The organism is Alkalicoccus urumqiensis (assembly GCF_002993335.1).
Classification (GTDB): domain Bacteria; phylum Bacillota; class Bacilli; order Bacillales; family Salisediminibacteriaceae; genus Alkalicoccus; species Alkalicoccus urumqiensis.
Genome location: NZ_PVNS01000006.1, coordinates 114,700 through 172,370 on the forward strand (window position 1 = coordinate 114,700; position 57,671 = coordinate 172,370).

The 57,671-nt window shown below is 48.9% G+C and carries 46 protein-coding genes and 1 pseudogene (2 of these 47 only partly in view); 44 read left to right on the forward strand and 3 right to left on the reverse strand.

What is annotated here, in order from left to right; all coding sequences use genetic code 11:
• From C6I21_RS07840 to C6I21_RS07910, 16 genes are all read left to right on the forward strand, one after another.
• Window positions 1–117, forward strand: the 3' end of a protein-coding gene (locus tag C6I21_RS07840) for a tyrosine-type recombinase/integrase (protein ID WP_105958902.1). The gene continues 750 nt to the left of window position 1, outside the view; the window shows 117 of its 867 coding nt (coding positions 751–867); its start codon lies beyond the left edge, outside the window; the stop codon is at window positions 115–117.
• 17 nt (window positions 118–134) lie between these two features.
• Entirely contained in the window at window positions 135–266 is a 132-nt protein-coding gene (locus C6I21_RS16770; protein WP_280953444.1) for a hypothetical protein, read from the forward strand.
• Window positions 263–595, forward strand: a complete 333-nt coding sequence (locus tag C6I21_RS07845) for a hypothetical protein (RefSeq protein ID WP_105958903.1) — start codon at window positions 263–265, stop codon at window positions 593–595. The genes C6I21_RS16770 and C6I21_RS07845 overlap by 4 nt, the downstream gene beginning before the upstream one ends.
• Window positions 596–672: 77 nt before the next feature.
• Window positions 673–1,683, forward strand: coding sequence for a hypothetical protein (locus C6I21_RS07850; RefSeq protein ID WP_105958904.1), 1,011 nt, complete (start codon window positions 673–675; stop codon window positions 1,681–1,683).
• Window positions 1,684–2,021: 338 nt separating this feature from the next.
• On the forward strand, window positions 2,022–3,971 hold the full coding sequence (locus C6I21_RS07855; RefSeq protein ID WP_181186172.1) for a DNA polymerase: 1,950 nt from the start codon (window positions 2,022–2,024) through the stop codon (window positions 3,969–3,971).
• On the forward strand, window positions 3,968–5,626 hold the full coding sequence (locus tag C6I21_RS07860) for a DNA primase family protein (RefSeq protein ID WP_105958906.1): 1,659 nt from the start codon (window positions 3,968–3,970) through the stop codon (window positions 5,624–5,626). Before C6I21_RS07855 ends, C6I21_RS07860 begins: the two co-directional genes overlap by 4 nt.
• A gap of 237 nt (window positions 5,627–5,863) precedes the next feature.
• Window positions 5,864–6,196 (forward strand): site-specific integrase, encoded by a 333-nt coding sequence (locus tag C6I21_RS07865; protein ID WP_105958907.1) that lies wholly within the window; start codon window positions 5,864–5,866, stop codon window positions 6,194–6,196.
• Between the two features lie 244 nt (window positions 6,197–6,440).
• Window positions 6,441–7,322 carry a tyrosine-type recombinase/integrase gene (locus tag C6I21_RS07870; protein ID WP_105958908.1) on the forward strand — a complete coding sequence of 294 codons (882 nt, stop codon included), beginning with the start codon at window positions 6,441–6,443 and terminating at the stop codon, window positions 7,320–7,322.
• Window positions 7,319–8,047 (forward strand): hypothetical protein, encoded by a 729-nt coding sequence (locus tag C6I21_RS07875; protein WP_105958909.1) that lies wholly within the window; start codon window positions 7,319–7,321, stop codon window positions 8,045–8,047. Before C6I21_RS07870 ends, C6I21_RS07875 begins: the two co-directional genes overlap by 4 nt.
• A gap of 59 nt (window positions 8,048–8,106) precedes the next feature.
• Window positions 8,107–10,998 carry a hypothetical protein gene (locus C6I21_RS07880; RefSeq protein ID WP_142393234.1) on the forward strand — a complete coding sequence of 964 codons (2,892 nt, stop codon included), beginning with the start codon at window positions 8,107–8,109 and terminating at the stop codon, window positions 10,996–10,998.
• An 841-nt stretch (window positions 10,999–11,839) separates the two neighbouring features.
• A complete protein-coding gene (locus tag C6I21_RS07885) occupies window positions 11,840–12,091 on the forward strand; it encodes a hypothetical protein (RefSeq protein WP_105958911.1) in 252 nt (83 codons plus the stop codon).
• Between the two features lie 79 nt (window positions 12,092–12,170).
• The gene (locus C6I21_RS07890) at window positions 12,171–12,416 is read left to right on the forward strand and encodes a hemoblobin-interacting domain-containing protein (RefSeq protein ID WP_105958912.1); all 246 of its coding nucleotides are present in this window, start codon (window positions 12,171–12,173) and stop codon (window positions 12,414–12,416) included.
• 79 nt (window positions 12,417–12,495) lie between these two features.
• Complete coding sequence (locus C6I21_RS07895) at window positions 12,496–13,050, forward strand: JAB domain-containing protein (RefSeq protein WP_105958913.1); 555 nt, start codon at window positions 12,496–12,498, stop codon at window positions 13,048–13,050.
• Window positions 13,051–13,363: 313 nt separating this feature from the next.
• Window positions 13,364–13,912 carry a hypothetical protein gene (locus C6I21_RS07900; protein ID WP_105958914.1) on the forward strand — a complete coding sequence of 183 codons (549 nt, stop codon included), beginning with the start codon at window positions 13,364–13,366 and terminating at the stop codon, window positions 13,910–13,912.
• A gap of 33 nt (window positions 13,913–13,945) precedes the next feature.
• Window positions 13,946–14,659, forward strand: a complete 714-nt coding sequence (locus tag C6I21_RS07905; protein ID WP_105958915.1) for a copper amine oxidase N-terminal domain-containing protein — start codon at window positions 13,946–13,948, stop codon at window positions 14,657–14,659.
• A gap of 213 nt (window positions 14,660–14,872) precedes the next feature.
• Window positions 14,873–21,046: a pullulanase gene (locus C6I21_RS07910; protein WP_245411569.1), complete on the forward strand. Its 6,174-nt coding sequence runs from the start codon at window positions 14,873–14,875 to the stop codon at window positions 21,044–21,046.
• A gap of 230 nt (window positions 21,047–21,276) precedes the next feature.
• Here the strand turns inward: C6I21_RS07910 and C6I21_RS16475 are convergent, their stop codons facing one another.
• Window positions 21,277–21,660, reverse strand: a complete 384-nt coding sequence (locus C6I21_RS16475) for a hypothetical protein (RefSeq protein WP_181186173.1) — start codon at window positions 21,658–21,660, stop codon at window positions 21,277–21,279.
• 269 nt (window positions 21,661–21,929) lie between these two features.
• Here C6I21_RS16475 and C6I21_RS07915 point away from each other — a divergent pair, with 269 nt between their 5' ends.
• Window positions 21,930–22,880 (forward strand): nuclease-related domain-containing protein, encoded by a 951-nt coding sequence (locus C6I21_RS07915; RefSeq protein ID WP_105958916.1) that lies wholly within the window; start codon window positions 21,930–21,932, stop codon window positions 22,878–22,880.
• Here the strand turns inward: C6I21_RS07915 and C6I21_RS07920 are convergent.
• The gene (locus C6I21_RS07920; RefSeq protein WP_105958917.1) at window positions 22,874–24,016 is read right to left on the reverse strand and encodes a copper amine oxidase N-terminal domain-containing protein; all 1,143 of its coding nucleotides are present in this window, start codon (window positions 24,014–24,016) and stop codon (window positions 22,874–22,876) included. The genes C6I21_RS07915 and C6I21_RS07920 overlap by 7 nt on opposite strands.
• Window positions 24,017–24,233: 217 nt before the next feature.
• Window positions 24,234–24,539: a hypothetical protein gene (locus C6I21_RS07925; protein WP_105958918.1), complete on the reverse strand. Its 306-nt coding sequence runs from the start codon at window positions 24,537–24,539 to the stop codon at window positions 24,234–24,236.
• Window positions 24,540–24,788: 249 nt separating this feature from the next.
• Here C6I21_RS07925 and katG point away from each other — a divergent pair, with 249 nt between their 5' ends.
• From katG to C6I21_RS08050, 27 genes and pseudogenes are all read left to right on the forward strand, one after another.
• Complete coding sequence (katG, locus tag C6I21_RS07930) at window positions 24,789–26,984, forward strand: catalase/peroxidase HPI (RefSeq protein ID WP_105958919.1); 2,196 nt, start codon at window positions 24,789–24,791, stop codon at window positions 26,982–26,984.
• Window positions 26,985–27,214: 230 nt separating this feature from the next.
• The gene (locus C6I21_RS16480) at window positions 27,215–27,532 is read left to right on the forward strand and encodes a hypothetical protein (protein WP_181186174.1); all 318 of its coding nucleotides are present in this window, start codon (window positions 27,215–27,217) and stop codon (window positions 27,530–27,532) included.
• Between the two features lie 308 nt (window positions 27,533–27,840).
• Complete coding sequence (locus C6I21_RS07935) at window positions 27,841–31,509, forward strand: S8 family serine peptidase (RefSeq protein WP_105958920.1); 3,669 nt, start codon at window positions 27,841–27,843, stop codon at window positions 31,507–31,509.
• Window positions 31,510–32,160: 651 nt separating this feature from the next.
• A complete protein-coding gene (locus C6I21_RS07940) occupies window positions 32,161–34,428 on the forward strand; it encodes an S-layer homology domain-containing protein (RefSeq protein ID WP_105958921.1) in 2,268 nt (755 codons plus the stop codon).
• 71 nt (window positions 34,429–34,499) lie between these two features.
• Window positions 34,500–35,603 carry an S-layer homology domain-containing protein gene (locus C6I21_RS07945; RefSeq protein WP_105958922.1) on the forward strand — a complete coding sequence of 368 codons (1,104 nt, stop codon included), beginning with the start codon at window positions 34,500–34,502 and terminating at the stop codon, window positions 35,601–35,603.
• A gap of 30 nt (window positions 35,604–35,633) precedes the next feature.
• Window positions 35,634–36,692 (forward strand): hypothetical protein, encoded by a 1,059-nt coding sequence (locus C6I21_RS07950; RefSeq protein ID WP_105958923.1) that lies wholly within the window; start codon window positions 35,634–35,636, stop codon window positions 36,690–36,692.
• A 144-nt stretch (window positions 36,693–36,836) separates the two neighbouring features.
• Window positions 36,837–37,580, forward strand: a complete 744-nt coding sequence (locus tag C6I21_RS07955) for a YveK family protein (RefSeq protein WP_105958924.1) — start codon at window positions 36,837–36,839, stop codon at window positions 37,578–37,580.
• Window positions 37,570–38,280 carry a CpsD/CapB family tyrosine-protein kinase gene (locus C6I21_RS07960; protein WP_105958925.1) on the forward strand — a complete coding sequence of 237 codons (711 nt, stop codon included), beginning with the start codon at window positions 37,570–37,572 and terminating at the stop codon, window positions 38,278–38,280. The genes C6I21_RS07955 and C6I21_RS07960 overlap by 11 nt, the downstream gene beginning before the upstream one ends.
• Window positions 38,281–38,387: 107 nt before the next feature.
• Window positions 38,388–39,149: a tyrosine-protein phosphatase gene (locus C6I21_RS07965; RefSeq protein ID WP_105958926.1), complete on the forward strand. Its 762-nt coding sequence runs from the start codon at window positions 38,388–38,390 to the stop codon at window positions 39,147–39,149.
• A 310-nt stretch (window positions 39,150–39,459) separates the two neighbouring features.
• The gene (locus tag C6I21_RS07970) at window positions 39,460–41,277 is read left to right on the forward strand and encodes a polysaccharide biosynthesis protein (RefSeq protein ID WP_105958983.1); all 1,818 of its coding nucleotides are present in this window, start codon (window positions 39,460–39,462) and stop codon (window positions 41,275–41,277) included.
• A gap of 12 nt (window positions 41,278–41,289) precedes the next feature.
• Window positions 41,290–42,174 (forward strand): UTP--glucose-1-phosphate uridylyltransferase GalU, encoded by an 885-nt coding sequence (galU, locus tag C6I21_RS07975; protein WP_105958927.1) that lies wholly within the window; start codon window positions 41,290–41,292, stop codon window positions 42,172–42,174.
• Between the two features lie 169 nt (window positions 42,175–42,343).
• Complete coding sequence (locus C6I21_RS07980) at window positions 42,344–42,691, forward strand: prepilin-type N-terminal cleavage/methylation domain-containing protein (RefSeq protein ID WP_105958928.1); 348 nt, start codon at window positions 42,344–42,346, stop codon at window positions 42,689–42,691.
• Window positions 42,692–43,105: 414 nt separating this feature from the next.
• Window positions 43,106–43,717, forward strand: coding sequence for a sugar transferase (locus C6I21_RS07985; RefSeq protein WP_105958929.1), 612 nt, complete (start codon window positions 43,106–43,108; stop codon window positions 43,715–43,717).
• Window positions 43,718–43,719: 2 nt separating this feature from the next.
• Window positions 43,720–44,598 (forward strand): NAD-dependent epimerase/dehydratase family protein, encoded by an 879-nt coding sequence (locus C6I21_RS07990; RefSeq protein WP_105958930.1) that lies wholly within the window; start codon window positions 43,720–43,722, stop codon window positions 44,596–44,598.
• Entirely contained in the window at window positions 44,579–45,709 is a 1,131-nt protein-coding gene (locus tag C6I21_RS07995) for a glycosyltransferase family protein (RefSeq protein WP_105958931.1), read from the forward strand. The genes C6I21_RS07990 and C6I21_RS07995 overlap by 20 nt, the downstream gene beginning before the upstream one ends.
• A 55-nt stretch (window positions 45,710–45,764) precedes the next feature.
• The gene (locus C6I21_RS08000) at window positions 45,765–46,925 is read left to right on the forward strand and encodes an O-antigen ligase family protein (RefSeq protein WP_105958932.1); all 1,161 of its coding nucleotides are present in this window, start codon (window positions 45,765–45,767) and stop codon (window positions 46,923–46,925) included.
• A 16-nt stretch (window positions 46,926–46,941) separates the two neighbouring features.
• Window positions 46,942–47,907, forward strand: a complete 966-nt coding sequence (locus C6I21_RS08005; RefSeq protein WP_181186175.1) for a glycosyltransferase — start codon at window positions 46,942–46,944, stop codon at window positions 47,905–47,907.
• A 126-nt stretch (window positions 47,908–48,033) separates the two neighbouring features.
• Window positions 48,034–49,311, forward strand: a pseudogene (locus tag C6I21_RS08010) (IS110 family RNA-guided transposase).
• Between the two features lie 419 nt (window positions 49,312–49,730).
• The gene (rfbA, locus tag C6I21_RS08015; protein ID WP_105958934.1) at window positions 49,731–50,633 is read left to right on the forward strand and encodes a glucose-1-phosphate thymidylyltransferase RfbA; all 903 of its coding nucleotides are present in this window, start codon (window positions 49,731–49,733) and stop codon (window positions 50,631–50,633) included.
• The gene (rfbC, locus tag C6I21_RS08020; RefSeq protein ID WP_105958935.1) at window positions 50,630–51,181 is read left to right on the forward strand and encodes a dTDP-4-dehydrorhamnose 3,5-epimerase; all 552 of its coding nucleotides are present in this window, start codon (window positions 50,630–50,632) and stop codon (window positions 51,179–51,181) included. The genes rfbA and rfbC overlap by 4 nt, the downstream gene beginning before the upstream one ends.
• Before the next feature lie 19 nt (window positions 51,182–51,200).
• A complete protein-coding gene (gene rfbB, locus C6I21_RS08025) occupies window positions 51,201–52,235 on the forward strand; it encodes a dTDP-glucose 4,6-dehydratase (protein WP_105958936.1) in 1,035 nt (344 codons plus the stop codon).
• Window positions 52,232–53,062 carry a dTDP-4-dehydrorhamnose reductase gene (rfbD, locus tag C6I21_RS08030; protein ID WP_105958937.1) on the forward strand — a complete coding sequence of 277 codons (831 nt, stop codon included), beginning with the start codon at window positions 52,232–52,234 and terminating at the stop codon, window positions 53,060–53,062. Before rfbB ends, rfbD begins: the two co-directional genes overlap by 4 nt.
• Window positions 53,063–53,190: 128 nt before the next feature.
• Entirely contained in the window at window positions 53,191–54,069 is an 879-nt protein-coding gene (locus C6I21_RS08035) for a glycosyltransferase family 2 protein (protein ID WP_105958938.1), read from the forward strand.
• Window positions 54,070–54,092: 23 nt separating this feature from the next.
• On the forward strand, window positions 54,093–55,415 hold the full coding sequence (locus C6I21_RS08040; protein WP_105958939.1) for a nucleotide sugar dehydrogenase: 1,323 nt from the start codon (window positions 54,093–54,095) through the stop codon (window positions 55,413–55,415).
• Between the two features lie 75 nt (window positions 55,416–55,490).
• Window positions 55,491–55,640, forward strand: coding sequence for a hypothetical protein (locus tag C6I21_RS16485; RefSeq protein WP_181186176.1), 150 nt, complete (start codon window positions 55,491–55,493; stop codon window positions 55,638–55,640).
• Window positions 55,641–55,932: 292 nt separating this feature from the next.
• The gene (locus tag C6I21_RS08045) at window positions 55,933–57,237 is read left to right on the forward strand and encodes a lipopolysaccharide biosynthesis protein (protein ID WP_105958940.1); all 1,305 of its coding nucleotides are present in this window, start codon (window positions 55,933–55,935) and stop codon (window positions 57,235–57,237) included.
• A gap of 1 nt (window position 57,238) precedes the next feature.
• A protein-coding gene (locus tag C6I21_RS08050) for a CapA family protein (protein WP_105958941.1) crosses the window boundary here: on the forward strand, window positions 57,239–57,671 show its start. The gene runs 701 nt beyond the window's last position; 433 of the gene's 1,134 nt are visible here — the first part of the coding sequence; the start codon lies at window positions 57,239–57,241; the stop codon falls past the right edge of the window.

A 57,671-nucleotide genomic window follows, 5' to 3' on the forward strand; every position in this document is an offset into this window, starting at 1 on the left:
ACCGACCTGCTTTTGATTTCGCACTACCTGGGACACCACAGCGTGACGGTGTCCGCGAAGTACTACCTGCAGCACAGCACGGCGTTCCGGCAGGAACAGATTGACCGACTGCCGTGAAGAAAAGGAGGGAAACGATGGAAAAGCAAACGAAAGGAACGTGGAGACCGGTACTTTTGACCGTGCTCTGGACGCTCAACCTTGCGGTGAAGTTGTTAGAGGTGTTTGTCAGCGAGTGGGAGATGAAGGAAAAGGAGGCAACCAGATGAACTGGGAGGAAGCACAGGAAACGTTGAAAACGTACTATTTCCGGGAGGCGGAAGAGGTAACGATCTGGGAGGTTGTGGAGCTGATGCAGGAGGAAGTGGACGAGCAGGAGTTTCCACCGCACCTGCTGGATGTGCTGGAGGACCCCCTGCTTTTGGGGTGCGTGTTCATCCGAACACGGACGGGGAGAATCTGGCAGCTCCGGCTCGTACTACACCCACAAGGAGAAGGTTTCTTCGGGTGGGGCTTCGCCTCTTCGACCGAAGAGTGGCTCCCCGCAGTCCACATCCTCCCGAATAGGAGCGTCGTCGAGATCGAGGAATGGGGCTAAAAGCAAGTTAAATTACACTATTTTCCTAAAATATTTGCTATAATGACAGTTCAATCCGTTAAGAGGGGAGGTTCCCAATGTCAAAAAAAGTAACAGCCTACGAACTTACGAAAGAGAAGTTTGGCAAGCCGAACCAGCTGGAAAGAAATCCAGAGAGTGAAAAAGTAGAGAAGCAGAACTCGACGATCATTGGCAGCTATAACCGGAAGTTCCTTCAGAACTTAGATGACCTGTTTTTAGAAGTCGATCTAGACAAAAATGCTTTCAAAAAAGGAAACCACTACTATTTTGAGTGGAGTTCCCAAGAAATGCTCGATAAACTCATCGAGCTAAGAGGCCCGTATAGAAAGCAGCGCATGAAACCTTTGGAGGAAAGGGATGAAGAAGTGGTCGCTAAAATGTTCTTCCTCCTCCAAGAGTTTATTTCAAATGAGTTTCAAGATTCGGACCCAGAAGTGGAAGAAGATTTGTTAAGGCGTGTTTTTCTATCTACAGAAGCTGCAGAGATAATCCACCTCCGCGAAGATGAACGTCTCCTACGTACCCAGGCCACAGAAGACTTCTCTTGTAATGAGCATATAACCGATACTTTAACATTGAACAACTGGTACCTTAATCAGCGCCGTGCTTTAAACCATCTTGTGGGGGGCATTCAGGAGGAAATGCGTCAAATTCGGGAAATAGAGCTTGAGGGGTTCAATGACAGAGATATGAAATTAGCAAAAAACGGTGAGTATGACTTTAAGTCCGATCAACGTATTCCGATGGACTCCACTCATCTGCGAAGAATTTTAAAGATGAAGCCTGGTCAAGATAAGAAAAACCCATTCTGGGATGAAGTGGAGAACCTGATAATGAGGACAGGGTACGAAGACTTGGAGGCTCTTAAAAAGGGACTAAAAGAGTTCGAAAGTGGCGACAGTGGGAACCACGATGTGTTTAGAGAGAAGGAATCTCATGCAGATTCCTTTCGAAGTGCTGAAGACGTACTAGATGAAGCTTTAGGCGCCATTTTAGGAAGGGGAGGCCTCCCGCTCATGGATCTCTACCTGCAATTGAGCTCCGACAAAGAAAGTAGAAATAGCTGAAAAGCAGGCGGGCTTCACGAGAGTGCACCCAGGAATGTAGCAGCAAGCAAGAGGAAACCCGCGTTAAAGACCTGAACCCCAGGTCTTTTTTTTAGCGCTTAAAACCTGTTACAACGGAGAAAATCGTTAGTCCCCAAAAAAATAAAAAAAGCAGGGACTATAGAATCTATGTCCTTCATGTAAAGATGTAATCACCGGCCAGGAAAAACAAAAGGAGGAGAGTTACGTTGAAAAAAGAGATCATGCAAGAAGAGAGTCACTGTCGAATTTTCCCTGATTTTCCTACAGCTGTACTAAAATTGGAACAACCCGGATCACAGAGATCCCCGTGGACGACATTGTCGTTGCTTCTTCATCTGACAAGCAGCGGGCAGGGTCCAAAAGACTGGGAGGAGGCATTCCTTCAACGGGAGGGGGAGCCATTCCTGGAAGCAGCGGCCCGGCAAGGCGGGTGGAACGGAGAGGGGTTGCTTCCTGATTCCATTTCCGTGGATGCGCAAGAGAAAACCATGCGTCATCTGGAACAGGAGCTGCGAACAGAACTGGAGAAGAACGGTCTCAGCCGAGCTCTTCAAATTGAAGAGGAAGCACTGCCGGCCATCGTGGAAGTTCAGCGGACAGGGCTCTACCTGAATCAGTCCCGGTGGCAGGCTTTAAAACAGCAGAAGGAACAAGAGGTCGAGGCATTAGAAGCAGACATCCGACGATTGCTTCAAGCCTCGGACCTGAATGTTCAGTCTCCGCAGCAGCTTCTGCAGGCCTTTCGTTCAGCGGAAGTCCCGCTGAGCAGCACGGAGGAAAAAGTACTGAAACGGAATAAGAATGGCCATCCTGCGATTGCGCTTCTGCTTCAATGCCGTAAAGCCCGTCAAATTACCAACACGCTGAATCAAAACTTTGCCTCCACGATCGGAGAAGACGGCCGGGTCCGCGGACAGTGGAACCCCGTCGGCGCAGTGACCGGGCGCATGTCCTGTTCTAAGCCGAACCTGCAGGGCCTGGGCCGCGAAGTGAAAAGCTGTTTTGAGGCGGAGCCGGGTCATGTGCTGGTGCAGGCAGACTTTCGTGCGATTGAGCTCCGGGTTTTGGCACACATTGCTGGAGAAGGGACGTTAATCACCCTCTTCGAAGAAGGACGAGATCTGCACCAGGAAACCGCAGCACGTATTTTTCAGAGACCGGTCGAAGAAGTGAGCGACATGGAGCGGAAGACGGCGAAAATCATTACCTTTGGAGTGGTTTTCGGCATGACAGCCCAAGGTCTACAGGGCCAACTGCAGAGCGATGCAGGTCTCCACTACAACGAAATGGAAGCAGGCATTCTGCTGGAAGCGTTCCTGGACAGCTATCCCAATGTGCGTAGACTGCAGGAATACTACCTGAAGACCGATTGCATTCGAAGCCTTGCCGGGCGGGTGTGGACAACGGACCACGTCCCCCTTGGGGAACGTCCACGCCTAAACTACCCGGTACAGGCGTCTGCGGCAGAGGGAATGAAACGGGCACTGACGAGGTGCTACAACGACCTGAAGCCGGGATGGAAGCTTGCTGCAGTGATCCACGACGAGATCCTGCTGGAGGTGCCGGAGGAGGAGGCAGACGAAGCGGCCACATTTCTGGAAACGGCCATGGTGCAGGGAATGAGCGAACTGATCCCCACGGTGCCCGTAGCCGTGGAAATCCAATGCTCGCGGCGCTGGCGGGAGGAAGAGCCTGCCACCTCTGCCACAGCTGCTACGTCCGTGGAGAACGATAGGATCACTTGCACGACATCAAAATTAGGAGGAATGGACATGAAGGCAGAGATGAATAGCAACTGGAAGGAAGAACAGGTACAAGCAGAGGAAGAAGCGGTGGAGCAGGAGCTCCTCCCGCACCTTGCGGGAGAGATGGAGGTCTCTGATGATGAAGGTGTGCACCGCTTTGAGGAAGTGTTCACAGGGGAGGTCTATCAAGCCACTGTTTCGAACGTAAGCTTTTCTAAAAATCAGAACGAGCCGGGCACTTACGACTTAATCCTCAAGTTCTCATTGGTCCGGAAGACAGTCCATGCCCCTCTCTCGACGAAGTTCATTGTAGGACGACGCCCAGGACAGCGGCTGAAGGACGCGTACCAGATTCTCACAGGTGAAGGTCTGGCGGAGACCCTTCACTGGAAGAGCCTGCAGGGGAAGAACTGTTACATCAAAGTCCAGGAACGGCAGGGATCCAAGTTCCCCCAAGTGGACATTGTTCCGGGTAGAGAGACGGACACAGCACTGCAAACAGAAGGAGTGGTTGGCCAGTGAGGAACGGTGCATCAGTGGATACGATTCATCAAACGACACTAACCGAAGAGATCCAGCGTGTGCTTTCGGCACACGCTGACTACCGGAAGCTGCGGGAGGCGGTTGTGGAAACCTACGAGGATCTCGAGCACTACCTGCAGCTGATCGCCCCTCTCGCGCCGATCGTGGGGGCAGAGGGGGCAGAGCTGGTGGAAAAGCTGGTCGGAGAAAACAACCTGGACACCGAGGTGACGGAGCGGCTCGTCCAGGAGCACGTGCAGAAAGCGGAACCTTCCGTTTCTCCTGCATCCACCCAGGCCGTTTTTGAAGAGCTGGCCTGTCTGCGGGGTGTCCAACGGGAAGGGAAAGGGTTGCGTAAGAACGCCAACGAGTTTGTCAGCCATGTCCTCCGTCGGGTACAGGTGTGCCGCATGAGGGACGAATTGTTTGTCTACACCACCAAAGGGACCTGGATTCTCTTGGACGACATGGAGCTGAAGCGGTTGTGCAGGGACATTCTCCATGAGACCACTCCCAATGCTTGGACCAATGCGTTCGGAGAGGAAATCAACCAGGTGCTGCCCCTGGAAGTAGAGAAGGTGCCGGAGATGGATCCTTGGCCGGACTACATTAACGTGGAGAACGGAATGCTGCACCTAAAAAGCCGGAAACTGAAGCCGCACGACCCGGCCTTTCTGTCTACAACCCAGCTGCCGCTTCCTTTTGACCCTGAAGCAGACTGCCCTCAGTTTAAGCAGTTCCTGAAGGAGGTGTTCGAAGGGGATCCCGATCTCGTGCACGTCGCACAGGAGAGTATGGGGGCTGTGCTGGATGCCCGGAACCGGGCACAGAAAGCCTACTTTCTCATCGGAGCCGGGGGAAACGGCAAAAGTGTGTTTACGGAGGTGCTGACAGAGGTTTTCTCTCCAGAACTGGTCGGGAACATTCCCCTGCGGGAGCTCGGCGGGACGTTTGCAATCGAGACTCTTCCAGGGAAGTGGCTGAACATTGCTCCGGAGAATGAGGTGGAGAAGATGGATACTCAGGTGTTCAAAGCTATTACTGGAGGAGATCAGGTGCATGTTAACCGAAAGTACAAGACCGGCATTTCCACCCGCCTCCGCTGCACCCTGTTTCTGGTCATGAATCAGGCTCCACACACCATGGACACCACCAAGGGGTTCTTCCGTCGGCTGCAGTTTCTCCCATTCACCGCTTCTTTCTCCGGGACCCGTAGAAATCCTCACCTGGCTGCCCAGTTGAAAGAGGAGGCTCAGGGGATTTTCCGGTTCGCGGTGGATGGGTACGTGGCACTCGAACAGCAGCAATTCCAACACACCGTCTCTGAAAAGGCAGAGGCTGTGAAAGATCAGTACCGGGATCGGGTGAACCACGTAGAGGAATTTTTCTCCACCAATCTGCAGCCGGACGAAACTGCACAATTGAAGAAACAGGAGGTATACAAGCTCTACAAGGCCTGGTGTAAAGACCAAGACCTCGGCCAGCTCGAAATTCTCAGCACACAAAAATTCTGGCCTGCCATGGAGAGCACGCTTCATCAGGGCGGCGTTCCCTTTTCAGAAAAGAAGGTGAACGGGGAACGTTTCCTCCGCGGCGTGGCCAAGCGCGGGCTTGGAGTGGTCAACTCTGATGGCCGGGTGTCGTTTCCCCGCTGATTGGTTTTAAAAATCTTCGCCCCCTCTGCCCCTGTTGCCACCCCGGCAGGTTCCGCTCCTGTCGGACGGCTCGGCGTCAGGGGGGGGGGGTTCTTTTCTAGCGGCACCAAAGGCAATCTGGTCGAAAGAACCTAGGAGAGCCATGCAGAAGAACAGAAGTGGCATTTCCTCTGTTCCGTTTTGAAAGATCTATCGAACCTACATCATGGTGAAGAACCACTAAAAGGAGGCAGGGTCATGAACATGCTGCAAGCAAAAGAACAGTTTCTCCGATCGTTTGAGACTGGGAGGCGACCGAAGAAAATGGAAGAGTACCGACGAAATCTAAACATGTTCTACCACTTTATCAGCACCCAAACAATTGTGGGGCCGGACGTTCACACTATCACTCCAGAGGAACTGGATGACTACATCACCAGGCTTCGAGAGCCATGGGCGAACCAGCTGAACTCTTGCAAACCGCACATCACAGTGCTTCGCTTGTTCTTTCAGTTCTGTCAACAGCGAGGTTGGGTGAGCACGGATCCCAGCACCAAGCTGACCCGGTTTTCAGAGATGCCGAGAGAGTAGTCCTTCCCGGATTCGGTCGAAGCAGAACAGATCCCGGGCCCACCGAATCATCCACGATTTAACCGCCTGTTCCCACAATAAAGAACCACGAAGCAGCGTACGGGCAGAGAGAAGGGGGGGGGGGGGCAACACGCTACAAGGCAGGAGGACTAGGTTTTTGAACCCTCTATCCCTCGTCGCTCTTCGTAAAAAGATGAAATTCAGAGCTATATTATGAATTCGAGTTCAAAAAAGGAGGAATCCCATGAAGTTAGATCAGGCAAAAGTGCAGTTCCTGGAACACTTGAAGAAACGCAAGCGCAGTCCCGTGACGCAGGAGGGTTACGAACGGGATTTAGCCATGTTCCATCGGTTTGTCTGCATCCGGGCCAACATGGAGGTTGAGCTGGAGGACGTCAGAGAAGAAGATCTTCAGGCGTACCTTACGCACCTGGAGGACCATCGTCATTACAAGCCAGCCTCGCTGAATCGGCACATCACCGTTCTCCGTTCATTTTTTCAATTCTGTCTTCGAGAAGAGCTGGTGCCGAAAGATCCATCGGTCCGGATGCTGACGTTTTCTATTCCCTCCAAAGAAAGAGCCTACCCGGGGCCGGCGGACGCCGAAAAACTCATTCAAGCCATTCATCATCCTATCGTGCGCCCTCTGGTGGAACTACTTTACCTTACGGGCCTCCGGATCAGTGAAGCCCGGGACCTGAAAGTGGAAGACCTGGACATGGAACGCAGGCGTCTTTACGTTCGGTGCGGAAAAGGAGGCAAGGCCAGGACAATTCCAATGAGTGCCGAACTTCATTCGATGCTCCAGTCCTACCTTCCGCGGCGGGAGGCCCCTGTTTCCCCCTACCTGTTTTCTACCAAGCGTGCCGGCCGGGTCGCCGCCTCCTTTGTGAATGAGAAGATGCATCAGGCAGCAGCCGATCTCGGCTGGAAACAGCACTACTCGGCCCACTCCCTGCGGCACGCGTTTGCCACCCGGCTGCTCCATCAGGGAGAAGCTAATCTTGTCCATGTGCAGAAACTGCTTGGCCATACCAATGTGCAGACCACCTCGATCTATCTGCATGCCGACATGGAAACGCTGGAAGATGTGCTGAACAAAGGGTGGGGCGGTGATGCTTCATGAAAGATCAGGACAAAGTCGACCAGATTCATCAGATGCTTCAACAGGGACTCAGCCGCGAGGAGACCGCTCAAAACCTCGGCTACAAGAATCATCGAAGCCTGGAAATGTTCATGCGTCGCCGGGGCCTGCTCTGGGATCGGCAGCAGCATGCCTACGTGCCGGAAGAAGAACGGCTGCCGGAGGAACCTCCCGAAGAAACCATGACCCGGGCCGGGCAGGTGCTGCGTTTGTTAGCTACCGAAGCGGAGCCGGATTTACCCTCCATTGCTCAGCGTCTGCGATTTCGGGATGCCCATGAAATGGCCTCGTACCTGAGGCATCAGGGCTTTGTCTGGAACCCAGATGAGAAAACGTACGTGAAAGATGAAGGGCAGTTTCTGGAACGTCCGCCCCCGGAAGAGCAGGAGGCACAGCGAGAGAGGATGTCGGGGATTCCTCCCGGCATCTCCCCTGATTTCCTTACGTTTCTGCAGGACCACGAGCAGGAAATCCGCCAGTTGCTTGGTCAGCGGATGTCAAAAGAACTACCGATGTATGGGCTTCCTGGAGAGGCCTCCACGAAAACGTTCCAGTTGGTGAGGAGCCTGCAGCGTCTCCTGCACGACTTCTGCACCGAGCACAATGTGACGCAGCGGCTGGTGGTTGAAGGAGCAATTTTGGAGTACCTCCAGCGCCACGGCTACGCGACCACTGTCGAACGGGTGTTGCAGGAATCATCCAGGTGACTCCAGCCTGCCTTTTTATTGTCTGTCTCCAGTGTGCCTTTAAAATGCAAAAGTTTTAAATGATTTTTAAATGGAATCCTCCTAAAGCCGCAACAGAAATCGCTGAATCCCTTGAGGCCCAAGGGTTTAGAGAAGCTACAGAACAAATGGGAATAGATGGAAAATCTTATGTAACTGTTGACGGTCCTAACGCTACAGTAACAGCGATGGTTGAGCAGGCGGATTCCGCTACAATCACCATCAACCCGGACGAGGACCTCGACGTTGACGCGCTTCTTGAAGAGCTCGACATCACAGCTGAAGAGCTGGAAGCAATGCTTACGGAAGAAGTCGATGTAGACGAAGACGGAATGGTTTCCGCTACGTTCACACTGCCTCCAGGAACGCACACGGCAACTGTTGAAGCAGACGGTGCTTCCAACACAAGCGAGCCGTTCACGATCGAAGCTGAAGCTGATCTTTCCGAAGACATCGCAGCGGCTGAACTGGCTATCTCCGAGCTCGTTGACCTCGACGACGTAACGCTCCGTGACCGCGCAAGCATCATGGCTGCACGCGCTCTCGTTGACGCGATCCTTGAAGTAGACGAAGATGCTGAAATCGATGGCCTTGACGATCTCGAAGCACTTGAAGCAGCTATTGCGGACCTCTTCGAAGATGCAGCGATCGACGACGCGTACTTCGTAACAACTTCTTCTTTCAACGTTGAATTTGACGGCGGCATCACTGGCCTGGACGAAGAAGACTTCGAAGTAACAGTCGACATCGAAGGCGAAGACGAGTTCACACTGACTTCCGACGAAGTAGAAGTGACTTCTAACGAAGAAGGAACAGTCTACACGTTCGTACACCCTGACCTTGATGGTACAGAGGGCGACGTAACTGTGAACTTCAACGACGAAGATACAGTTCTTGAGTACGACTTCACTGAAGATGCTCTTCAAGCAGCAGTAGACGCTGTTAACGCAGCGGATAACGACGAAGACCTGCTCGCAGCTCTCCAGGCTCCAGTACTGAACCTGCAGAACGTGAACCCAGACTTCATCGGTGCGTACCTTGAAGAGATCGACGGCAGCTTCACAAACACAGCAGACCGCATCCAGAACGCGATCGACCGTGCGAACGCTGAGTTTGAAGAAACTGTTCTTGAGAACATCGAGACTCTTAACACAACAACTTCTGTGGAAGACTTTGTAGAAGCGCTTCAAGCACTCGGCGTAAACTTCTTCGACGAAGATGACGACGATGTGGACTTCGACGACGTAGACATCGACTACAGTGAGCTGCTTCAGCTTTACTTCGATGCGATCCAGGAAGCACAGCCTGAGTCCGTAGAAGAAGTACAAGCCGTACTCACAGCTGTTCAAGAAGGTGTAGTAGCAGACGCAGTAGCGGATGCGGTTGAAGCGCCATCTAACGACAGCATCACTCGTGCGCAAGGTTTCATCGACTTCTTCCTTTCTGACGAAGATGACATCGATGAGCTGGAAGAAGTACTTGCAGGTCTCGAAGATGTTGCAGCAATCAATGATGCGATCGCTGACGCAGATGATGATGCTCTGGTAGCTGCACTTGAAGATGCAGAAATCGAAGGTCTCGAGATTGGCGACCGCGATGCAGAAGAATTCGGTGACCTCTTCGAAGATGAAAGCTTTGCTACTCTTGCGGACGTACAGTCCTTCCTTGATGAGGCGAATGAAGAGTTCATCGATGATGCTCTTGATACGCTGAATGACATCATCGAAGATGGTGAAGTGGACGACGATGAAGATCTGGAAGCAGCTCTCACAGCTCTTGGTGTAGATACAGATGATGCATTTGACGATGGAGATGTTTTCGCTAACCTCTTTGCAGGGACTACGTTCTCTTCCATTGAAGATGTTCGTGCCGCTCGTGACGAAGCGCGCCTCGTGAATCGTGTCAACACAACAACGAACCTAGATAGTGCATTCCTGGAGCTTGAAGATGAGGACTACTTCAACCTTGGAACTACAGGTCGTTCGGACGTCACCCGCATCTTTGATGAACTGAATGATGAAGACTTCACTTCAGAAGAAGATATCCGTGCTGCTCTTACTGAAGCTATCACAGCTTACAATGAGCGTCTGGATGGAGTTAACAATGCTTCCAGCATCGTGCAGACACGTGATGCTCTTCGTGAAGCCGTTCAAGGATTCGATCAGCTCGAAGGTTCTACTCAGCTTGAGCTGGCTGAAAACTTCCGTGATGTTGTATTCACAGAAGATGCTATTGATGATGACGACATTGATGCAGAATTCGACGAAGACCTTGGTCGTTATGTATTTGATAACCTTACTTCAGTAAGAAACCTACTTGCTGATGATGATGTTTCTGGTGTAGATGATGGCACTTTAGATACTTCTCTATCGTTCACCTCTCTAGCAGATTCAGAGGTAATTAACGCTGAAGAAGTTGACTCAGTTGATATCGCAGGCGAAGTCGAGAGCGGATCTACTGTTGCTGTATCAATTTATGAAGGTCAAACTGATAACTCTGGTGATGCAGATATCACTTTCACTACAACCTCCAACTCAGATGAAGAGTGGAGTGAGACAGTTGATCTTTCTGGATTTGCAGATGGAGATGTCTTCATTGAAGCAATTGCTACAAACATCTCAGGCGAAACAGATGATGAGAATGTAACAGTGGAAATTGACACTGCTCTCAACGATCCTTCAGTTACATCCTCCTCTGCTACAGAAATTGTAGCCGATTTCGCTGAAGATGTGGCAAATGTAAATGTTGGTACTGAAACTGGAGTGGACGTAACAAATGTTTCTACTGCCTCAAATGTAGTTACATTTACTATTGACGGTGCTGATACTGATACTGACTCTTTCGAATTTACTGCTGAAGACACTAACGGCAACACTGGGTCTTACACAGCTGAATTTGATGGAACAGACACTTGGACTATCACAACTCCTTAATAGCAACAAACGAAACGTTGCTCGATAACGTTCGCTTCTGAACGGAAACGAGCCGAAGATTCCCCTGTAGGCGCTCTGCCTGCAGGGGTTTTCTTTGAACCAAGGTGTCGAATTATTCTGTGAAATACAGAATTCCGGTCAACAGTCGCCGGCCGGGTGCCTGATCCTCCTGCGTCCAGGACCTTGCTGCAACAGGGTCGGGGCGAAGTCAGGTGAAGTCGTCCTGCATGAGCAGGGCGGGGCTCCTTAAAGACGGCTACGGTTAGGAAGACGAATCCATGACGAAGCAGGAAGAGGTAGAGGGCGGTTCGAATGAACCAGGCGTTAGCCGTCCTCCTGCCGGGGTGCGATCCCCGCGCAGCGATCCGGACAATTGACTGTTAAACGGGTCGTTCTCTTTGCTGGAGAGTGGAAACCTACGGTCGTTCAACGAAGGGATAGACAGCTTGGAACGTTTGAAGTTCTCTTTTCGGAGCTCGTGCAGGGGCGAGGAGGGAAAGAGGATGGCTGCGGGCCCGTAGTAGCGAGGATGCACGCCGTTGGCATGCCTTTGGCAACAGAGGCAGAGGGGAAAACGTGTGGAGCAAAGGGGCCCAGTCTGTGACTGCTTTGGACGAAGTGGGGGAGAGAGGGCACGTTTCTCCCCGTGCGGGGTTCAGAGAATCGCTGACGGATCGCCGTGTGCGGTGAAAGCCGCCTGCACGGTGAAGGCCTGACCGAAAACCATGTCGTGGCATAAGGCAGGAATGGGGACACCCCGGAAGAACCGGCGGTAGGAGCCGGAACCAGCTTTGTAGAGGACGTCCTCCTCGTTTTTGATGGTGGAGACGGAGGTTTCCAGGTGCGGATGGATGTGGAGGACATGGCAGACGAGCCCTTTCTTGGGTTAACCAGGACGGACTTCACGAATCCGGTGCTGGATGAAGAGACAGGGTACTACGTCAACTCCGTCCATGATGAAGGAGACGGCCGGTACCGGGTGGTTGTGTATGCCGAGGCTCCGTTTGAGGAACCGACAGACGATGCCGCTCCTCTTACGATCGATGTGAAAAACACGACCATTTCTACAACCTGGGGCTTTGTCCGTCCGTAAGCCGGACTGTCTTTACATTTGGCACAGCATGGCATAAGGCAGGAATGGGGAAGGGCCATCAGAGAGCAGTTTTGCGTTCGTGGTTAATGACGACCCGGTGGACGACAACCAGGATGAAACGATCCTGCTGTTTCCGGAAGAGGAAGCGTGGCGGACGAACGTGACTCAGGTTCGCTCAGGCGCTACGGTGATTCCAGAGAGTGGATGGGATGCAGGAACGCCTGGGGAAATCACGCTGGGTTACGTGTTCCCTGTGGGAACAACTATCGTCTACACGATCGTCTCCACCGGCTACCCGGACAAAGAGGTCACGGTGACGTACTAAATGAAAAATGGGCACGCTTCCTTTTTAGGGAGGCGTGCTTTTTTGCGTTCTACAACTTGAACGGAAAGGAGCACGACTCATGACGACCCAACGCGAAAACCAAACAACCAGCATTTCAGCCAAGCGCATCAGCCTGGAGCGTATCCAGCTTCTCCGGGAAGGAAGTCTTCTTTACGCGGACCGGAAGGTCCGTTCCCCGGCGGACGCGGAGGTGATCTTCCGCCGCTACCTGGGTCGGCCGGACCGGGAGTGCCTCGCGGTGCTCACCGTGAATGTGAAGCAGGAGCCGACGAGCCTCACGACCGCGCACATCGGGACGTTCACGGAGAGCGTGCTGCACCCACGGGAGGTGGCAAAGACCGCCGTGCTGCACAATGCGCAGGGAATGCTTCTCTGCCATTACCATCCCTCGGACGATGCAACGCCTTCAGCGGACGACATCCGGGTGACAAAACGGCTGGAGAAAGCGTGCCAGGTGCTCGGCATCAAACTGCAGGATCACCTGATCCTGGGGAAGAGATGTGTACGTCGCTCTACGAAAAAGGAGTCCTCCGACGGCGGGGAGAGAGTTTTGAATCCGTGTAGGAAAGAGAAACTCCCGACCGTACCTTGGGTAAACTCTCGACCTTTCTAACCAAAAGCTTTCAGGCTGGGGGAAACCCTGGTCTGGCAACAACCTTTCTTCCCTGCACTCCCGACCTTTCTTCATCAAGGGACGTGAGTTTTTTATGAAGGCAGCATTCAGCAAGTGAAAGGATCAATAAGCGTAAAGATGCTGGAGATATTTTTCAAAAAGGAACACAGTACATAGTGGTCAATTACTACGTATACCTTTATTTTTCAAGAATTTGTATAGCAGCCTTATATATACTTAACGAACAATAGGTAAGAGGAAGGAATGCTCAGTAAGCAAAGACTGCTGCTTACATTGAAAGGGAGGTTTCCCAATGGCGGAAAAAGAAATTTCCGGTGTTCTGAGAGATGTGACACGAAGCTGGGATAAGAATGCTATTCAAATTGATCTGAAGCAGGAGCTTCTGGTAAAGCGGACAAAGGTTTCCGGCCAGGAAGAATATGTTCACCTGTTGGCCGGAAACATCGCCTATCTTCAAGAATCGCTTTATCTCATTCAATCCGTAATCCATCGGAGTTTCGCTAGAAGACAGTCTCTTAATCGTGTGGAGGTACAAAATGAGATATACCGTGCCCTGCAGGAGCTGAAAGACAATCTTGACGTCTCTCTATCGGCGTATGAGGAGAAATTTAAAAAAGATACGCTCAGCGAGTCTACAACGGCTGCGGAAATTGCGTACAGCCAGGCTGTACTTCTTTATGCACTGCAGACGGCATTCCTATTCTTTCTCCTTGATCCAGAAAACAGGAATCTTCTAAAGACGTTCTCCGTCTATCCGCCCGGCTATATCGTTTCGGCTGTAAATGAACATAGTACCTTTTACGCGAACCTATTGATGGATGAGTTGGAGCATCAGATATAAGTCTGCTCGAAATCTAAAGTAGGGAGGAAGCATATGAAGACATTCGCAGCTGTGCTATTTGTCCTCTGTTTTGTTCTTTTTGGCTTCGCTGCCGCTGCTTCGGCGGAAGACAGACATATTGGGGTTACGATCAATGAGGAGCTGCAGGAGTATGATCAACCGGCGCTGCTTCGAGATGGCAGAACACTGGTGCCGATGCGCGGTATTTTCGAATCGATTGGTGCGGGAGTGACATGGGATCCGAAAACAAAAACAGTGACGAGTGTGAAAGATGGAGTTCTGGTCAAGCTCCCGATTGGTGAGCGTATAGCTTATATTAATGGAAGACAAATAACACTGGACCAGGGTGCACAGGTGATTAAAGGCAGAACGATGGTGCCTCTTCGTCTAGTTGCGGAAAGCTATGACGTTTCCGTCACTTATAATGCAGCGGAGTTTAGGGTGGAACTATGGAGTGATGATTATTACGGTTCGCCGCTGACCATTGAAGAAAAGCTTCTGCATGTTGCGGAAGAAGTCTCCGGAGGCTTGGGATATTACCGTTATTATTATGAAACACTCTCAGAGCGGAACTTTTATCATATTTATGTTAATGTGCCAGATGGAGGAGGGAATGAGAGAACAATCGCAGAATATATTATCGGCAGGGAATGGTACTACGGACCCTTGATTCATCTATATACCCGCGGTGTAGATCCAGATTTTTATCACATGAGATATATTGCATTAATGGGTCACTACGGCTGAAGCCCCGGGACTATCTCACAAACATCAAACAATCTCTTGAATTATCAAATAACTTGCGCTACACTTATACACATGGAAAGCGTTTGCACACGGAAAGAAAGTCAATCCCCCTGCAGCGCTTTTACTTTTCACCTTTTGTGCAAACGTTTTCACCGATTGCACTAATCTGTGCAAAATTGCACAGGAAACTACACTACATAGGGAGGAAATGCCTTGAAGAAACGTGCGTTTACGAGACGATCGGCAATGATGATGACCGGTGTCATGGGACTCAGCGTACTGACGCCTTTTGCATCCGCCACAGCGCAGGAGCAGAACGACGATGCCCAGGTATCAACCCAGGCGGAGGAAATCGCAGACGGGGATCTGCGCATTCACTTTGACTCCGGGGAGACACCGAAAGAGGAAGTCGGCATCTGGCACTGGGCCGGGGTGGATGGAGAACCCGGCGGAGAATGGCCGGGAGAGACCCGCTACGAAGAAGGCAATGATACCGATTTTGGCCTGTATTTTGACGTTACCGTAGAAGAAGGAGCGGAAGCACTTCAGTTTAACTTTAACAATGAAGCAGGTGACGCGATCACCGGTGACCTCCAGGTGGACATGCTTTCGGACGACGTGGATGAAGTGTGGATCGACGAAGACGAAAATGTCTACTACTACGAGCCGGAGACGCTTGCAGATGATACGCTCCGCGTCCACTTTGCCAAAGACGACGAGCAGTATGAGCCGTGGGGCTTCTGGGGATGGGGCGACGTGGCCCAGCCTGCAGAGGACTGGCCGATGGACAGCATTCCGTTTACCGATGAACAGACCGGGCCATACGGCGCCTACATTGACGTGGATCTTGCTGAAAACGCCGAAAGCATCGGGTTTCTCTTAAATCAGCGTGTGGACGAAGACGGCGCAGCCCAGTCCGGCGACATGAGCTTCGCCGATTTCGATACACACCAGCAGATTTTCCTGCAGCATGAGGATGACACGGTGTACACGAACCCATATTACGTCGCGGAGGACGCAGAAGAAGAACTAGACTACAAAGAAGGGGAAGAAGATATCTCCGTGGCAGGGTCCGTGTCCAATGAATTCCATCATGACCAGAACGCCGTATTGGAGCTTGACGTAACGAACAACTCCGAGCTCGACATCGTCGAAATGAGCGCGGATACGAGCGCACTCGGCGGGAACGAAAATCTGGAAATTGACCCGTACTTAGGCGCAGTAACCATCTCCGCCACGCACGACACCGCACCGGGCACGTATGACATTCCTGTGCAGGTCGTCGATGAAACCGGCGGCGTCTACATGGGATCTGCAGAAGCGGTCGTCACGGAAAACACGAATGATGACATCGACTGGGATGAGGAGAGCATCTATTTCATGCTCACCGACCGGTTCGCTGACGGGGATGCATCAAACAACGACCCGTACGGCTTAAACTATGACGAACTCGCAGCGGATAACCCGCGCGGTGCCTATCAGGGCGGAGATTTCAAAGGGGTGACCGACAACCTCGACTACCTCGATGAGCTCGGCATCAGTACGATCTGGATTACGCCGATCGTGGAAAACGTCGCACACGACGTCGAAGCGATGGCGCCGGAGAACGATCCATATTTCGGCTACCACGGCTACTGGGCAGCGGATTTTGAAACGCTGAACCCGCACCTTGGTACGCTTGAAGAATTCCATACGCTGATTGATGAGGCGGCTGCACGCGACATGAAGATCATGGTCGACGTCGTCTTAAACCACCCGGGCTATGGGGTGAAGGCGGAGGAACAGCTGTCAGAAGAGATCGCACCGCCGGGCTATCCGGATCAGGAGATCGTGGACCGTTTTGACGGCATGATCCGCGAATCGTCCGGTGCAGGAGACTTAAAGATGGAACTTTCCGGCCTGCCGGACTTTGAAACCGAGCGCTGGGACGTAAGCGAGCAGCTTGTGGACTGGCAGACGTCCTGGCTCGATAAGTCGACAACGGACAACGGAAACGCGATTTCTTCGTACCGCGTGGATACCGTTAAGCACGTCGATGATGCCACGTGGCAGCACTTTAAAAACGAACTGACGAAGAAGGATCCGGACTTTAAGCTGATCGGGGAGTCATGGGGTGCCGCCTCCGGCAATGACATGGGCTACCTGAACACCGGCACGATGGATTCCCTGCTCGACTTCGGCTTTAAAAACATTGCGTCGACGTTTGCGGACGGCAACGTCGAGTCAGCCGAATCACAGCTGCAGGAGCGCAATGACTTCATCGAAAGCAACGCCCAGCTCGGGCAGTTCCTCGGAAGCCACGATGAGCCGGGCTTTAAGCACAACCACGGCGAAGAAGCGCTTCTTCTCGGCGCATCGCTTCAGATGACAGCGAAAGGCCAGCCGGTGATCTACTACGGCGAAGAGCTCGGACAGACGGGCGCGAACAACTGGCCGCAGTATGACAACCGCTATGACCTGGACTGGGACGGCGTCGAAGGAAACGACACGCTTGCCCACTATGACAAGCTGCTCGAATTCCGTAATGCCAACCGGGAACTGTTTGCCCGCGGTGAACGCACACAGCTTGCCGGATCAGATGAGGACGGAACACTCGCTTTCGCCCGCACGTATAACGGCGATGCAGCGGCGGTCGCACTAAACACGACCGGCAGCGCGGCAGACGTCACGCTATCCGTTGACGGCGATGCTGTTGTCACCGATCACTACAGCGGAGACACGTTTACAGCTGCGGACGGCAGTGTGACGGTTCCGGTACCTGCCGCAGCAGATGGCGGCACGGCGCTTCTTTCCATTGAAAACGGCACGTTCACCGGCGCGGATATGGATGAGAACACGGATGTCTCCGATATTCCGGAAAACCACCTGCGCGTCCACTACGCAGCAGAAGAAGGACAGAACATTGAAAATCTCGGCGTCTGGTACTGGGACGGCGCAGCCGTACCTGCAGAAGAAAATGCTTCCTGGCCGGGAGAAGAGCGTTTCAGCACGGACAATACGACAAGCTTCGGTCCGTACTACGACATCGAGCTTGCCGAAAATGCGGAATCGCTCAGCATGCTCGTGAACAACACCGGCGGCGACAACATTACCGGTGACGTCAATATCGAAATTATTTCCCAGGAAATGAACGAAATCTGGCTTAAGCCGGACGGCACCTATTCCCTTGCGGAGCCGGCAGAAGGACTGGCCGATAACGAAATCCGCATCCACTACGACCGTGAGGATGACAGCTACGACAACTGGTCCGCCTGGATTTTTGACGACGTGGCTTCCCCGTCGGCGGAGTGGCCGAACGGACAGGCCTTTGACGGCACGGGCCGCTACGGCGCGTATGTCGATGTCGAACTGGCAGACGACGCGCAGAAAGTCGGCTTCCTCTTCGTGAACACCGATGAAGAGCAGACAGACGACATGACGATCGACAACGTTGAAGGCGGACAGCAGTACTTCGTGCAGGACAGCGAAGACCGCGTCTACGACAACCCGTACTATACGACAACCGACGGGCTGCAGAACGCCGAGGTGCTGTCGGAAGAGACAATCGAGCTTCGTTTCTCCGGTACCGATTCACTGGATGGCGATACGCTCGCCGAATCGCTTCAGGTGACCGATAAGGACGGAGAAGCGGTTACCGTGGACGGAGCATCCATCGACGATGAGCGCACGGTAACGATCCAGGGGAATTTTGACCTGGAGAGAGCGCCGTTTTTCATCGAGTTTAACGGCCGTACGGCGGAAGCAAATGCCGGCTGGAGACTGAAAGATGAGCTGTACAGCTACGACGGGGATCTTGGTGTGAGCGTGCACGAGGACGGTGCCGCGACGCTGAAGCTGTGGTCGCCGAGTGCGGACAATGTGCGCATCAAGCTTTACGACAAGGATGATCAGGACAATGTGATCACCGACGACGTTTCGATGGAGCTGGGTGAGCGCGGCGTGTGGGAAGTGACGCTGGATGAAGGCAACACCGGTGTCAGTGACCTGCGCGGCTACTACTACCACTATGTGATTGAGCGTGACGGGGAAACCGTTGAAGCGCTGGATCCGTATGCGGCTTCCATGGCGACGTGGAACAGTGAGGAAGCGGAAAGTGATGAAGTCGGAAAAGCAGCGATCGTCGACCCGGCAGAAATCGGACCGGAGCTTGACTACGCGGACATTGACGGCTTTGAAACGCGCGAAGATGCGATTATTTATGAAATGCACGTCCGTGATTTCACGTCGGATCCTTCGATTGCAGACGAGCTGGAAAGCCGGTTCGGCACGTTCGCCGCTTTCGCAGAGAAGCTTGACTACATCGAGGAGATGGGTGTGACGCACGTTCAGCTTCTGCCGGTGATGAGCTATTACTTCGCCGATGAGGAGAACGTGGAGCGTCTCATGGACTACGATTCGAATGACAACAACTACAACTGGGGCTATGACCCGCACAGCTACTTTTCGCTTTCCGGCATGTATTCGGAGGATCCGGATGATGCAGCGAAGCGGATCGAGGAGTTTAAGAACCTGATCCAGGAAATCCACGACCGCGACATGGGGGTTGTGCTGGATGTGGTGTACAACCATACGGCGCGGGTGAACATTTTTGAAGACCTCGAGCCGAACTATTACCACTTCATGGACGCAGACGGTACGCCGCGTGTGAGCTTCGGCGGCGGGCGCCTCGGTACGACGCATGAGATGGCGCGCAAAGTGCTCATCGACTCCATCATGCACTGGGTCGAGGAGTACAAGGTGGACGGATTCCGCTTTGATATGATGGGCGACCATGATGCGGAGTCGATCCAGATTGCGTATGACACAGCGAAGGAAGCGAATCCGAATATCGTCATGATCGGAGAAGGCTGGGTTACGTACGCCGGCGATGAGAACTACCCGGACGTACAGCCTGCTGACCAGCAGTGGATGCAGGACACGGAAAGCGTCGGTTCGTTCTCCGATGACTTCCGTAACGAACTGAAATCCGGCTTCGGGAGCGAAGGCGAGCCGCGTTTTATTACCGGCGGCGCGCGTGACGTGGAGCGGATCTACAACAACCTGACAGCGGAGCCGGGCAACTTTACGGCAAGCGACCCGGGTGATGTCGTGCCGTATATCGCCGCACACGACAACCTGACGCTGCACGACGTGATCGCGCAGTCGATCCAGAAAGATCCGAAAGACCATGAAGAAGAGATCCACCAGCGCATCCGTCTCGGCAACGCGATGGTCCTCACCGCGCAGGGAACCGCGTTTATTCACGCCGGCCAGGAATACGGCCGCACGAAGCAGTTCCGCGATGACGACTACATCACGACCGTCGACGAAGCCGATGCCCCGTACAAATCGACATACCTGACCGATGAAAACGGCGATCCGTTTGAGTATCCGTATTTCATCCACGATTCGTATGATTCGACAGATGCGATCAATAAGTTTGACTGGGAAAAGGCAACAAACGACGATGCGTATCCAGTAAGCGCGCTGACGCGGGACATGACGCAGGGCTTCATCGAACTGCGCCGCTCGACGGACGCGTTTACGCAGGAGACGATGGCCGATGTCGATGAAAATGTATCGATGATTGACGCACCGGAAATCGGTGAACAGGATCTCGTCGTCGCCTACACGGCGGAAGATCCGGATACCGGTGAACAGTACCACGTCTTCGTGAACGCCGACAGCAGCGAGCGCACGCTCACGCTGCGTGAAGACCTCACTGACGGCGACATTCTCGCCGACAGCGACGAAGCAGGCGCACAGCCGGTAAGTGACGTGAGCGGCGTCGAGCTTGATGCGGATTCGATTACTGTAGATGCATTGACGGCGGTTGTAGTGAAGACCGGCGGCAGCACGGACGGCGGAGACGCACCTGCATTCAGCGATGTCAGTGAAAGCGACTGGTTCTATGAAGCCGTGACGGCTCTTGCAGGCATGGGTGTAGTTGAAGGTAACGGCGACGGCACGTTCCAGCCGGCTTCCCACATCCGCCGCGGAGACATGGCAGTCATGATCAGCCGCGCGCTCGATCTGGAAGCGTCGGAGGACGTTCCATTCCGCGACGTTGCCGGCGACGCCTATTACGTAGACGGCATTGCTGCAGCGTACGAAGCAGGCATCGTCAACGGTGTCAGCCCGCGCGCCTTTGCCGCACAGCGGCCGGTGAAGCGGGAAGAACTCGCCGCAATGCTCGTCCGTGCCTACGAGTACGAGCACGGTGAGATCACCGCCGGCGCAAGCAGCTTCGCAGACGCAGACGCCTTAAGCGACTGGGTCCGCGAAGAGATCGGCAAAGCGCAGGAAGCCGGACTCGTGAATGGACGCGGCAACAACCGCTTCCATCCAAAGCAGCCGGCCACCCGCGCCGAAGCCGCGCAGATGCTGTATCATCTTTTGGATCGGTAAAACACAGAGACCCACGACGCCCAGCGGCGCCGTGGGTCTCGTTTTTTTGTGCGGGAGAAGTGGATCGTGCCACGAACGATGGATTTCGTGCCACGGAGCGGGTGTTTTGTGCCAGAACCGGAGCGGTTCGTGCCAATGCAAAAATTTTGTGCCAAAAGTGGCGCGCCGCGTGCCAGAACGCAGAAGTTTCGTGCCAAAACGAAACACGATCGTGCCACGACCGGAAAACCCTACATCGACCGCCGGCCGTGAAAATCCGGCCGGCCATTCACCTGCTCCGGAGCAGGCAGAGGGCTGCGCAGCAGCAGATATTTGCAGTTGGATCGTGCCACGGACAGCGGATATCGTGCCACGGAGCAGACGTTTTGTGCCAAAAACGGAGCGGTTCGTGCCAATTGCAGAATTTCGTGCCAAAAGTGGCGCGCCGCGTGCCAGAACGCAGAAGTTTCGTGCCAAAACGGAAGGCGATCGTGCCACGACCGGAAAACCCGCTCATCGACCGCCGGCCGGGCGAACGTCGGCCGGCCCTTCACCTGCTCTGGAGCAGGCAGAGGGCTGCGCAGCAGCAGATATTTGCAGTTGGGTCGTGCCACGAACGGCGGATTTCGTGCCACGGAGTGTGCGCTTTGTGCCAAAACCGGAGCGTTTCGTGCCAATTGCAGAATTTCGTGCCAAAAGTGGCGCGCCGCGTGCCAGTACACAGAAGTTTTGTGCCAAAACGGAAGGCGATCGTGCCACGACCGGAAAAACCCTTCATCGACCGCCGGCTGCAGGACCCCGAGCCGGCCATCTGCAAAAATAAAACAACATTTTCTGTGCTTTATGTGGAACGAATGTTCGTGTTAGGATATACTATACTTATCATTGAAAAAGGGGGCACCCAATGCCGCAATCTACCCAGTCCCGTCCCTTTATTATCGATCAGCTGGAAGCACTGCTTCGTAGACTGCCTCCGCATCACCCCAAACGGGAGGAAGTGGCGCATAAGCTCCTCCTCTTTCAGGTCGGTGCAGCCGGAGAGGCGTCACTGGATTATTATCTGCAGCAGCTTCCGGATCACCTCACTGTCCTGCGCCACATTACGCTTCCGGCGCCTGGAGAAGCGAAGACATTTCAGATCGATCTGCTTCTGCTGTCGCCTTCGTTTGTATTTATCGGAGAAGTGAAGCACATTGCCGGAGAGCTCCAATTCGATGTCGAGCGCGGACAGATGATCCGGACGTCAGAGGAAGGGAAGGATGTTTTCACCTGCCCCGTCCGGCAGAGTGAGCGCCAGGCCTATCTCTTTGAAAAGTGGCTCGAAAAACACCGCTTCCCAAAGATGCCTGTTTTACCGAACGTACTTATCTCCAATAGAAAAGCACAGATTACCGCTCCGGATCATATCCCCAGCATTTATCACACAGCAGTCCTCCCTTCAAAAGCAGCCGGTCTGGCCGGTCAGCTTACCGAACCTCTCCTGTCCAAAAGCCAATTCCGTCGTCTTACAAAGAAAGTGACGGCGATGAACATTGAACGTCCGTGGTCGGACCTGCTGCAGCGGTTTCACCTCTCGTTGGAAGACATATTAGGGCCGCTACAATGTAAAGTTTGTTTTGAGAATCAGTGGATGAAGAAGCGTTCCGGTTGGAAGTGTGCCGGATGTGGTGTCGCCACGGGGAATATGTATGTGGAGGCGCTCGGAGATATCAGGTTATTAACGAAGGAACCGCTGCGCCGCCGGGATCTCCAGAGGGTGTTTGAGGGCGTGTCCAAGCGGACGGCGCTGCGGATATTGCAAAAGCATGCGGACAGGTGCGGGCTTTATTATCAGCTGCGGGTAAAGGATCAGTAACCGTTTCGATCAAGGAGATCGTAAAGGTCGTAGGGATGGATGCCGTCTGAAATATAAGGGTTGATTGAAATTCTTGCGTAAATAAATCCTTCATCATCTACGAGCATCGGGGGATATTTAGCTATCGGGCTGAAGGCGCTGTACATGCCGTAGTCATTTCCAAATTTGCTGTAAGGGTTCCAGATACTGAATGGACCGGTTGAGCTGCCGTAAAACTCATTTTCGTTGTAAATGCTGTCTTCGTGATAATACGTAGTAGCAAGCCCAAGATAAGTGTTATCGTAATCGTCTGCGACAATGTGCAGGTCGAGGGCTTCAGGCTCGCTTTGAGGAACTGAAGCAGAAATGACGTTGCTGAAGTCGGATTCGACTCCGTTTTTCACTGCGGTTACCTTGTAATACCAGGTTTCTCCGGGGTACACATCCGTATCTTCGACGCCATAATCGAATGCCTGCGGATCGTTTTCGTCGCCGAAAACTAAATAAGGTCCGTCCTGGTTGTCGCTGTAATACACATAATAATAGTCGATTTCTGGATTCTCATCCCATGAGATGTAAATGGCTTCATCTGAATACCAAGCAAATGCTCCAGTTGGCGGGGACGGAACCTCAGGCTCAGAATCTGGTTCAGGAGCGGTAGGTGGTGGAGGTGGGGCCGGCGCTGCTGGTGGAGGCGGGACATCTTCCTCCTCGGAAGGCGCTTCTTTCTCTATTTCCGGGCTTTTAATTGTAATGACTCGTGTGGCACCGTTCCAGTTCACCGAGGCCCCGAGCGCTTCCCCGACAAACCGGAGCGGCACAAGGGTGCGGCCCTGCCGGATCTGCGCCGGCACATCCAGAGAGACACTGTCCCCGTTCACAAACGCCCGGTTCTCGCCAATCGTTAACTCCACCCGGGCAGGACCTGTGGCAGAAACAGTCTGGGTCGCTTGATCCCAGTACACCTGGGCGCCAAGCTCTTCAAAAATACCGCGCAGCGGAACAAGCGTCCGACCGCTGTCAATCACCGGCGGCTGATCGTAATACTGCCTTTCCCCATCAATAATGACGGCAGGAGCCTGAGCTGCAGAAGCAGGCAGAGCAAACCCGAATGCCACTGTAAAAACGACGAGCCACAGCAGAAATTTCTTCATCATGACCTCCTTTTAATCAGCATGGCAGCTATGAGTCTTCCGAGCCTCCTTTTTAAAAGAATGGGTGGTTATCGATGCGACGAATGACCTTCTTTATACCATGTTCAGCTCTACAATTTTTCAGAAAACATGGGAAATCAGCCCTTCGTATGCAAAATAAAAAATCCCCCTTCAGCACGTTTGGCTGAAGGGGGATCAGGGTAAAAGAATTACGTTGTCTCTATAAATATTTTGGGCTTCCCCGTCCGGAAGCGCTGCCGCCGATCCGCATAAAAATGTAATAAAAGAACCACATGCCGAAGAAAAGAATGAGCCACTGCACGTAGGCGGAGGCAAAGCCGTTCTGCATGAAGGCGACGATGCCCCAGTAGAACTGGGAGATGACCGGCAGGAAGAGCGAGATGACTGCTGCTGTGATGCCGCTGATAGAAAAAGCGATGTACGCGGTCCATAAATGAATTAACACTCCGACCATCCACAGAAAAGCGAAGTACGCATACAACAGACCACCTAAAAGCCGATACATACCGCCACCTCCTCAAAAGGGATGCTGAAAGCAGTAACTGACTGTTTTCTATACTATACCCGATTTTACCGAAAATTCAATCTTTATCAGCTGCGTCCTTCATTCTCAAGTAACTTTCTTATTCTCAGCGCGTATATCCCGCCGGAAGGGAAAAAAGTTTTATCGTTTTGCTTTCCTTTCGGTTCATTATTTATTATAATTCTAATGTGAGAATAAATTTTGTATAGAAGAAAGGGGAAGATGTATAGTATGAGTGAAAAAGACAACAACATGGATAAATGCCCGGTTATGCACCAGGGTATGCCAGGTGAATCTATCCGCGGCACAAGTAACGAAGACTGGTGGCCGGAGCTTCTGAATCTGGACATCCTTTCACAGCACGATACGAAAACGAACCCACTGGGTACGGATTTTGACTATAAGGAAGAATTTCAAAAGCTTGACTACGACGCAATGAAAAAAGACCTGTTTGATCTGATGACAGACAGCCAGGACTGGTGGCCTGCAGACTACGGTCATTACGGCCCGTTCTTCATCCGCATGTCGTGGCACGCAGCTGGTACTTACCGTACAGGCGACGGACGCGGCGGCGGCGGAAGCGGCTCTCAGCGTTTCGCTCCCCTGAACAGCTGGCCGGATAACGGCAACCTCGATAAAGCGCGCCGTCTCCTCTGGCCGATCAAGCAGAAGTACGGAAACAAAATTTCCTGGGCCGACCTGCTCGTCCTCGCCGGTAACGTGGCGATCGAATCCATGGGCGGCAAAACGTACGGCTTCGGTGCCGGACGTGAAGACATCTGGCACCCGGAGCAGGACGTGAACTGGGGGCCAGAGAAAGAATGGCTCGGCAACGAGCGTTACAAAGGCGACCGTGAGCTGGAAAACCCACTCGCAGCCGTACAGATGGGTCTCATCTACGTGAATCCGGAAGGCCCGGACGGTGAACCGGATCCACTCGGAAGCGGCCGCGACATCCGCGAAACATTCAAGCGCATGGGAATGAACGACGAAGAAACCGTAGCGCTGACTGCCGGTGGACACACGTTCGGTAAAGCACACGGTGCCGTAGATGCGGAATATGTTGGCTCGGAGCCGGAAGCTTCCGGACCGGAAAACATGGGTCTCGGCTGGAAGAGCACGTATGAGGGCGGTGCACACGGTCCTTACACGGTAACGAGCGGTATCGAAGGTGCATGGACACCGACACCGATCGAGTGGGACATGACGTACTTTGAAGTTCTCTTCGGCAACGAATGGGAGCTGACGAAGAGCCCTGCAGGCGCCTACCAGTGGGAGCCGAAAAATCCGGACAACAAGCACATGGCACCGGACGCGCATGACCCGGATAAGAAAGTGAAAATCATGATGACAACAGCTGACATGTCCATGAAGATGGATCCGGAATACGCGAAGATCTCGAAGCGTTTCTACGAGAATCCGGAAGAATTCAAAGATGCTTTCGCAAAAGCATGGTTTAAGCTTCTTCACCGTGACATGGGGCCGAAAGAGCGCTATCTCGGACCGGAAGTGCCGGAAGAAGACTTCATCTGGCAGGATCCGGTTCCAGAAGGAAACTACGACCTGACAGAAGCAGATATTGAAGAGCTGAAAAAGCAGATTCTTGCTACAGACCTTTCCGTAAGTGAACTTGTGAAAACAGCGTGGGCTTCTGCAAGCACGTACCGCGATTCCGATAAGCGCGGTGGTGCGAACGGTGGACGCATCCGTCTCCAGCAGCAGCGCAACTGGGAAGGTAACGAGCCGGAAATGCTCAATAAAGTACTCTCCAAGCTGGAGGAAGTGAAAGCGAACTTCAGTAAGGACGTAACGATCGCTGACCTCGTCGTTCTCGGCGGAAGCGCTGCGATTGAAAAAGCAGCCCAAGATGCCGGTCACGACGTGAAAGTACCATTCTCTCCTGGCCGTGGTGACGCGACCGAAGAGCAGACAGACGAAGAAAGCTTCGAAGTACTCGAGCCAGTCGCAGACGGCTTCCGTAACTACCAGAAGCAGAAGTTCGCTGTTTCCTCTGAAGAGCTTCTCGTCGACAAAGCACAGCTTCTCGGCCTGTCCGCTCCGGAGATGACCGTACTGATCGGCGGTATGCGTGCACTCGGCGCCAACTACGGCGACAAGAAGCACGGCGTATTCACGAGCCGCGAAGGCCAGCTGACCAACGACTTCTTCGTCAACCTGCTTGACATGGGCGTCGAATGGCAGCCGACCGACGAAGACGCAGACGTGTACGAAGCACGCGACCACAAGAGCGGCAACGTAGTCCGCACAGCAACACGCGTGGACCTCGTGCTCGGTTCGCACTCTGTTCTTCGCGCGATCTCCGAAGTCTATGCACAGGACGACAACAAAGAGAAGTTCGTCAACGACTTCATCAACACATGGGTCAAAGTCATGAACGCCGACCGCTTCGATCTCGAAGCGAAGTAATCGGTTCCCATCCGAACTCCGCATCCTTTAAGGGTGCGGAGTTCTTTTTTGCGTTGGAGGCCGGCTGAAGTCTTGCAGCCGGCGGTGGATTGCGGGTATGCGGTTCGTGGCACGATCTGTTCCCGTTTTGGCACGAAACTTCTGCGTTCTGGCACACGGCACGCTGCTTTTGGCACGAAATTTCGCGATTGGCACGAACGGCTCCGATTTTGGCACAAAACACCCGCTCCGTGGCACGAAATCCGGCGTTATTGGCACGATCCAACGGCAAACAACCGCTGCTGCGCAGCCCTCTGCCTGTTCCGGAGCAGGTGAAGGGCCGGCCGACGTTCGCCCGGCCGGCGGTCGATGGAGGGGTTTTTGGTTCGTGGCACGACCGCCTTCTGTTTTGGCACGAAATTTCAGCATTGGCACGACCGCCTTCCGTTTTGGCACAAAACACCAGCTTCGTGGCACGAAATCCGGCGTTCGTGGCACGAAACAACGGCAAACAACCGCTGCTGCGCAGCCCTCTGCCTGCTCCGGAGCAGGTGAAGGGTCGGCCGTGATCTGCGGCCGGCAGTCTATGAGTGGGTTTTAGGTCCGTGGCACGAACGCTCCCCCAAAAGAAGTCCTCCTGCTCCTCAACCGTTCCCGTGCGGTATGTACCAGAAAAATCCATCCACTGAACTGGAATCAGAGCCTTCTACCTACCACCAAAGTCGAAACTTTTACAAATTTTTTGAGAGAATTGACAATTATCTGAAATCGCGATATTTTGGAAGTCGAAGGACTTTGGATTATTTTACTAATTTTGATACATATTCACTGCTGACAATAGGTAAGTCCTTCGCTATTCAAAAGAAGGGGTGAGAGGATGAGACAGGTGAAGCGGACGTTAACGGCGGCGCTTGCTGTACCGCTGCTCGTAACCGGTGCACTGCCTGGTGCGGTTTCGGCACAGCCGGATCAGGAGGCGCAGGGGCTTGCGGAAGTGGAAAAGAAAATGGAGGAGAAGGAAGCGAATTTGAACCGGGTGCTCCGGGTCATCGTTGAGCTGGAGGAACCACCCGCAATGGAGCGCGCGGCACAGCGGGGAAATGCGTTTGGCGCGATGAATAAAAACAGCCAGCGCAGCCTCAAGGAGGAAGTGTCCCGCGGCCAGCAGATCGCAAAGCAGGCGATCGCAAACCGCGGCATTGAACCGGCGTACATAAAGGAATTTACGACGGTCGCGAACGGATTCAGTGCCGAGGTGACCGAGGCGGAAGCAGAAGCGCTGAAGCACGTAGAAGGGGTCGCGCGCGTGACAGAGGCGCAGGTATACGAGCGTCCGGAAGTGACACCGGATACGAACTTCGGCTCAGAAACGATCGAAGCGATCCAGACGCGCGAGCAGTATGAAACCGACGGCGAGGGCATGGTCATCGGCGTTATCGACTCCGGTATTTACGATGAACATCCGGACATGCAGCTCACGAATCCGGAAAACGCCGCGCTGTCCGCAGAAGATATCACCGAAGCCGGTCTTGACGGTGAGTACCGCACGGCGAAAATCCCTTACGTATACAACTATATCGATGAAGAAACGCCGTACGAGGTGTTTGATACCGGAAACGACCACGGCATGCACGTAGCCGGTACGGCTGCAGCCAACGGCGATCCGGAAGCAGGCGGCGTCCGCGGTGTCGCCCCGGAAGCACAGATTCTCGGGATGAAAGTGTTCAGTAACGATCCGGAAAACGCAACGACGACCGGAGACATCTACATCGCCGCACTCGATGATGCGATCGAACTAGGCGCCGACGTCATCAACATGAGTCTCGGTGCGCCGGCAGGAAACGTCGACGATGAAAGCCCCGAACAGCAGGCGGTCGCCCGTGCGAAGGACAACGGCGTGTTCGTCTCCATCTCTGCCGGTAACTCGAACCGCTACGGCAGCGGCTGGAACGATCCGCTGACGGACAATCCGGATATCGGTGTCGTCGGTGCGCCGTCGGTGTCAGAAGCATCTCTATCTGTCGCCTCGAGCGAAAACACACAGTTTGAATCTCCGGTCTTCCGCGCCGAAGCAGCTGGATCAGAAGCATTCCTCAGCTACGGCTCTTTCTCCGACGCGGATCCGGAAGACGTGATCGGTGACACGGCGCTTGAAGTCGTCGATGCCGGTCTCGGCAGCGTGGAGGAATTCGACGCGGTCGACGCCGAAGGAAAAATCGCGCTGATCGAGCGCGGCGAATATGCCTTCGTCGACAAAACGTTGAATGCACAGCAAGCGGGTGCGGAAGCGAGCATCATCTACAACAACGAAGCAGGACTCGTGTCGATGCAGGGCGATCCGGACATCGAGATCCCGCACCTGGCCGTCAGCCAGAGCAGCGGAGAGGAACTGCTTTCCTTGATGGAGGAAGATACGCTCACGATCGCATTCGGCGAAGAGCCGCAGATCGTCGACAACCCATTTGCCAACAACATGTCCGATTTTACGTCGTGGGGGCTCACTCCGCAGCTGGAATTCAAGCCGGAAGTGACCGCACCGGGCGGACAGATCTACTCAACGCTCGGCGACGATGACTACGGTCTCATGAGCGGCACATCGATGGCCGCACCACACGCAGCCGGCGGTGCCGCACTGCTTCTGGACCGCGTCGACAGTGAGTTTGACGTCTCCGATTTCGACCGTGTGCAGCTCGCGCAGACGCTCATGCTGAACACGGCGGAGCCGAAAATCGACTCGTCGGACACGAATCAGTGGGACGCCTACTACTCCCCGCGCCGCCAGGGTGCCGGTGAGCTGAACCTGTTCAGCGCCTACTCGACTCCGGTAACCGTCGTCGAAACGACCACCGATGAAGGGAAAGTAGAGCTCAAGGAAATGAACGGCACCGCGTCGTTTACGCTTGAACTGACGAACCATTCCGACGAGGCCCGCACATATGACGTGAACGGAACACTCCAAGGCATGCAGGTCAACGGCCCGGTGCAGACGGACGACGCCAGTCCGTTAGAGAACGCCGTTTTGACCACCGATGAGGAAGTCACGGTCGACGCAGACGCGACAACCACGGTCGAAGTGGAAATCGACGTGTCGCAGGCGGAAGTGTTTGACCGGGCTGCGGGGGACTTCGTCCCGGCCGCAGAAGCGTTCGAGAACGGCTATTTTGTGGACGGCTTCATTGAATTTGCCGATCCGGCAGACGAAGTACCGTCTCTCTCGGTCCCGCTCTCCGGATTTGAGGGCGGCTGGGATGACGCGCCGAACGTCGATCCGGCGCCGTATGAAGCTGGAAGCTACTACGGCCAGATCGGCATGAATACGGGAATCATGACGGTTTCCGACGGGGAACTCGGCGATTATCTCGGGTTCAACGGCCTGACCGGCCAGTATGAAGAACAGGCTGTTGCCTTCTCGCCGGAGCGTTACTCGGTCGTGCCGGACATTGCATTTCTGCGTAATGTTTCCGATCTGGAGATCGTCGTGCAGGAAGACGGCGAGGACGTCGTGACGCTTTTTGATAACGAAGGAGAGTTTTACAAAAACTACTTCGACGGCGGACTCGGTCTGCCATCGACGCTGATCGCCGAAGCAATGTGGGATGGCACAGTGGGTGACGAAGTGCTGGAAGACGGCGACTATACGATGGATATCCGCTCGACGCTTGCCTACGACGGCGCGGAGGAGCAGAGCTATGACATGCCGTTTACGATTGACACCGTTGCGCCGGTTGTCTCGCTCGATGCATCGGCGGGAGATGACGTTATTTCCTGGGAAATAACCGAAGAAGGAAGCGGAGTATACTATCAGGAAGTAACGATCAATGACGAAGAACTGCTTCTGGCGCCGGGTGTAACGGAGCTCGAGCTGGATCAGGCACTGCAGGAAGGCGATGACGTGCAGGTGAGCGCAGTTGATTTTGCGGAAAATACCGGTTCGCAGCAGGCGGTTATCGCCGTGCCGACGATCACGATCGATTCACCGGAAGCCATGCAGGTGTTCAATGAATCCGATGTGGCACTGAGCGGTTCCGTGACGGAAGTGACGCAGGAAGCCGTTGTAACCGCGGACGAGCAGCGGCTGCAGCTGGACGCATCGCTCCGCTTTGACACCGTGCTGGAAGACGTCAACGATGGGTTCCATGAAACGGTTGTTCAGGTGGAAAAGAACGGCTTATCTGCTGAAGAGCGCGTCGTGTACGCTGTGGATACACAGGCACCGGAGCTCGCTGTTTCCGGCGCGCCGGAGCGGGTAATGCCGGGTGTCGAGGACGTGACGCTTGAAATAGGCCTCGAAGATAACCTGAACGGCGGCACGCTTTCGATTAACGGCGACGTCGTATTCAGTCAGGAGCTGGATTTTGCGGCGGAGGAAACGTCGCTGAGCACGCGGCTCGTCGAAGAAGTCGAGCTGAACCGCGGGCGTACAGATCTTCTGCTGGAATTCACTGATGCAGCGGGCAACACGGTCAGTGAAGAAATCACCATCCGCCGCGGCAATTCGAATCCGGGCGGCGGCCGCCCGATCGATCCACCGGGACGAGGCCGGTAACTTCATGAAGGAACAGAGCCACTCTCCATCGCGGGGGGTGGCTTTTTAGTGCAGATGGCCGGCCGAGGTTTTCGGCCGGCGGTGGATGGAGTGGCTTTCGGTTCGTGGCACGAACCGCTTCTGTTTTGGCACGCGGCGTGCCGTATTTGGCACGAAATTTCAGTACTGGCACGAACGGCTCCGATATTGGCGCAAAACACCAGCTCCGTCGCACGAAATCCGTCGTTCGTGGCACGAACCAACCCCAAATAACCGCTTCATAGAAGATAGGCCCACGAAATAGAAGATAGTCGCAGTTTAACGGACAGTCGAATTTCGTCGAATAGGATTTATTTCTTATAAAACTTGAAAAAATGTCGGTTTATTTCAAAAGCTGTGATATAATGCACCTAACCGTTAGGTGGATGTATGGGAAATACGCAGAGGATAGATTCATATGCACATTGCTTAAGAAATACATAATGAACGTGGAAACATTCTTCTCAGCTCCATTCATACAGGTAAATGGGATGCATATTTTTATGCACTTAACGTAGTTCTTAAAACCTGCGTATAGAAACTATTTTAAATTTAAATAATGGTAATAATGGTAACAATTAAATACTTATACAGCATCATGTGTTCATATCAATTAGAAGAGGTGACGTATCCATGAGAAAGTATCCACTCAGTAAAAAAGCAACCGCAACAGCACTTGCCGTTACGATGGCACTCACTCCATTTACTGCTTTCAATCCGGCAGCGGACGGCGAAGCAGCAACTGTACACGCCGCCGAGTATGAAGAAGTAGACTATGACACGATTGAAGATGTCATCGATGCAGCGATGGAGGTGTATGAAGAGTTTCTTCAGAATCTCGATACAGATGCAGAAGCTGAATTAGCACAGATCGGAACGAATATTGTTAATTATCAAACAGATAATGATTGGTCAAATCTGCTCGATGAGACTCTCGTTGCTGAACTCAATGAAGAATCCGGTCAGAGCGGCGATTTCGTCGAGGACGTACTACAGGATCTTATCATTATTATTCACGAAGCTTCCAACCAAAACTCCGAGCAGGTAGAAGCTCAAATGGAAAATTTCGCTAACAATGATCGATATCAGGAAGGTATCGCCAATATTATTAACAGCCGGACCGACAGCACGGTTACGATCAGTGACATTGCTTCCATGATTTCCTACCTGCAGAATGAGCTTGCAGAGAATCCGCCGACTGCAAATGACAATCCAAAGGAATACATTCAAAACCTTTTGGAAGGAAACGAAACCTACGCAGCAATGAAAGAAGCGTGGAACTCTTATGAAAACGCTGATTTCGATGAAGCTGTCTCATCGTTCAGCAACGTACTGTTTGCCGATGTGGATCAAAACGAACTTTTCCTTCTTTTCGCTGATGCAGCCCGCTACGTACTGGAAACACCTGAGGAAGAGAAAGACGATCAGGATTCTGGTGATGATTCCGGCAGCGACGATGGATCGGACGACAGCGATCAGGAAAGCGATGATGAAGAAGAGGATGACAGCGATGATGGAGACAGCGGTGTCGTAACACCTCCACCTTCTTCCGGAGACGACGATGATGAAGACGAAGATGTGGAAGAGGAAGATCCATCTGACGAAGACGACGATACTGATTCCGACGATGAGGATGACGTTCTGGACGAAGATGAATCCGAAGTCGATGAAACCGAAGATGAAGTAACAGTCGGCTCCGAAGACGTTGAAGTAGAGCGAGTAGCAAATGAAGAAACAGGAGAAGTGACAAACCGTGTACGGGTAAATGAGGAGCGTCTGGAAGAAACATTGAACCGTGCCACTGCTGTAGAGAGCGTCGTTTTCAACGTGGACACCGAAGAGGGCGTGCAGTCGGAAGTAACGATCCCTACCCGCGCAGTGGACTCCATCGCACGTAGAAATCCAGACGCAAAAATTGTTGTAAACACGCAGGCAGGCTCGTACAATGTACCGGTCTCACAGATTAATGACGGCGCGGTACGCCGGGCACTTGGGTTCAATGAAGACGATGAGATTGAAGTTGACCTCCGCATCAACCGTTCGGAAGATACTGGTGGTGTAACGGAAAGAAACAACCTGAACCGTCGCTCGGATGTTGTAGAATTCAAAGTCCGTGTTCGTTCCGGGGAGAGCACGACGGAACTGAACAATTTCTCCAGCTGGATTGAACGGGGTATCAACCTTCAGACAGAAGAAGACGAAACGCTGGAAAACCTCGTTGCTGTGCGCTTGAACGATGATGGAACGTTCACACCGGTTTCTACAAAAACAGATGGAAACAGAGTAACATTCCGCAGCTACAACAACAGTAAATATACGGTCGTGGAAAATGCAGTTTCATTCTCCGATGTGCCTGCCGCAATCTGGTATGAAGGGCCTGTCACAAAGCTTGCATCCCAGTACATTTTCGAAGGGTTCCCGAACGGTGAATTCCGTCCGGGAGAGCATACAACCCGTGCTGAATTTGCTGCTGTGCTGACCCGCGGACTCGGACTGAACTCCGGGGAATCCTACAGCAATGAGTTCACGGACGTAACCGGAAGCGAATGGTTCTCCGATGAACTAATGGCTGTACTTAACTACCGTCTCGTCGGGGGATACCCGAACAACGAGTTCCGTCCGAATGAAACGATTACCCGTCAGGAAGCATCGGTGATGATTCAGCGTGCGATGGACCTCGTCGGTGTTGAATTTGAATCTGACGCGGACCGTTCCTACCTGGATTACGCAGACAGCGATGACGTTGCCCCGTATGCACGCGGCTCTGTTAATATCGCGACACGATCCGGACTCATGGAAGGGCGTCCAAACAACCAGTTTGCACCACGTGACAACATCACCCGTGCCGAAATTACCGCCCTGCTGGACCGTTTCCTGCAGAAGTCCGATTTTATTAACTAAGGCGTGAGCCGGAAGGGCCCGACTTCGGTTGGGCTCTTTTGGCATGCTATAAAGAAAGAGGGACCAAAGACATGCAAATCTGGAAACGAACCAAATACATAGCAGCCACCCTCCTCACCGCCGCACTCATCCTGCCAACAGGAGCCGCCGCAGACGACCATACCTTCACCGACCTCGAACCAGGCGACATGGGCTACGAGCAGATCCTCGACCTCGCCGAACGCGGCATCCTTCAGGGACTGCCCGACGGAAGCTTCGGGAAAACGACACCCGTCAACCGCGCAGATACCGCCGTCATCTTTACACGTGCGCTCGATCTGCCGCCTCGCCAGGGGACGAACCCATTCCCCGATGTCGAAGAAGGGAAGTACTACACCGAAAGCATCGTCCGTTCGTATGAAGCCGGCATTTTCACCGGCAGCGGCACAGGTAATTATGAGCCGCAGGCAACGCTCACAAGAGAACAGATGGCAAGCGTTCTCGTCCGCGCGTTCAACCTGGAAGCAGCCGAAGGCGGTGTGACGCTGACAGACGTCAGAGAAGCGCATCCTGTGCACCAGGAAGATATTGAAATTCTCGCACAGAACGGATTGACGCAGGGCCGCACAGACGGCACGTACGATCCGAAAGCAGCGGTCACACGCAGCGAATTTGCGGTCTTCTCCTTCCGCGGCATCGAATACGTGGCCGAGGAAGAAGATACCGAGCCGCCGGAGGAAGAAGAGCCGGCGCCGGAGCCAGCTCCGGAACCAGAACCGGAACCAGAACCGACGCCGGATCCGGCTCCGCTTGAAGCACCAGACGTTACGGCAGCAACAGTCACTACGGCTTCCGGAGACACCGTGAACGCCTCGATTACAACGGACGGAGACACGGTCCGCGCAACCTTTGATCTGACAGGGTACAGCGACGACACCGTGCTCACAGCAGGCACGATTACCGTAACCCAGGACAGCGTGCTCCGCCTCCGCGGCCTGCCGATTGCGGAAATGCCCGACCGGGAGGAACTGTCCGAAGGCGTGAATGACCTCGCCGTCGCCGACATTCTTTCCGAAAACAACATCCAGCTCGGCACCGTCCGGGCAGCACTAGGAAACCGCCTGCGTCTGTTTGGACCGCTGACGAATGAAGAAGGCACAGAAACCGACACCGAAGTCATTTTTCAGCTGCAGTAAACCGAGAACGATGAGAAAGGCGTGAGCAGTATGGGACGAAAGCGTAAAAAGAGCCGTTTCCGCAGAAGAAGACAGACGATCCTCGTCAGTGCAGCAGTTGTAGCTGCAGTGGGCGGCGTCATCTACAGCCAGACGATGTATTCCGAGCAGGTGGAGGAGACGACAAACGCTGCCAGTGAACTCGTCGAGCGCGAGTACAACGGCGACCTGGCCATCGGATCCAGCATCGAACGCTTCGCGAAAGAAGCAGCGGAAGCGGGCGAATCACAGAAGCATGAATACACGTACGGCGAAGACGGCACGCTCACCGAAGTCGACGGCGAGCCGGTCACGTACGAAGAGGACGGCACGATCCGCACGGCTTCCGGAGAAGAAGTCTACAAAAACGAAGCCGGCATTGCCTACCTTGAAGGCGACGAGCCGGCATCCAACCTGACCGCATCGACCGAAGGGAGCGCACAGGCAGCATCCGGCAGTGACTCCTCCGGGGAAGGAAGCAGCTCCAATGCCGGCGGCAGTTCCTCCGACACAGGCGGCTCCTCGTCCGCAAACAGCAGCTCCGGCAGCGCCACCTCTTCCTCCAATGACGGTTCTTCAGCTGGCGGCGCAAGCGGCGGAAGCACGTCGAATGGAGGGTCGGGCAGCGGCGGCGCCTCCGACAGCGGATCGTCCAACGGAGGAGGAAGCTCTTCCAACAGCGGCAGCTCGTCGTCCGGAAGCGGATCAGGCGGCTCCGGGACAGCGGTAAGTACTATCAACAGCACGTACACCGGCCAGATGCAGTCGCTCCGCTCGCAGGAATCCGGGCGCGTCTCGTCTCTCGTCTCCGAAGCGAAGTCCGATCTGCAGGCCGTTCGGAACGGCAATTCCAGCCAGTCAATGAGCGACCTGCAGGCGGAGTACATCAGCCGCGTGCAGCGGCTTGAGTCCCAGGCAGATGCACGCTTTAACGACATCTACTCGGAATACAAAACAGCGCTTCAGGAAAACGGCCACGGCACCGGACCGGCCGAGGAAGCAAAAGCTGTCTACGAAGCCGAAAAACAGTCGAGGCGAAACGACGCAGTAAACGAAATCTTCAGCCAGTAACAGGAAAAGGGCTGTCGCTTTCAGGCAGCCCCTGTTACATCCGGATCAGTTATTTATCAAGAAACGGTCTACATATATAGGAATAAATTTGGTATACTTCGAAAGGCAAACCGATAGGTGGGATTAAAGAACGTGGAGGGACATATGGAAGAAACAATCAGTCTTCAAGAGATCTTCAGCACGATTAAAAAGCGGCTCGGCCTCATCATCCTCATGATCGCAGGCGCCATCGCAGCTGCAGGCATCATCAGTTACTTAGTACTCACACCCCGCTATGAAGCATCGTCACAGGTACTCGTCAGTCAGGCCGCCACCGGCGCGTCCATCTTATCATCCGCCAACCCATTCGAATCCGACTCCAGCTACATCGATACGTACAACGTCATTCTGCAGAGTCCATATATTCTCGACCAGGTCGAAGAAGCTGTCGGACTGGAGGACACGCCGTCTCTTACCGTCAGCCAGGAAGGCGAATCACAGGTCATTACGATCCGCCTGGAAGGAACGAACCCGGCAGAAGTCGTCGAGACGACAAACGTCACCGCAGAAATCTTCCAGGAGGAAATCCAGACACTGTTAAACATCGACAACATTCATATTCTGACCCCGGCATCCGTGGATAATTCCATCGAGCCGATCAGCCCGAACCCCGAGCTGAATATGGCGATCGGCGCTGTCGTTGGTGCCATGGCCGGCGTCGGACTCGCGTTTTTACTGGAGTTTTTAAACAACACGATCCGCACGGAAGAAGACGTGGACCGCACACTCGGCCTTCCGGTACTCGGTGCCATCACCGTCATGGACGAAGAAGAAGACCGCGTCGACGATACCCCGGACAATACAGCACCACCAACACAAGCGAGGGAGCGTGAATCCGTTGGCTCTTAATTTGTTCCGCAAAAAGAAAAAAGACCATCTGACTGAAAAGCAGCGCAGCCTTATCGCGCACTTCTCGCCGAAATCCCCGATTTCCGAGCAGTATAGAACGATCCGGACGAACATCCAGTTCGCGAGCATGGATCACGAGGTGCGCCTCCTTGCCGTCACCTCCACGGCTCCGGGCGAAGGAAAATCGACGACGGCAGCAAATCTGGCTACGGTGTTTGCGCAGCAGGACGCACGTGTCTTACTGATCGACGCCGACCTGCGGAAACCGACCGGCCACTACACGTTCCAGGTAGATAACACGACCGGTCTCACAAACGTATTGACGAACCAGGCAAAGCTTGAAGAAGTCACGAGCAGCACTGTCGTTCCGGCGCTCGATATTTTGACGTGCGGACCGATCCCGCCGAACCCGGCCGAGCTGCTAAGCTCAAAGCGCATGGACTGGCTTTTAACCGAAGCCCGGCAGCAGTACGACATCATCATTATCGACACGCCGCCGGTACTCGCCGTCACAGACGCCCAGGTTATCGGTAACCAGGCTGACGGTGTCGTACTCGTCACAAGCTCCGGGACGACGAAGCAGGAAGATGCGCAGAAGGCAAAGGAACTACTGGAAAACGCATCCGCCAATGTGCTCGGTGTGGTCCTGAACCGTAAGGAAAGAACACAGGGATCGTACTACTATTATTACGGAAATTAACAACAAATGCAGAAAAGAACTACAATGTGGGAAAATGTTGTGTTAGAATCAGCATAGTGAATAAAAGTCATAGGTCGTTTCACTAGAAAGAGAAAGGAGCCCTTCTTGTGATAGATATTCATACCCACATTCTTCCCGGCGTGGATGACGGGGCGCAGTCGATGGAGGAAGCCGTCGCCATGGCAGAAAAAGCCCATGAAGCAGGCATCACAACCATCGTGGCCACCCCGCACCACCAGAACGGAAGCTACATAAACCACCGCCACTCGATTCTACCGGCCGTGGACGAGCTCAATGAGACGCTGAAGAAAAAGGGCATTCCGATTACCGTCCTCCCGGGACAGGAGACACGGATTTACGGAGAAATGGCCGAAGACAGCGACGAGCTCGTTCCGATCTCCGGCACCGGCCACTACCTGTTCGTCGAATTTCCGCACGACCAGGTCCCGCGCTACGCGACGCAGCTACTCTACGATCTGCAGATGCGCGGAAAGAAGCCGATCATCGTGCACCCCGAACGGAACGCAGCCATCCAGGACGAACCGGACAAGCTGTATCAGTTCGTGAAAAACGGGGCACTCGCCCAGGTGACAACCGACAGCCTCATCGGCAAATTCGGATCGACGGTGGAGAGATTCGCACACCAGCTGATTGAAGCGGACCTCATCCATTTTGCCGCCTCCGACGCCCACGACGCCGAAGTACGCGGCTTTTCGTTTGCCCGCGCCTGGAAAAAAGTCGAAAAACAGCACGGATCTTCCGTCACTTCCGGCTGGGAGGAAAACGCCCGCCGCCTCGTCGAGGGGCAGCAGGTCGTCGGGAACCCGCCGCAGCACGTACGGAAGAAAAAGTTTCTCGGTCTCTTTTAAAAACAGCATCGTCTGCTTTCATAAGTCAGAAGATTGCGAAACTTGTCGAATGAATTCGACATGGGTCACTCCTTCCATACCCGTATCAGGGAAGGAACTCGGTCCTGCTGGTGGGTGCAGCTGCACCTTAGACGTTCGTCGTCATAAGTGGGACGTGAGGAGAGGTTGAATGCCTCTTAAAACGGAACCATTGTTCCGGCCGGAGTTCGTTCTCCGGCCCGGAAGAATGGGGAGCCGTTTTTCGACGACCGTTCGGAAAAGGGCTTTCTATTCTTCCAGCTGCACAAATTTTAAAGAGGGGGGTACCGCTGTGAGCTTTCAAACACGTCTCGGATTACTTATACTCGTCGATTCCTGTATCGTTGTGTTTTCCATTTTCGCCGGCAACTGGCTGTTAGCACCGCAGACCGATCAATTCTCATCGGTCATTACGATCAGTGCCGTGGCACTGCTCATCGGTCACCATATATTTGCACATTACTTTAAACTGTATAAGCGGGTCTGGCAGTACGCAAGCATCCGCGAGCTGATTTCTATCTTCTTGGCGGTCACGTTTACGATCGGTGCCGTCGCTGTCATGCAGCTCGCCTTCTTCCAGACGATGTACTCGCGCACGCTTCTCGTTACGTGGATGCTCCATATCTTGCTGATTGGCGCCTCGCGCTTCTCGTGGCGCCTCTACCGCGACACGAAGCTGAAAGTCGATCCATCGAAGCGCCGCACGCTCATCATCGGTGCCGGAAACGGCGGCATGATGGTAGCCAGGCAGCTCGTGAACAGCGAAATGTCGGAGCTCCGCCCGGTGACGTTTATCGATGACGATCCGTCGAAGCGTCATCTGGAAATTATGGGAGTGCCGGTCGTCGGCACGTCGGACGACATTCCGGACATCGTCCGTGACAAGGAAATCGAACATATCATTATAGCTATTCCTTCCCTGTCAAAACAGGAATTAAACGACATTTTTGACAAATGTTCCAAAACAAAGGTGAAAACGCAGATCATGCCGTCGATGGAGGACATCATGTCCGGCCGTGTGAGCGTCAGCCAGATGCGCGACGTCCAGGTGGAAGACCTTCTCGGACGTGACCCGGTCAAACTCGATACGAAAACGATCGGCGAGAAGATCACGAACAAAACCGTGCTCGTTACCGGCGCCGGCGGCTCGATCGGTTCGGAAGTGTGCCGCCAGATTGCGCGCTTCTCGCCGGATAAGCTGATCCTTCTCGGCCACGGCGAAAACAGCATCTACACGATCGACATGGAGCTGAAAGTAAAGTTCCCGCACATGGACATTGAAACAGAAATCGCCGACGTGCAGGATGCCGAGCGGATGCACGCAGCACTTGAAAAGCACGCGCCCCACGTCATTTACCACGCGGCCGCACACAAGCACGTGCCGCTTATGGAGAAAAATCCGCACGAAGCGATTAAAAACAACGTCATCGGTACGAAAAACACCGCCGAAGCCGCCGACCGTCTCGGTGTGGAATCGTTCGTTATGATCTCGACCGACAAAGCGGTGAATCCGACGAGCGTCATGGGTGCGTCGAAGCGGATTGCGGAAATGGTCGTGCAGCACATGGACCGCGTGAGCGACACGAAATTCGTCGCCGTCCGCTTCGGGAACGTGTTAGGCTCCCGCGGCTCGGTCATCCCGCTTTTCAAAAAGCAGATTGAAGCCGGCGGTCCGGTCACCGTCACCCACCCGGAAATGACGCGCTACTTCATGACGATCCCGGAAGCCTCCAGGCTCGTCCTGCAGGCAGGCGCGATCGCAAAAGGCGGCGAAACGTTCGTCCTCGACATGGGCGAACCGGTGAAAATCGTCGATCTCGCCAAAAACCTCATCCGCCTCTCCGGTTTCAGCGAAGACGACATTCCGATCCAGTACTCCGGCATGCGCCCGGGGGAGAAGCTGTTTGAAGAGCTCTTAGGCGAAAACGAAGTTCACAAAGAACAGACGTATCCGATGATCTACCGCGGCAAAACACCGCCGGTCAACATCAGCGTTATCTTAAAACTGATCGACACGTTCGATAACGATACGAACGACAGACTCCGCAGCAGAGTGCTTGATATCGCCCACTTCCGCGAAAAAGAACTGAGCCTCGCCGCAGCGAAATAAAGGAGGAGCATCATGAAGCAGGTAAAAAAAGCGATCATCCCCGCAGCGGGACTCGGTACACGGTTCCTGCCGGCAACGAAAGCGATGCCGAAAGAGATGCTGCCGATCGTCGACAAGCCGACGATCCAGTACATCGTCGAAGAAGCCGTCGCCTCCGGCATTGAAGACATCATCATCGTTACCGGAAAAGGCAAGCGCGCCATTGAAGACCACTTCGACCACGCCTTCGAGCTCGAGCAGAATCTTGCTGAAAAAGGAAAGACCGACATTCTGGAGCGCGTGCAGCACACATCCACGATGGTCGACATCCACTACATCCGCCAGAAGGAGCCGAAGGGACTCGGCCATGCCGTCTGGTGCGCAAGAAAATTCATCGGCGACGAACCGTTCGCCGTACTTCTGGGCGACGACATCGTCCAGTCCGACGAGCCGTGTTTAAAGCAGCTCATTAACGAATACAACGAAACCGGCGCTTCGGTTATCGGTGCCCAGTCTGTTCCGGACGAAGAAACGCACCGCTACGGCATCATTGATCCCGGCACGCAGACCGGCCGCCGCGCAAGCGTGAACTCGCTCGTCGAAAAGCCGAAGCCAGGAACGGCACCATCAAACCTGGCCATTATGGGACGCTACATTTTAACGCCGGAAATTTTTCATTTCCTCGACAAGCAGCAGACCGGATCCGGCGGGGAAATTCAGCTCACCGACGCCATCGAAAGCCTAAACAACATCCAGCGTGTCTTCGCCTACGACTTCGAAGGAACACGCTTCGACGTCGGCGAAAAAATAGGCTTCGTCAAAACTACACTCGACTTCGCCCTCCAGGATCCAACCCTGCAGGAGCAGCTCCGGCAGTACATGGAGACCAAGCTGGAAGACATGAAAGAGCAGGTATAATGAAGAAAGCTGGAACAGTGGGGGGGCTGTTCCAGCTTTTGTATTTTTGGCAGAGAGATTACCGTGGTGGGGGAGTTCTCTAAATAGTAAATACCCCTTTCCTAACCTCCGCCTATTCTTCGATCAGATCAATCAAACCTCACTGAAATCCTTGAATTGAGGAACCACAGTGCAAAAAAATCCAATACATAATCAAAAGGGACTTACACTTATCGAACTTCTCGCGGTAATTGTGATTATTGGTATAATTACCCCCATTGCGACTATTTCAATAATAGCTATTGTGAAAAACACGGATGAAAAAGTTTACGTTCAAAATTTGGAAATATTAGGTAGAGACTATCTTGATTTTCTAGCGTTAGAATATGTGGTTCATACTGATTTATTGTTAAATCAATATAAATCAACTTGGTCTGAGGATGTCTGTTACTGCTCAGATCAGTCAGAACCAGCTTACTTGGATGGGAAACTTACCTACCCAAGTGATAGTGATGAAAATCCAGCGCCTATATTGTAACACCCCTACTCTTTTCCTTCTAATGAAGCAAGAGGGGTCTATACTTGATTAATTATTAACAAGAATTGAATGAAGGTATGGAACTGATTATCGTTATTAGATTGAACCCTAGAACCCTGTGGGATAAAGGTTTGAGGCGTTTTTAGTGAGAATCATAGATTGATTGAATGGTATTTATTAATAGGAAGAAACTCGGTTTAAGGTGGTAAATGTAAGAATATCTATTTCATGTTTGGTTGGTAGATTGAATAGATATTACGTCGTGACTATCAAACGACGATAAAATTGACGCTATCGTAATAGAGGAAATCCGTCTCAAATTTGAAGAATGAATGAGATTATTAGTAGTTATTTTGTTGTTCAAGACCAAGTCATTACTAATGATCTCATGAAAAACAAGGAGTGCATTCAACGATGTATATGAAATTAAAACGACTATCAGATATTGTCCTGTCAGTAGCAGGATTGCTAGTCTTATCACCATTATTTCTAGGTCTCATCATTGGAATCAAACTCGATTCCAAAGGGCCCGTATTTTTCAAGCAAAAAAGAGTGGGAATTCATAAAAGCCATTTTAATATCTATAAATTCCGTACAATGCGAATTGATACGCCAAAAGATACACCAACTCATCTGTTAGACAACCCAGATAAATACATTACGAAAATGGGCAAGTTCTTAAGAAAGACGTCATTGGATGAACTGCCGCAGATCCTAAATATCCTTTCTGGAAAGATGAGCATCATTGGTCCGAGACCTGCACTATGGAATCAGTATGATTTGATTGCTGAGCGGGATAAGTACGGTGCCAACGATATACCTCCAGGACTAACTGGCTGGGCACAGATTAATGGTCGGGATGAACTTCCTATAGAGGTGAAAGCAGAGTTAGATGGTGAGTATGTTAAAAAGTTAGGCTTGTTCATGGATCTTAAGTGCTTCTTTGGTACATTCATTAGTGTATTGAAGAGAGATGGTGTTATTGAAGGGAAAAATAATAGGCCTGATACTCAGGAGTCAAAATAATTATGAAGAAGATTTTGATTACAGGAAAAAACAGTTATATTGGAAAAATGTTCGAATCCTATATGCAAAAATGGTCTGAAGATTATAAAATCGATAAGATTAGTTTAAGAGGAGGTGAATGGAAATCTACTGATTTCTCTTATTATGATTCAATCATTCACCTTGCTGGTATTGCACATGTGTCAACTGATCCAAAGATGGAGGAACTATATTATCAAGTGAATCGGGACCTGACGGTTGAAGTCGCCAAGAAAGCCAAAAGAGAAGGTGTTAATCAATTTATTTTCATGAGCAGCATTATAGTGTATGGAAAAGATCAAACAACAATAGGTAGACATACAATTCCTACTCCAGACAACTTTTATGGTAGAAGTAAGCTTGAGGCAGAAGAAAGTTTGAATAAAATGCAGTCACAAGATTTCAACATTGTACTTATTAGGCCCCCTATGATTTATGGTAAGGGGGCGAAAGGGAATTATAGGAAATTATCTGAAGTCGCTAAAAAAACACCCTTATTCCCTTGTGTTTATAACTATAGGAGCATGTTACATATTAATAACCTGTGTGAGTTTTTAAAGCTAATGATTTTCTATAAAGAAAAGGGGGTTTTTTTCCCTCAAAATAAATTGTATGTTAATACCTCTGAAATGGTGAAAATGATAGCTGAGGTTCATAAAAAGAAAGTAAGGCTAACTAAAGTATTTAATCCAATTTTAAGCATTTTAAGTAAAAAGGTAATTGTTATCAATAAAGTATTTGGTGATTTAGTTTATGAAAAAAGTTTAAGTGAGTATAAAAAAGAATATAGACTCATTGATTTCCGAGAGACTATTGTGTTGACAGAAATGGAGAATGAAAATAATGAAAATAGTTTTAGTTAATTGCTTTGATACATATGAAAATAGGATCGACTTAATTCATGATTACTTTGTCAAAAAAGGTCATAATGTTACAGTCATTCAGTCCGATTTTAGACATTTTAAAAAAACGCAACGTTTTGATATTAAACAGAATTTTATTTTTATTAAATCAAAACCCTATTATAAAAACATTTCAATAGCCCGACTCATTTCACATTATAATTATGCCAAAAACGCATTTAAAGTTGTAGAAGAAATAAAACCCGATTTACTTTACGTAAGTGCACCACCTAATTCATTGGCAAAATTAGCTGGGAATTATAAAAAAAATAATAGAAAAGTCAAGTTAATCATTGATTTAATAGATCTTTGGCCGGAAACAATGCCAGTTGATAAAGTGAAAAGGTTACCCCCATTTCAGTTTTGGAGATTAATGAGAGATAATAGCTTAAAATTCGCAGACTATATTATTACTGAATGCGATCTATACCAGTCAATATTAGATTACGCTCTCGATGGACTAAAAACCAAAACAGTCTATTTAGCAAAAAAAAATATTGAAGTTGTTAGGAAGCCATTACTCTGTGAAGAAGAAATACACTTATGCTATTTAGGCTCTATTAATAATGTAATAGATATTCCAATAATAAAAACAATTATGAAGTCAGTTAATGAAATCAAGCCTACAACACTTCACATAATTGGTGATGGTGAAAATAGAGAGTTGATGATAAGTGAAGTGAAAAATACAGGTTCTAAAGTGGCTTATCACGGGGAGATATATGATCCGCAAAAAAAACAAGATATTTTTGACAAGTGTCATTTTGGTTTAAATATTATGAAAAAAAGTGTGTGTGTCGGATTAACGATGAAATCTATCGATTATTTCCAACATGGACTGCCTATTCTTAATAATATACAAGCTGACACTGAAGATATTGTAAAGCGATATAATGTAGGGATTAATTTAAAGGATGGAAACCTTGAAGAATTAGTTGATAAAATTGAAGTTTTAAAGGAAGAAGAATACCAAAATATGAGAGTGAAATCTAGTGAGATTTTTGATCAATTGTTTTCTCTACATGCTTTTTATGGGAAGTTGGATGAAATTACAAACGAAGTAATACTTTAATGGGTATTTAATTATCACTTTTAACATGTCATTTTAATAAAGGAAGACGGAACTAATGAATACATCTATAAAAAAGAGCTCGATTAACGAATTTTTAATTAGCGTATTTGTGATAATTAGTGTTATATTCCCTGGTGATATATTTAGTATTAAGAAAATCTTATTTTTAATAATATGTTTCTTTAATTTTAAGTTAATTTTTAATTCTCTGTTTAAAAAAGGAAATAATCTATTTTCTTTTTTTGGTTTCATATTCCCTACTTTTTTAATTTTGTATTCATTTTTATTAACAGGAGATCTCTTAACTTCTTTTGCAAGATCATTTGCTCCATATTTATTTCTGATGATCTTTATAATTAAGTACTATGAAATAAACTATGAAAAAATATTAATTAAGTCGATTTATATAATCCTATTAATTACACTTTTATTAGTATCATTTGACTTATCAAATATAATAAACATAAATCAATCGGGCTTATTACGTAGTATTATGTACGATTATAGAATTGGTATAATGGGAAAGTCAGAAGAATATCCATTTTATTACAAAGTTTTCATGTATACATCTCCGTTATTAGTTTTTCTAATGTTTAAGAAATTCAGTGAGCATAAATATATAGGAATGATACTTGTTTTAGTTGCCCTTGTATTATCAGGAACTAGAGCTAATGTGATTTTTCCGATATTTTTTCTTGTTTTTTATTATGTGTTTTTAGTTGGTGATAGGTCAAAACTCATTAAATATGGGCTTGTTTTTCTCAGCATACTCTTAATGTTAGTTTTCTACTCTAGTATAGTTGATTCTTTTTATGACGCATTTATTTTAAGAGGAGAAACATCTGATACTATAAGGCGGGGGCATATAGATGGTATAAGAGAGCTTATACAAAATAATCCGTTCATAATTATATTTGGAAGCGGAATGGGGAGTAGTTTTTTTTCATATGGTCGAGATAGTTTTGTGAGTAGTATTGAGTGGTCCTACATTGATATGTGGAGACAAATGGGATTTGTGTTGTTCTCATTATTTATGACCTTTTTATTGGTTCCTTTATTTTATAACAATAAATCAGGGAGTTATAAAAAAATCGCCTATGTTACTTATTTATTTATAGCTGCGACTAATCCATTGTTATTTAGTTCTACAGGATATCTTGCATATCTTTATATCTATTATGATTTACAAAAAACTAAAGGTATATCATCCGATTAATAGAGGGGATAAAATAATGAATCTTGTCAATATTGTAGTAGCTGTTTACAAACCTAATGCAGAGTATTTTAAAAAGTTACTCGATAGTTTAAATAATCAAACCTATAACAAAATCGCGTTTTTATTTAGAGATGATAGTGATGACGAAGAAGAGCATAAAGAAATAACCAAAATGATTCAAGAGAAAATAACAAAATTTGAATATTGTATCTATAAGAATGAATGCAATTTGGGAAGTAATAAAACTTTCGAATTACTGACGAAGTCTTCAACCGGAGAATTTATTGCATATTGCGACCAAGATGATATTTGGGAAAAAGATAAAATAGCTAGGTTATTAGAGCATATACTAAAAGAAAATGCGGTTCTCTGTTATTCAAATTTATCAATAATTGATGATAATGATAATCTTGTGGCTTGTAGCTTTAAAGATGTTAACAAAAGAGTAAAACACATGTATGGTGAAAATCTTTTTAGCTATTTCTTGAGAAGGAATAGTGTAACAGGTTGTACCATGCTTATAAAAGCTGACGTTGCCAAAAAAGCAATTCCATTTTGTCATAAATATTATGTACATGATCATTGGTTAACGTTATATGCATCAACACAGGGCACTATCGCTTATTTGAATAAACCTTTGGTTAAGTATAGAATTCACGATAATAATCAAATAGGAGCAAGTATGTTGGTCGCTGTAAATAGTAGAGAAGATTATATTAATAATAAATTATTAAAAGAAAATAATAAATATGAATATCTATTAAAAGAATTTAAGTTTAACAAAATTCAAAGAGAAAAAATTCAAGCTATGAAAAATTGGACGGAGAGAAGAAAGGTATTTTTCGAAAAGAAAAGTGTTAAGAATACATATTTTATGGTCCGCAGCTTAAGAGAAGACTGGCAATTAATCATTTTTGAGTTGTTTATTAATTTTGCGCCTGATGGAATCGTAAAAAAAGTGTTCAGTAAAATAAAATCATAATATAGGAGCATTACTGTAATGAAGAAATGTGAAGTTTGATACAAAAAGAGCCCCCCTAGTATGATACGAGTGTCCAAGCTTCGAAGCAAAAAGAACCCTGAACGAATACCCAAGGAGGACTCAATTATGAATTATAACCACAACGAAAAAATCTTGCAAATCAACCACGACACGTTAATTATTGGTGTTGATATCGCCAAACGAACCAATTATGCACGTGCTCAGGATGACAGAGGGATTGACCTGACGAAAGCGTTGAAATTCGATAATCGCCATGCTTGGTTTCCGGGCTTTCCTGCAATGGATTCAGAACCTCCAGGAATCCTTCGGAAAAACCAACGTCATCATCGGAATGGAACCGACGGGACACTATTGGTTGCCTCTTGCACATATGCTGGAGGATCATGGCCTGCATTATGTCACAGTTAATACCATGCATGTGAGCCGTTCCAAAGAACTTGATGATAATTCCCCTTCGAAAAACGATGTGAAAGATGCCAAAGTCATCGCTCAGCTCGTGAAAGATGGCCGGTTCTCCGAGCCGGTGCTGCCTGAGAATGTCTATGCCGAGCTGCGCCAGGGGATGAATGTCCATGGTTGGCTCACGGAGCGCCACAATCGCATCAAGGCAAAGATCCAAAACTGGTTCGATCGCTATTTCCCTGAATTCACAGAGGTCTTTAAAGACTGGGAAGGAAAAGCGGCACTTCAGATTCTGGAAATGAACCTCTTGCCACATGAACTGGCTGGGGTGAACGATGACACCATTCTGGACGAAATGAAAAAAGGTGTTTCACGGGCGGTTGGCTTGAAACGCGTGCGTGCCCTGAAGGAAGCTGCTTCAACATCCATTGGAATCCGGACCGGCAGTCGGATGGCGAAGCGTGAATTGGCACTTTTGCTTCAGGAATATCATGAGCTGGGTCAAGAACTTTCTCTCCTTGAAGAGGAGCTCCATGGACTGATCGAACCGATTCCGGGCGCTAAGCAGATGCTTGCGATAAAAGGTGTCGGAGCAATGACCGTTGCCGGTTTTTTCGCAGAAGTTGGTGATTTGAACAACTATGATGATCCACGCCAATTACTTAAGTTAGCGGGACTCAATCTGCGACGAAATGAATCCGGGACCCACAAAGGTCAAACCAGGATTTCCAAACGGGGAAGAAGAAAACTTCGAGCCCTGCTATTCCGCGTTGCCATGCCGTTGTCAGCCAAAAATCAAGCCTTCAAGAAACTGCATGATTATTATCGAAACCGGCCTGCTAATCCCTTGATCGGTAAACAGTCCCTTGTGGCAAACTATTACGCATCTTTTTTGTAATTGGGACAAGACAGTGTGATTTCGATGAAGAACGCATGATTCGTAACATTTCGCATTTCAGAGACACACAGGAAGCTGCCTGACGATTCACGGAATTTAATCTCACGATAAAGGTCCAGAATGAACGACGTTGACAAACGAAGCACGTAGAAGTCGGTCTGTATTTCACCGTACGGGCAGGATGACCTAGCAGAGGAGCATATCCGACCTCCACCTCATGGCCAGGTTGAACGAAGGAATTTTGGAGCATAGACTCTGCGAGACATGGGAGGGTCAACCACCGTGAGTATTGTGGAGATCCACTAGTGCGACCAAATCAACCACCTAAAAAATGGTTATTATGATCCGGTTTAATTATTGGATGGATACACAATTTCCAATTAATTAAAATGATGGTATGAATGTCCATGAAGCTTCGTGTGTTGAAAACAGAAAGTATAGGAATTCGACGATATCGTGAGATATTAGAAGGATTAATTATTTTATAGAGGGAGGTTTTAACATGAAAGGTATAATCCTAGCGGGAGGCTCAGGTACACGCCTTTATCCAATCACCAAATCGATATCAAAACAATTACTACCAATCTATGATAAACCTATGATTTATTATCCACTATCTGTATTAATGCTGTCGGGTATTACAGATATTTTAATTATATCTACACCTGAAGATACTCCACGATTTGAACAATTATTAGGTTCGGGTACTGAAATGGGTTTAAACTTAAATTACGCTGTGCAACCATCTCCGGATGGATTAGCACAAGCTTTTGTCATAGGTGAGGAGTTCATTGGTGATGACTCTGTAGCACTAATTTTAGGAGATAATATCTTCTATGGTCATGAATTTACTAAGATATTAGAAAGGTCAGCTAATTTATCTGAAGGGGGCATAATTTTCGGCTATAACGTAAAAGATCCAGAACGTTTTGGTGTAGTAGAGTTTGATAAATTAGGAAAAGCTATTTCTATAGAAGAAAAACCAAAGGAACCTAAATCTTCATTTGCTGTAACAGGATTGTACTTTTACGATAATGATGTGGTAAAAATAGCGAAATCAATCCAACCATCTGAACGGGGTGAGTTAGAAATCACTTCTATTAATGAAGAGTACTTAAAAAAAGGTAAACTTAAAGTAGAATTACTAGGCCGTGGATTTGCATGGCTCGATACAGGTACGCATGAATCCTTATTGGAGGCTTCTACTTATATCGAAACAGTTGAAAAAAGACAAAGTTTAAAAGTAGCCTGCCTGGAGGAAATTGCCTATCGAAAAGGATACATTTCAAAAACCCAATTATTGGATTTAGCGGAGCCGCTTAAAAAGAATGAGTATGGACAATATTTAATCCGTCTTGCTCATCAACAAATAGATTTACTAGAGCAAGAGGAGGTGTTGGGATGAAAGTAATTGAAACCGACATTAACGATATATGCATCATTGAACCTGCTGTATTCGGAGATCAGCGCGGGTGGTTTATGGAATCCTATTCCTATGAAAAACTTAAAAAAGAGGGGACAGACTTTAATTTCATCCAAGACAATCATTCTTTTTCAGCCCAAAAGGGAGTATTGAGAGGGCTTCATTTTCAACAAAATCCTAAAGCTCAAACGAAATTAATACGATGTACCAGAGGGAAAATTCTTGATGTTGCTGTGGATATTAGGGAAGGTTCGCCAACTTACCTCAAGTGGATAGCCGTTGTTCTTTCTGAAGAAAATAAAAAACAACTTCTAGTACCGAAAGGATTTGCTCATGGTTTTGTTACGTTGACTGAAAATGTGGAAGTGCAATATAAAGTCGATAATGGTTATTCACCAGAGCATGATTGCAGTATACGATACGACGATCCGCAGTTAGATATTGATTGGGGTATAATTAATCCATTGTTGTCAGAAAAAGACTCACAAGCTCCTTTACTTAAAGATTGCGAACATGGTTTTAAATATTGAAGAAATGAGGGAATAGCCTATGAAAGTATTAGTAACAGGTGGAGCAGGGTTTATTGGCAGTAATTATATTTACTATATGCTGAAAAAGTATCAAGAATATAAAATCGTTTGTCTTGATCTATTAACATATGCCGGAAACCTGTCGACGTTAAGGCCAATTATGAATCATCCGAATTTCAGCTTTGTTAAAGGTGATATTTCGGATCGTCAGTTCGTAAATGATCTTTTTGAAAAAGAACAGTTCGATTATGTTGTGAATTTCGCTGCTGAATCGCATGTTGATCGCTCAATAAAAGACCCGGATATCTTTTTGAAGACAAACATCATCGGGACGCAGGTGTTAATGGAAGCAGCGAGAACACATGGCATCGTTCGATATCACCAAGTTTCTACAGATGAAGTGTATGGAGATTTGCCTTTGGACAGACCGGACTTGTTTTTCACTGAAACGACTCCGATTCATACGTCTTCTCCTTATTCAGCTTCCAAGGCTTCAGCAGATCTCCTAATTCAAGCCTATAACCGAACGTTTAATCTTCCAATTACAATCTCCCGCTGCTCAAATAACTATGGCCCATATCATTTTCCGGAGAAGTTAATTCCGCTTATGATTTCCCGAGCTCTGAACGATCAATCCTTACCGGTATATGGTCAAGGTGACAATGTTCGGGACTGGCTATATGTTGAAGACCACTGCGCTGCGATTGATTTGATTCTTCATAACGGAACAGATGGAGAAGTATATAACATAGGTGGTCATAATGAACGAACAAATCTTGAAGTCGTGAAGACGATCTTAAAAGAACTGAATAAGCCGGAATCACTTATCACATTTGTCGAAGACCGCGCTGGACACGATAGACGTTACGCAATTGATCCTGCCAAGGTGGGTGGAGAGTTGGGATGGAAACCGGAAACATCATTTGAGAAGGGGATCAAAGAAACTATCCAGTGGTATGTGGATAATCAAAAATGGTGGGAAGAAATTATTAATGGGAACTATCAGGATTATTACCAAGCCATGTATAGTAACAATCAAGGTGGGAGCATATGAAAGTATTAGTAACAGGTGCAGGTGGACAAGTTGGTCATGATGTGATGAATCGATTGCAACAAGAACAGATTAAATGCATAGGGACAACGCGCGAAGAGCTGGATATAACAGATGAAACGAAAACGAAAAACGTCCTCAAGAAATGTAATCCGGACGTTGTGATTCATTGTGCGGCTTATACCGCAGTTGATAAGGCTGAAGATGAGAAGGAACTTTGCTGTAAAGTGAATGTGCAGGGAACTAGGCATGTTGCCAAGGCCTGCAAAGAGATAGATGCAAAGATGGTATATATAAGCACAGATTATGTGTTTAACGGTGAAGGCGAAATCCCATTCGAAGTAACCGATCAACCTGATCCGATTAATTACTATGGACAGACAAAATATGAAGGTGAACTCGAGGTTCAAGATCTTTTGGAAAAGTATTTTATCGTGCGGATTTCTTGGGTGTTTGGAGAGAACGGCAATAATTTCGTAAAGACGATGCTCCGACTGGGTAAGGAGCGGGGTGAGATTTCTGTTGTATCAGATCAAATCGGTTCTCCGACGTATACATATGATCTTGCAAAGCTACTGGTGGAAATGATTCAAACCGATCGATTCGGAATTTATCATGCGACGAATGAAGGCTACTGCAGCTGGTATGGTTTTTCAAAAGAAATTTTTCGTTTATCAGGTATGCAGGTAAAGGTAAATGAAGTAGCGAGTACCGAGTATCCTACACCTGCTAAAAGACCTTTGAATTCGAGAATGAGTAAAGAAATACTGTATAAAAATAAATTACCTCACTGGGAGGAAGGTTTGAAGCACTTTATGAATCAAATTTAAATACCCCCTGATTTTTAACGTCATTACTATTTTAATTGTTACATAGTATATTTATGCTTTTGCATTTATTGATCAGATGAAATTGTAAAACGTTTTTCTAAAATAGCGTATGAAAGGATTTTATATTTATGCAAGTGAGTGTAGTGATACCTACTTATAATAGAAGTAATACATTAACTAGAGCAATAAACAGTGTTCTAAAACAAACTTACCCAGTAAAAGAAATTATAATTGTTGATGACAATTCGAGTGATAATACTTCTGAAGTTATTGAAACCTTTAAAGACCCTAGAATTAGATACCTTGTTAATAAAGAAAATCAAGGAGGCGCTTTTTCAAGAAATAGAGGGATAGTTGCCTCGGAAGGTGATGTAATTGCTTTTCAAGATAGTGATGATGAATGGGTCAAAGAAAAATTAGAATTACAAATGCCATTTATAGATAAAGGCACCGCGGATGTTGTGTGTAGTTCATATAATCAAATCATTCAAAAAAAATCTAATAAAATTCCTCAATTTGATGTTAAGGAGGATGAAGATTTTTATACAAAATTACTTTGGGGAAATTTTATAGGAACTCCTACTATAGTAGCTAAAAAAAATGTTTTAATTAGTGAGATGTTTGATGAGTCTCTTCCAAGATTTCAAGATTGGGAGTTAATGATAAGGATCTCACATAAGTATAAAATAGCATTTATCAATTCACCTTTAGTAGATGCTTATCTTCAAAATAATAGTCTTACAAGAAATGATTTAAATGGTATAAAAGCTTTAGAAATTATTATGCTTAAGCAGAACCAATTTTTTATTGAAAACAATGAGTTGAAATCTCATTACTATAGAATGATGGCTTTATTATCTTTTGACTCTAAGAAAAATCAAAAAAAATATTTTTCTCAAGCATATATGCTAAATAATAAGAATTTGAAGTTAACAATAGATTTTCTGCTTTCACAATTTAACTTGTTTCGATTGATTGAAATTATTCATAAATATAAGAGAAGATAACACTTTTGTTGGGGGGCAGGATAATGACGGCACTGTATGAAAAAATATTAAATAAAAAAGAAAAGATTTCTGTAATTGGTTTAGGTTATGTCGGAATGCCATTGGCTGTAGCTTTTGCTAAAAAAGCCCCAGTTATTGGTTTTGACTTAAACGAATCAAAAATAGCATCATATAAACTGGGGACCGATCCTACAAACGAAGTAGGAAATGATGCAATTCAACAGAGTGAAGTGGAGTTTACCTCAGATGAAAAAAAACTACAAGATGCAAGGTTTCATATTGTTGCTGTTCCTACTCCTATAAATTCAGACAAGACTCCAGATCTTACTCCGGTGGAAGGCGCAAGTACTATTGTTGGGAGAAATTTAATAAAAGGATCAATTGTTGTTTTTGAGTCCACTGTATATCCAGGCGTTACTGAGGATATATGTATCCCTATTTTAGAAAAAGAATCAGGTTTGGAATGTGGAATTGACTTCAAGGTTGGTTACTCTCCAGAAAGAATTAATCCTGGGGATAAAGTGAATACACTTGAGAGAATAGTGAAAATCGTATCTGGTGGAGATGATCAAGTTTTAGGTGAAATCTCTAAAATTTATGAATTAGTAATTGAAGCAGGTGTTCATAAAGCTAGCTCTATAAAAGTAGCTGAGGCCGCAAAGGTTGTGGAAAATAGCCAGCGTGATATTAATATTGCTTTTATGAATGAACTTGCTATAGTGTTTGACAGGATGGGGATTGACACTAAAGATGTTATTGAAGCGATGAATACAAAATGGAATGCAATTAAATTCTATCCAGGGCTTGTAGGTGGGCATTGTATTGGAGTTGACCCGTATTATTTCTTATACGAAGCTGAAAAACTAGGCTATCATAGCCAGATTATTCTGTCTGGTAGAAAAATAAACGATGGAATGGGTGAATTTGTAGCTGATGCAATTATTAAAAAGTTGATTCTTGCAAATAAAGTAGTAAAACAAGCTAATGTTGTTTTACTTGGTTTGACATTTAAAGAGAATTGTCCTGATATAAGGAATTCAAAAGTTATGGATATTATAGTGAGATTGCAAGAATATGGAATAGATCCAATAATAGTTGATCCACTAGCTAATGTTAACCATGCAAAACATGAGTATGATATTGATTTAGTGCAACTTGAAGATGTCAAAGAAGCTGATTGTCTTGTCTTTGCAGTTGCACATGATGAATTTAGAGCTTTAAGTTGGGATCAAACACACCGATTTTTCAAAGATAATACCAAAGAAGAAAAAATAATAATAGATGTGAAAAGTATATTTGAAAGAGAAGAAGTTAAGCGTATGGGATATCATTATTGGCGGTTATAATTTTATTGAAGGCATCATGCTCGAATAGCGGATTGGCGCGAGCTGAAATAATCCGTCATTCGGCTATGGGAGCTATTGTCCACTAAAAACACGAAGCAATTTCTCGGCAACTATGAAGACGTGCCGAATAACATCATCGGTCCGATTATCGATACAAGCCGTACACTAAAGGCCCATGCGACGGAGATAATCCTCCGCCAAAAGTCGAAGATGGCCAGCATCTAACGCTTGACAACGAAGGACAATTCCGACAACCTCCCTATAGTACGCCCTCCACGATATTATAAAACGTCTTTAGACAAGAAATGGGGGTAGGTGAGTCCTCGTCTTGAGCCAGCAATGATGAAATGCGCGTTCTACAATTTACGTGTGGTTAATGACTTTGAGCAGTTTAAAGAAGAAGCAACCGTTATAGTCGCATATCGACTGAATGGAAACTGTTGAGTTTGAATAATAAAGTGTATATGAGGGATTTTGATGTGTGGGACTAAGTGATAGGAAGAAGAGTTGAAGGTCGATGATGAATAGGCTGAAAAATGTATTGAGAAAAAAGTTTGTGAAAAATGTCATGATGGTTGCTACTGGTACTTTAGGCGCTCAGGCGATCACTTTATTATTTGCACCAATTATCACCAGGTTATATGGACCTGAAGTTTACGGGATCTTGGGTGTATTTAATACGATGGTTTCGATGATCGTTCCCGTGGCTGCCTTGACTATACCGGTAGCTATAGTATTGCCTAAAGAAGATCGTAGTGCCCTGTCACTGGCAAAACTTGCAATTTTGATTGCAGGTTTTGTGTCGGTCATTATGTTGATAATAGTATTATTTTTTCAGGATTTTATACTAGATGTCTTTAATATAAAAGAGCTGTCACTTTACATATTGTTAGTTCCGTTGGTTGTTCTTTTGTCTGCGTTAATGCAGGTTGGTGAACAATGGTTGATACGAAAAAAAGAATTTAAATCAACAGCGAAAGCAGCATTTTTACATTCATTATTATTAAACATCACAAAAACTGCTGGTGGTCTTTGGCTTCCTGTTGCTGGAGTATTAGTGACAATTGCAGCTTTCGGAAATGGGATAAAAGCACTTTTATTATATTATTTCACTAGAAAAGAAGATCCTACTATCTCCTCAAAATTAACCGACTTTTCAGATGAACGATTGCGAATGAAAGATGTATTTATAGAACATAAGGATTTTCCGATATTCAGAGCTCCCCAGGTGTTTATCAATGCCGTTTCACAAGGACTGCCTGTGATGATGTTAACCGCATTCTTTGGCCCGGCTGCCGCTGGTTTCTATTCAATTGGAAAGACTGTTCTGGGATTACCGAGTGCACTTATTGGTAAAGCTGTAGGAGATGTATTTTATCCTAGAATTGCCGAAGCATCAAATACGGGTGAAAATTTATCGGCTTTGATCATTAAATCAACATTAGGATTGGCGGTAGTAGGGATCTTACCCTTTGGCATCGTGATTGCATTTGGTCCAATGTTATTTGGTTTTGTTTTTGGTGCTGATTGGGTCACGGCAGGTGAGTATGCTCGCTGGATATCGCTTTGGAGTTATTTCCTATTTATGAATCAGCCTACGATTAAAGCGTTGCCTGTGTTATCTGCACAGGCTTTTCATTTGAAATTCACGATGGTCACTTTAATTACCCGTTCGATTGCTCTTGCTTTAGGCTATTATTTATTTCAAAGTGATGTGGTTGCAGTTGCACTATTCAGTATTACGGGTGGTTTATTAAATATTGCATTGATATTAATAACGATTGGGATTAGTCGTAAATTCGATTTAGAAAGAGGCGTTTAATGTGACAAAGATATTTATCGGTGGTGATATAGTCAACTATCAGAATGAATCCGGTTTATTATTTTCTGATGAATTAGAATATATCATTAAACAAAGCAACTATGCCATTTGTAATTTTGAAGCGCCAATTAGTGGCTTCGGAAATCCAATCAAGAAATCGGGTCCTCATCACAGTCAACTTTCATCTACGCTAAATGGTTTGAAGAAGCAAGGGATGAATATGGTGTGTTTGGCAAATAATCATATGATGGATTATGGTGCTGATGGAATGAAAAAGACCAAAGAATTTGCTGAATCAATAGGTTTATCCACAGTGGGATCAGGGATGGATATTGAAGAGGCGTATGCTCCACAAATCGTTGAGATCGGTGATAAGAAAATTGCAATTATTAATGCATGCGAAGCACAGTTTGGTGTGATAGATTATTTTGCGG

What these genes read in the sequence shown, in the direction of transcription:
- C6I21_RS07875 (WP_105958909.1), top strand. Translation starts at nt 7,319, where the DNA reads ATGAAAGATCAGGACAAAGTCGACCAGATTCATCAGATGCTTCAACAG.
- C6I21_RS07950 (WP_105958923.1), top strand. Translation starts at nt 35,634, where the DNA reads ATGGGACGAAAGCGTAAAAAGAGCCGTTTCCGCAGAAGAAGACAGACG.
- C6I21_RS07865 (WP_105958907.1), top strand. Translation starts at nt 5,864, where the DNA reads ATGAACATGCTGCAAGCAAAAGAACAGTTTCTCCGATCGTTTGAGACT.
- C6I21_RS07880 (WP_142393234.1), top strand. Translation starts at nt 8,107, where the DNA reads ATGATTTTTAAATGGAATCCTCCTAAAGCCGCAACAGAAATCGCTGAA.
- rfbD (WP_105958937.1), top strand. Translation starts at nt 52,232, where the DNA reads ATGAAAGTATTAGTAACAGGTGCAGGTGGACAAGTTGGTCATGATGTG.
- C6I21_RS07935 (WP_105958920.1), top strand. Translation starts at nt 27,841, where the DNA reads ATGAGACAGGTGAAGCGGACGTTAACGGCGGCGCTTGCTGTACCGCTG.
- C6I21_RS07985 (WP_105958929.1), top strand. Translation starts at nt 43,106, where the DNA reads ATGTATATGAAATTAAAACGACTATCAGATATTGTCCTGTCAGTAGCA.
- C6I21_RS07920 (WP_105958917.1), bottom strand. Translation starts at nt 24,016, where the DNA reads ATGATGAAGAAATTTCTGCTGTGGCTCGTCGTTTTTACAGTGGCATTC.
- C6I21_RS07915 (WP_105958916.1), top strand. Translation starts at nt 21,930, where the DNA reads ATGCCGCAATCTACCCAGTCCCGTCCCTTTATTATCGATCAGCTGGAA.
- C6I21_RS08040 (WP_105958939.1), top strand. Translation starts at nt 54,093, where the DNA reads ATGACGGCACTGTATGAAAAAATATTAAATAAAAAAGAAAAGATTTCT.
- galU (WP_105958927.1), top strand. Translation starts at nt 41,290, where the DNA reads ATGAAGCAGGTAAAAAAAGCGATCATCCCCGCAGCGGGACTCGGTACA.
- C6I21_RS07955 (WP_105958924.1), top strand. Translation starts at nt 36,837, where the DNA reads ATGGAAGAAACAATCAGTCTTCAAGAGATCTTCAGCACGATTAAAAAG.
- C6I21_RS07850 (WP_105958904.1), top strand. Translation starts at nt 673, where the DNA reads ATGTCAAAAAAAGTAACAGCCTACGAACTTACGAAAGAGAAGTTTGGC.
- rfbB (WP_105958936.1), top strand. Translation starts at nt 51,201, where the DNA reads ATGAAAGTATTAGTAACAGGTGGAGCAGGGTTTATTGGCAGTAATTAT.
- rfbC (WP_105958935.1), top strand. Translation starts at nt 50,630, where the DNA reads ATGAAAGTAATTGAAACCGACATTAACGATATATGCATCATTGAACCT.
- C6I21_RS16770 (WP_280953444.1), top strand. Translation starts at nt 135, where the DNA reads ATGGAAAAGCAAACGAAAGGAACGTGGAGACCGGTACTTTTGACCGTG.
- C6I21_RS08005 (WP_181186175.1), top strand. Translation starts at nt 46,942, where the DNA reads ATGAATCTTGTCAATATTGTAGTAGCTGTTTACAAACCTAATGCAGAG.
- C6I21_RS07945 (WP_105958922.1), top strand. Translation starts at nt 34,500, where the DNA reads ATGCAAATCTGGAAACGAACCAAATACATAGCAGCCACCCTCCTCACC.
- rfbA (WP_105958934.1), top strand. Translation starts at nt 49,731, where the DNA reads ATGAAAGGTATAATCCTAGCGGGAGGCTCAGGTACACGCCTTTATCCA.
- katG (WP_105958919.1), top strand. Translation starts at nt 24,789, where the DNA reads ATGAGTGAAAAAGACAACAACATGGATAAATGCCCGGTTATGCACCAG.
- C6I21_RS08000 (WP_105958932.1), top strand. Translation starts at nt 45,765, where the DNA reads ATGAATACATCTATAAAAAAGAGCTCGATTAACGAATTTTTAATTAGC.
- C6I21_RS08035 (WP_105958938.1), top strand. Translation starts at nt 53,191, where the DNA reads ATGCAAGTGAGTGTAGTGATACCTACTTATAATAGAAGTAATACATTA.
- C6I21_RS07925 (WP_105958918.1), bottom strand. Translation starts at nt 24,539, where the DNA reads ATGTATCGGCTTTTAGGTGGTCTGTTGTATGCGTACTTCGCTTTTCTG.
- C6I21_RS07900 (WP_105958914.1), top strand. Translation starts at nt 13,364, where the DNA reads ATGGCGGAAAAAGAAATTTCCGGTGTTCTGAGAGATGTGACACGAAGC.
- C6I21_RS07895 (WP_105958913.1), top strand. Translation starts at nt 12,496, where the DNA reads ATGACGACCCAACGCGAAAACCAAACAACCAGCATTTCAGCCAAGCGC.
- C6I21_RS07870 (WP_105958908.1), top strand. Translation starts at nt 6,441, where the DNA reads ATGAAGTTAGATCAGGCAAAAGTGCAGTTCCTGGAACACTTGAAGAAA.
- C6I21_RS07995 (WP_105958931.1), top strand. Translation starts at nt 44,579, where the DNA reads ATGAAAATAGTTTTAGTTAATTGCTTTGATACATATGAAAATAGGATC.
- C6I21_RS07940 (WP_105958921.1), top strand. Translation starts at nt 32,161, where the DNA reads ATGAGAAAGTATCCACTCAGTAAAAAAGCAACCGCAACAGCACTTGCC.
- C6I21_RS07905 (WP_105958915.1), top strand. Translation starts at nt 13,946, where the DNA reads ATGAAGACATTCGCAGCTGTGCTATTTGTCCTCTGTTTTGTTCTTTTT.
- C6I21_RS07845 (WP_105958903.1), top strand. Translation starts at nt 263, where the DNA reads ATGAACTGGGAGGAAGCACAGGAAACGTTGAAAACGTACTATTTCCGG.
- C6I21_RS07990 (WP_105958930.1), top strand. Translation starts at nt 43,720, where the DNA reads ATGAAGAAGATTTTGATTACAGGAAAAAACAGTTATATTGGAAAAATG.
- C6I21_RS08045 (WP_105958940.1), top strand. Translation starts at nt 55,933, where the DNA reads ATGATGAATAGGCTGAAAAATGTATTGAGAAAAAAGTTTGTGAAAAAT.